Below are 57,671 nucleotides of genomic sequence, written 5' to 3'. Positions count from 1 at the left end.
CTGTTCGTCGCGATCGTGGTGGTCTCGTCCGTGCTGATGCTCGGCTCCGGCGACAAGGGCAAGGCCGGCCAGAAGGTCAGCGACCCGAGCGCCCCGCCCGCGTCGACCGACGTCCTGCCGAGCTCGGCGCCGCCGTCGCGGCAGCGGCCCGTCCAGCAGTCGACGTCGCCGTCCTACACGCCGTCCCCGACCGGCAGCGAGACGCCGAGCGACAGCCCGGCGCCGACCGATACGCCGACGACGCCCATCACCCCGACCCAGCCGACGCCCACGAAGTCGACGACGAAGCCGACCCCGACGCAGTCCAGCACCCCGCCGGAGACGCCGCCGGAGACGCCGCCCGAGACGCCCCCGGGCGGCGGAGCCGAAGGAAGCGGCGACGCCTGACCTCCCCCTGTTCACCCCCTCGGCATGGGAACCGGCGCGGGGGCGGGCCGGGCTGGCAGGGTGGCGTAGGCCACGTTGACCTTGCCGCGGAGCAGGTCGGCTTTGCGGCGATTCCTGGCTACGCTCGTGCAGTGAGCGGCGCCACAACGAGGTGGCGAAGGGTCTCAAGGGGAGTTGTTGTTGATGGGCGGCATGCTCGATCAAGCGAAGGACGACCTGCTCAGGCGGGCCGCCGAAACGTGCGCGCAGCGTCCGGGGGCGCGCGGCGGTGACGTCGAGGAGGTCTTCGACTACCTTCGGCTCTACTACCGGCAGGTCGACCATGAGGACCTCATGGCCCGCGACCCGGCGGACATCTGCGGCCCGGCGATGGCGCACCGGACGCTCGGCGAGGAGCGCCCGCAGGGGCGCGCGAAGGTGCGCGTCTTCACGCCGACGCTGGAGGAGTACGGCTGGGACCCCGGCCACACCATCGTCCAGGTCGTGACCGACGACATGCCGTTCCTCGTCGACTCGGTGACGATGGAGCTGACCCGGCACCAGCTCACCACGCACCTGATCGTCCACCCGCTGCTCGGCGTGGACCGCGACGTCGCGGGCCACCTGAAGGCGTTCCGCCACAAGCTCGACAGCGACACCGACGTCGACGAGTCGTGGATCCACATCGAGGTGGACCGCACCAGCGACCGCGGCGTCCTCGACACGCTGGAGAAGGACCTGCTGCGCGTCCTGCAGGACGTCCGGGTCGCCTTCGAGGACGAGCCGAAGATGCGCGCCCGCGCCGGCGAGGTCGCCGCCGCGATCCAGGACGCGCGGCCCCCGCTGCCGGACAAGGAGCTCGCCGAAGGCGTCGAGCTGCTCGACTGGCTCGCCGACGGCCACTTCACCTTCCTCGGCTACCGCGACTACACGCTCACCGGCGACGGCACCGCGCTGCGGCCCGAGCCGGGCACCGGGCTCGGCATCCTGCGCAGCGACAAGCGCGAGTCCGACAGCTTCGCGGCGCTGCCGCCCGAGGTCCGCGAGCGGGCCACCGAGAAGCGGCTGCTGATCCTGACGAAGGCGAACTCGCGCTCCACCGTCCACCGGCCCCTGTACCTCGACTACATCGGGGTGAAGAAGTTCGGCGAGTCCGGCGAGGTCGTCGGCGAGCGCCGCTTCCTCGGGCTGTTCACGCACGTCGCCTACAGCGAGTCGATCGGGCACGTGCCCGTCCTCAAGCGCAAGCTGGAGGAGGTGCTGGAGCGCGCCGGGTTCACCGCCGACAGCTACGACGGCCAGGACCTCATCGAGGTGCTGGAGAGCTACCCGCGCGACGAGCTGTTCCAGATCTCCGTCGACGACCTGCTGAAGATCTCCCTCGGCGTGCTGCGGCTGCGCGAGCGCCGCCAGCTGAAGCTGTTCCTCCGCCAGGACCTGTACGGCCGCTTCATGTCGTGCATGGTGTACCTCCCGCGCGACCGCTACACCACCAAGGTGCGGCTGCGCATCCAGGACCTGCTGAAGGAGGCGTTCGACGGCGTCAGCGTCGACTACAGCGCGAACGTGACCGAGTCGCTGCTCGCCCGGCTGCACGTCGTCGTGCGCGGCGAGCGGGGCCGCCCGCTGCCGGTCGTCGACGTCGCCGAGCTGGAGGACCGGCTCGCCAACGCCACCCGCTCCTGGGAGGACGACCTCGCCGACGCCGTCGTCGAGCAGTGCGGCGAGGAGCGCTCCGGCACCCTCGGCCGCGCGTTCGGGGAGGCGTTCCCCGAGGGCTACAAGGCCGACTTCCCCGCCCGCACCGCCGTCGCCGACCTGCGCCGCCTCGACGAGCTCGGCGAGGACGGCGCCACCTCGATCAACCTGTACGAGCCGTACAACGCGCAGCCGGGCGAGCGGCGGCTGAAGATCTACCGGCTGGGCGAGCCGATCTCGCTGTCCCGGGTGCTGCCGCTGCTGCAGAACATGGGCGTCGAGGTGATAGACGAGCGCCCGTACGAGATCCGCACCACCGACGACCGCCGGTTCTGGATCTACGACCTGGGCCTGCGCTACGTCCCGCCGGCGGACGTCCCCGAGGAGGCCATCAAGGACCTCTTCCAGGACGCCTTCACCGCGCTGTGGCGCGGCGACATCGAGAACGACGGGTTCAACGCGCTCGTCCTGCACGTCGGGCTGACCTGGCGCGAGGCGATGATCCTGCGCGCCTACGCGCTGTACCTGCGGCAGACCGGCACGACGTTCTCCAAGCGGTACGTGGAGCAGGTGCTGCTGCGCAACGCCTCCATCACCCGCCTGCTGGTGCGGCTGTGGGAGAGCCGCCTCGACCCGTCCCTGCAGGGCGGCGAGGAGGAGCGCAGCGCCGGCATCACCGAGGAGCTCCAGGGCAAGCTGGACGAGGTCGCCAGCCTCGACGAGGACCGCATCCTCCGCGCCTACCTCGCGCTCGTCCAGGCGACGCTCCGCACGAACCACTACCAGGGCAAGCCGTACCTGGCGATGAAGTTCGACCCGGCGCGCATCCCCGACCTGCCGCAGCCCCGGCCGATGTACGAGGTCTTCGTGTACTCGCCGAAGGTCGAGGGCGTCCACCTGCGGTTCGGGTCGGTGGCGCGCGGCGGGCTCCGCTGGTCCGACCGGCGCGAGGACTTCCGCACCGAGATCCTCGGCCTGGTCAAGGCGCAGGCCGTGAAGAACACCGTCATCGTCCCGGCGGGCGCGAAGGGCGGCTTCGTCGGCAAGCAGCTCCCCGACCCGTCGGTGGACCGCGAAGCCTGGCAGAAGGCCGGCATCGCCTGCTACAAGGACTTCATCTCCGGGCTGCTCGACCTGACCGACAACCTCGTGGACGGCAAGGTCGTCCCGCCGCCGAACGTCGTCCGGCACGACGGCGACGACACCTACATGGTCGTCGCCGCCGACAAGGGCACCGCGACGTTCTCCGACATCGCCAACGGCGTCGCCGCCGAGTACGGGTTCTGGCTCGGCGACGCGTTCGCGTCCGGCGGCTCGGTCGGCTACGACCACAAGGCGATGGGCATCACCGCCCGCGGCGGCTGGGAGTCGGTCAAGTACCACTTCCGCTCGCTCGGCAAGGACGTCCAGAGCGAGGACTTCACCGCCGTCGGCATCGGCGACATGTCCGGGGACGTGTTCGGCAACGGCATGCTCCTGTCGGAGCACACCCGGCTCGTCGCCGCGTTCGACCACCGGCACGTCTTCGTCGACCCCGACCCGGACGCGGCCGCCTCGTTCGCCGAGCGCCGCCGGCTGTTCGAGCTGCCGCGCAGCAGCTGGGCCGACTACGACGCCGCGCTGATCTCCAAGGGCGGCGGCGTCTTCCCCCGCACCGCCAAGTCGATCCAGATCACCCCGCAGATGCGGGCCGCGCTCGGGATCGAGGAGGGCGTGAAGGCGCTCACCCCGTACGAGCTGATCCGGGCCGTCCTGCGGGCCCCGGTCGACCTGCTGTGGAACGGCGGCATCGGCACCTACATCAAGTCGTCCGCCGAGAACAACGCCGACGTGGGGGACAAGGCCAACGACCCCGTCCGGGTGGACGGCGCCGAGCTGCGCTGCAAGGTCGTCGGCGAGGGCGGCAACCTCGGCGTCACCCAGCTCGGCCGGATCGAGTTCGCGCTCAACGGCGGCATCATCAACACCGACTTCATCGACAACTCCGCCGGCGTCGACACCTCCGACCACGAGGTCAACATCAAGATCCTGCTCGACCAGGTCGTGCGGGACGGGGAGCTGACCGCCAAGCAGCGCGAGGGCCTGCTCTACGAGATGACCGACGAGGTCGGGCGGCTCGTCCTGCGCGACAACTACGCGCAGAACGTGGTGCTCGCCGCGGCCCGCGCGCAGGCGCCCGCGATGCTGCACGTCCATGCCCGCTACATGCGCAAGCTCGAACGCGACGGTCGGCTGAAGCGGCGCCTGGAGTTCCTGCCGGACGACAAGGCCCTCGTGGAGCGCCGCCAGGCCGGGCTCGGCCTCACCGGCCCCGAGTTCTCCGTCCTGCTCGCCTACGCCAAGCTCGCGCTGGACGCCCAGATCGTCGCGTCCGACCTGCCCGACGACCCCTATCTGGAGTCGTGGCTGGTCGACTACTTCCCGACCCCGCTGCGCGAGCGGTTCCGCCGCTACATGGACCGGCACCCGCTGCGCCGCGAGATCATCACCACCGCCGTCGTGAACGACGTGGTCAACGCCAGCGGCTCCACGTTCGTGTTCCGCATGAACGAGGAGACGGGCGCGTCGGCGTCCGACATCGCCCGCGCCTACCTCGTCGCCCGCGAGGTGTTCGAGATGCCGCGGTTCTGGCGGGACGTGGAGAGCCTCTCCCACCAGGTGGAGGAGTCGACGCAGATAGCGATGCGGCTTGAGGCGCGCAAGCTCACCGAGCGCGCCGCCCGGTGGCTGCTGCACAACCGGCGGCCCCCGTTCGACATCCGGGAGAGCATCGACTTCTTCAGCGGCGGCGCGGCGACGCTCGGCGCGCACGTGTCCAAGCTCCTCGTCGGCCTGGACCTGTCGGCCTTCGAGCAGCGCCGCGACGGCTTCGCCGAACTCGGCGTCCCGGACGACCTGGCCGAGCGCTGCGCCGCGTTCGTCCCCGCCTACTCCACCTTCGACCTGGTCGGCGTCGCGCACGACACGGGCCGCCCGGTGGAGGAGGTCGCCGAGGTCTACTTCGACCTCGCCGACCGGCTGCAGCTGTCCCGGCTCCGCGAGCGCATCATCGCCCTGCCGCGCGACGACAAGTGGCGCACGCTGGCCCGCTCCGCGCTCCGCGACGACCTCTACACGGCCCACGCCGCGCTCACCCGCGACGTCCTCGTCACCAGCGAGCCCGGCGGCCAGCCCGAGGAGCGCATGATCCACTGGGCGGACAAGAACAAGCCGGCCGTCCAGCGCGCGCAGCAGACGCTCAGCGAGATCTGGGAGAGCGACAGCTTCGACCTGGCGACCCTTTCGGTGGCCCTGGGCGCGATCCGCACCCTGGTGACCGCGAGCTCCCTCCCGTCCAGCGAGGCGTAGCACGATGGCGCCCGTCCCACTCCGGGACGGGCGCCATCACCGCGCGGACACCAACGAAACCGATTCCCCGAGCACACGCCCCTTCCCAGAAGCAGGCGCGTACCCAATGGCCAACCACTGCCACGTAACCGCGACGGACTTCCCCGGCCGCCCACCCAGATAGTCACGAACCTCAACGGGCAGGCCCGCAGCAGTGCCCCCACTCACCACCTGCTTCTGCTGCACCGCGTACCAGACGAGCGCCCCGCCATCCGTCGTCCGCAACGAGTAAGACGCCCCGGGCCCAGGCGTGAACGCCCCAGCCGCCCCGCGCCAATCACCCACACCCTTCACCCGGGCATTTCGCGAATAGGCGTCAGGCACCACACCGCCCTCATCACCACGAGCCAGATACTTCGCATGCGCGCCCGGCAGCCCCCGATCACCAACCGCGATCGCGTACCCCTCCGCATCAAAGGCGATCCGCGGCGGCTCCCCCCGAAACGCCAGCCAGTGCGCCGCCCGCCACCCACCACTACTCCGCACGAAAACCCCAAGAACCTGCTGCTCAACACCCCCAGACCGCTCCAGCGCGGCAACCCCGAACCACTTAGGGGAGCCCTCTAACCGAGGAACGTAGAACACCGGATTGACCAGCGAAATCTCCGCAGAAGCGGACAATTTCCCATAGGTCCGAACCCGAGCCTCAACGGGCAAGGCCAGCGCCCCCGTCACGGCCTCCCGCCAGAGCCGCTCATCACCCGAGGTAATGGCCTTGTTATGCCGCTCCGCCCACCCCCGAAGCACCGTGAGCGCCTCGCCCCCCGACAAAGCCGGCGACGCACTCACCCCCACCGAAGCACCCCCGCCACCACCCCCACCCCCAGAACACCCACCCAGCCCAACAACCACCGCAACCGCCACCACAAACCTCACCCCGCGCACGCCTCACCCCGCCGAAAATACGAGACAAGCCCCACATATCCGCGCCAGTGTAGAACTCACCCCACCTACCAACGGTGGTACATCAAACACGCCACAGGGCCGCAACCCGCACGGCACCGCGAAAACAGCCATCAGGAACGTCCGCGATGGAGCCCCATTCGCACTGACGCAACCACGGCCACGGCCGAGCGGTCGTCAGCCACCACCGCACCCAAGCGCAGCCCCAGCCTCCCGCAACCATGCGCCACCAAGACCACACCCACTATCGGTCACGGGCGCGCGGGCCTCGGCCACCGCCGCAGCCAAGCGGAGCCGAGGACTGTGTCGCAGCCATGCGCCAGCAAGACCACACCCACTATCGGTCACGGGCGCGCGGGCCTAAGCCACCGCCGCAACCAAGCGCAGCCCAGGACTGTGTCGCAGCCATGCGCCAGCAAGACCACACCCACTATCGGGTCACGGGCGCGCGGGCCTCGGCCAGCGCCGCAACCGAGCACGGACGTCAAGGCACACGTCCGTAAGCTCAAGTTGCGACAAGGGCCGCGTTGCGATCGCGTGCGAAGCCAGGTTCGAGCGAAGCAAGAACCTGATCGCGCAGCGAGCCGCTAGGCGAGCCGGAGCGATGCAGCGATCGCCGTTTTCCCGTGGAAGGAAGGGCCGCCAAGGCCCGACCGCCGAGGGAAAACAAATGAACACCGCCCGTCGGATGCCGGTGCGGTCCGGCTGCAGCGGTCAGAAGAGCTGGACCGCCCGGCATCCGACGGAGTTCAGGAGCCCTGGGCGAGGACGGCTTTGCGGTACATGCCGTTGACCGTGGCGCGGCCCTTGGGTGGAACGGTGGCCAGGTACTGCACGAGGACGGTGGTGTCCATGCGCGTCCTGGCGGACTTGGCCGGGGCGAGCCCGACAAGATCCCCGCTCACCGACAGCCTGCCCCGTTTCGTGGCGGAGTACGCCTCATTCTGCTTCAGGACATACCAGACGATCGCCCCGCGGTCCTTGGTGCGCAGCGCGTAGACCTTGAACGGAGCGGGGGTGAAGCGGGACGACAGCGTGACGCCGCGTCCGGCGAGGGCTCGTTCGCCCTGCTTGAGCGCCTTGTAGGTCTCGCTGGTGCGCGCCCCGTCCGCGAGGAGGGCGGCGCCGGACGCGTTCGGGCCGTCGGTGAGCAGGGCGGCGTGCGCCTGCGGGAGTTTCGCGGGCGCGACGGCGAGGTGGTCCTGCGTGGCGGGGTCGACCGGGGTGGCGAAGCCCTCCGGGTCGAGGGCGACCTTGGGCAGGGCCGGTTCGGCGATGTAGGGGTCGGCGGCGAGCAGCCACGGCGACCCCGGCTTGTCCTGCGTGAACAGCAGCGCGTGGCGGAGCGTCCGGTCGCCGGTGCCGGTGGTGGTGTCGGCGGCGAACCAGCGCGGGTGGCCGGTGAGGCGCGGGATGTAGAACGCGCTGCTGGTGAAGGCCAGCTTGCCGGGCGGCTTGCGGACGGCGCGCCGGAGTTTCAGCGCCGCGACGTCCATCGACAGTTGCGGGTCGGTCTCGACGGTGTGCAGCGCCTTGGCGCTGAGCCGCTTGCCCGCGCGGTTCAGCCCTTCGGCGAAGGAGGCGAGCACCTGCTCGGCCTGCGCCTTGGTGAGCGCGGGCGTCCCCTTGGCCTTTGCCGCCTCGGCGGGCGAGCCGGAGCCGGAGCAGCCGGCGGTCAGCGCCGTGACGAGCAGGCAGCCGCCCAGCGCGCCGGCGAGTGGATTGATCGGAACATGTGTGCGTGCGGCCATGAGGCCCCCCGAATGGCGACGGTTGATCCGGACCACGCGCCATCTTCGCAGAGTGACCGTGCAGTCACGCTGCGAATGGGGAACTCTGCCTCGCCCCGCCTGAGCGGGCTGGGATCAGGCCGTCTCCTGCTGGCGCATCCAGCGGATCTCGGCCTCGATGAACTCGTCGAGGTCGCCGTCCAGCACCGCGGAGGGGTTGCCCGCCTCGACGCCGGTGCGCAGGTCCTTGACGATCTGGTACGGGTGCAGCACGTAGTTGCGGATCTGCGTGCCCCAGCTGCTCGTGCCCTCGCCGCGCAGCTCGGACATCTTCTCCGCCTCCTCCTGGCGCTTGCGCTCCAGGAGCTTGGCCTGCAGGACGTTCATGGCCGTGGCCTTGTTCTGCAGCTGGCTGCGCTCGTTCTGGCAGGACACGACGATCCCGGTGGGGAGGTGGGTGATCCGCACCGCCGAGTCGGTGGTGTTGACGCCCTGGCCGCCCGGCCCGGACGACCGGTACACGTCCACGCGCAGGTCGTTCTCGTCGATGTCGACGTGGTCGCTCTGCTCCACGACGGGGACGACGTCCAGGCCGGCGAACGAGGTCTGCCGGCGGCCCTGGTTGTCGAACGGCGAGATCCGCACCAGGCGGTGCGTGCCGTGCTCGCCGCGCAGCGTCCCGTACGCGTAGGGGGCCTTGACCGTGAACGTGGTCGACTTGATCCCGGCCTCTTCGGCGTAGGACGTCTCGTAGACCTCGGTGGGGTAGCCGTGCCGCTCGGCCCAGCGCAGGTACATCCGCTGGAGCTGCTCGGCCCAGTCGGCGGCGTCCACGCCGCCGGCCTGCGCGTTGATGGTGACCAGCGCCTCCCGGGCGTCGTACTCGCCCGACATGAGGGTGCGCACTTCGAGCTGCTGGACGGCCTTGTGCAGCGCCGCGAGCTCCTCGTCGGCCTCCGCGCGGGTGTCGGCGTCGTCCATCTCCTGGGCGAGCTCGTACAGCGTGGCGGCGTCGTCGACCCGCTGCCGCAGGCCCTCGACCCGGCCGAGTTCGCTCTCCAGGTGCGACAGGCGGCGCGTGACCGACTGGGCGCGGTCCTGGTCGCTCCACAGGTCGGGGTCGGCCGACTGCTCGCGCAGCTCGGCGATGTCGCGGCGCATGGCGTCGAGGTCCAGCACCTGCTCGATACTGGACAGTGTCGCGCCGAGCTCCTTGAGCTGCTCTTCCGGTTCGATGCCTGCCACGGTCCGAGCTTATCGCCGTCCCGGTACTGCTTATCGCGTCCCGGTACGGCTCATCGCGCGGCCGCCGCGTCGCCGCTCGCGCGGCGCCGATCGCGTCGCCCGGCGGGCGGCCTGGTCGTAGGGTCAATATCATGTGGATGGCAGAATCACGGGCCGAGGAGGCCGGCCGACGACGGCCGGCCGGGAGTCCGGTCCGGGGGACGGGTCCTTGCACAGCTTCCTGAGGATGATCGCGGCCGCGGTGCCGCTCGTCCTGGCGCTCGCGGTCGCGGGCTGCGCGGAGGAGAAGGCGGTCGCGCGGCCCGAGCCGAGCGTGCCCGAGACGGTCCCGCCCGCCCCGGTCCCGCTGACCCCGCAGGTCGCCGAGCGGGCGTTCCGCACCTATGTCACCGACGAGGACGTGGCCCGCGCCGCCGGCGACGAGCGGCTCGCGCTGACGTGGACGTCCGACGGCCAGTCCCAGCTCACCGCGGCCGAGTTCCGCAAGGCCGCCTACGACGGCGACGCGGTGCGGCGCTTCGTCTACGGCAAGCCCAGGCTGTACGTGCCGAAGCTGAAGGACGGCGCCTACCCGCAGTGGTTCCTGGTGTCGGTCGACCGGTCCGTCCTGGGGGAGTCCAAGAGCAAGAGCAGGCGCAGGGTGCTGATGGCGTTCATCCTGCGCGGGCCGTCCGACCACTGGAAGCTCACGCTCGCGGCCCCGCTGCAGAAGAAGGTCAAGGAGCCGAAGGTCGCGATCGACAAGGACGGCTACGCGGAGGCGCTGGGCAGCGACGACGAGTCGCTGCTGATCCGCCCCCGCGACGTCGGCGGGATCCAGGCGACGATCGCCGCGGAGGGCGGCGGCAGCGTCGCCGCCAAGGTGATGGCCTCCAACGCCGTGACGACCGGGTTCTACAAGGACGCGAGGCGCGCCAAGAAGAAGGCCAAGAAGGACGACCTGACGCTCCAGATCGTCTACACCGCGACGCCGTTCCCCTACTTCGGGCTGCGGGCGAAGAACGGCGGCGGGCTGGTCGTGTACTCGCTGTTCCGCAACACGTCGCTGGTCGCCGAGAAGCCGGGCGCTCCCAAGCCGGAGATCCCCGAGGACGCCGAGCACCTGCTGGACGGGACGGTCGAGGGCAACGAGGTCGACACCACCTCGACGCTGCACTTCGCAGCCTTCGACCCGCCCAAGGCGAAGAAGAAGGACGATCCGCAGCCGAAGGCGCACATGGTCGCCGACGACGGCGCTGTGACGAAGGCCGCAACCCCGCCGCTCAAGAAGCCGTAGCCGCGGCCCCGACCGGGGCGGGGCCTAGCCGTAGACGCGCTGAAGGACGAGGGCGGCGAACAGCAGGCCGACCAGGATCGCCAGGACGAGCGCGGGCGGCAGGGACGGCCCGTGCCGGTGGAGTTCCGACCGGGCCTCCCGGCAGGTCGGGCAGCGCCCTTCCACCACCGGGTTCGAGCACCGAGCGCAGATGAGATGGTCGCAGCTCATGTCGTGGCCCCAATCTCCGGGATCGGTACGGGTCCGTGCAGGCGAAGCGTCCGCTTCTTCAGTGTCCGTCCACTTATTAGGTATCTTTCGCCATCATCCAGCGTAGCCGGACTGTAGGGTCGTTCCCGCAAGTCCGGGAGCTCGATGGTAGGAAACGGCCGGACGTCGGGAGACGGTTCACATGGCACTGATCGGACGGAACGCACCGATCGGATGGAGTGACGCCCCCGGATGCCCGTACCGTGCGGAGTGGGCCGAGGTAGTTCCCCGTCCCCTCTACACTGCTCGAAGGCTCCGCGTCCCACCCGGTCGTGAAGCCGGGCGGCGCAGGCAAGTGCTCACGGACGCGTCCGTGGCCGCGGGCCGGGCCGCTCCCCAACCCCTACAGCGAACCGCCGTGATGCAGCCGTGATCCATTTCGACAACGTCACCAAGGTCTACCCGAGCCAGAACCGGCCCGCCCTGCAGCATGTGAACGTCGCCATCGAGAAGGGCGAGTTCCTGTTCCTGGTGGGTCCGTCCGGCTCCGGCAAGTCGACCTTCCTGCGCCTCATCCTGAAGGAGGAGCGTCCTTCCCAGGGTCACGTGCACGTGGCGGGCAAGGACCTGAGCCGGCTGAGCAACTGGAAGGTGCCGCACCTGCGCCGCAGGATCGGCTGCGTCTTCCAGGACTTCCGCCTCCTGCCCAACAAGAACGTCTTCGAGAACGTCGCGTTCGCCCTCGAGGTGATCGGCAAGCCGCGGCGCTTCATCGGCAAGGTCGTCCCCGAGGTGATCGACCTCGTCGGCCTGGAGGGCAAGGCCCACCGGATGCCGGACGAGCTGTCCGGCGGCGAGCAGCAGCGCGTCGCCATCGCGCGGGCGTTCGTCAACCGGCCGATGATCCTGCTGGCGGACGAGCCCACGGGGAACATCGACCCCGCCACCTCGATCGGCATCATGAAGGTGCTGGACCGCATCAACCGGACCGGCACCACCGTCGTCATGGCCACCCACGATGCCGCTATCGTCGACGCGTTCCGCAAGCGCGTCGTCGAGCTGGAGGACGGCAGGGTCGTCCGCGACCAGTCGCGCGGCGTGTACGGCCAGGCGTACTGACCATCTGAACCAACGATTCCCGCCGGGGCGTACGACAGCCCGAAGGCGGGGACCGCCCGCTTCGGGCCGCGTTCCCTCATGGCGACGTCCCGGGCGCCCGGGCGGACCAAAGGCGATCAAGGACAGCGAGGCATGCGCGTACAGTTCGTTCTCCAGGAGATCTGGATCGGTCTCCGCCGGAACATGACGATGACGATCTCCCTCGTCATCACCGTCGCCATCGCCATGGCGCTCTTCGGCACCGGGCTGCTCCTGCGTCAGCAGGTCGACGCGTCCAAGAGCTACTGGTACGACAAGATCGAGGTCTCGATCTTCCTGTGCGCCAAGACGAGCTCCAACCCCAGCTGCCAGAAGCAGGACGTCACCGACCAGCAGCGCCAGACGCTCAAGGGCAGCCTGGAGAAGATGCCGCAGGTCTCCGCCGTCGAGTACGAGAACAAGCAGCAGGCGTACGAGCGGTTCAAGGACCGCTTCGCCGGGTCGCCCGGGTTCGTCGAGAGCACCCGTGAGGGCGACATCCCCGACTCGTTCCGGGTCAAGCTGAAGAACCCGGAGGAGTACAAGGCGGTCGCGCAGGCGATGCTCGGCCAGCCCGGCGTCGACACGGTCATCAACGAGCAGGAGATCCTGAAGCGGTTCTTCCGGATCCTGAACGGTCTGCAGGTGGCCGCGCTGACGATCGCGCTGATCCAGGTGATCGCGGCGGTGATGCTGGTCGGCAACACCGTCCGGCTGTCGGCGTTCAACCGGCGCCGCGAGACCGGCATCATGCGGCTGGTCGGCGCGTCCAACACCTACATCCAGATGCCGTTCATCCTGGAGGGCGCGATCGCCGGCCTGATCGGCGGCGTGTTCGCCTCGATCCTGCTGGTCTTCAGCAAGAAACTGCTGATCGACAGACTCGCCGGGCAGGTGCAGCTCGTCAGCCAGCTGGGCTGGAGCCAGGTGCTCGCGGTCATCGTGGTGTCGATCTGCTTCGGTGTCCTGCTCTGTGCCGTGGCGTCGTTCCTGACGCTGCGCCGGTACCTGCGGATCTGACATGCCGTCCGGATCCGGGGGAAGTGCCGGATCCGGGCCGTCCGGCCGCCCTAGACTTGCCGCATGTCTCGGTCCGCGCCGTTTCTGAGGAGGCGGCCAGGCCACGTGCTGCGCGGCATGGCCGTCGCGGCGGCGATCGTCTGCGCCTACGGCGCCGGAGTCGTGAGCGGCTCCGGCGCGGACCGGCACGCGGCCGTCGCGGGCGGCGGCTCCGTGCTGGACGAGGCCGCCACGAAGATCGGCCGCCGCGCGGCGGAGCCGGTCGGGCGCGGCGAGCTCGACCGCGCCGCCATCGAGGGCATGCTGCGCGGCCTCGGCGACCGGTGGGCGCACTACTACCCGGCCCGCGAGTACGACGACGTCGAAGGCCGGCTGACCGGCCGCTACAGCGGCGTCGGCCTGTGGCTCGGCGGCGACGCCGGCGGGAACGGCGCCCGCACGGTGGTCGCGAGTGTCCAGCCGGGCACGCCCGCCGCGCGGGCCGGTGTCCGCGCGGGCGACGTCGTCACCGCCGTGGGGAGCACGCCGGTCGACGGCTGGGACATCTCCCGGGTCGCGGAGGCCCTGCGCGGACGTCCGGACGAACCGGTCGAACTAACCGTCGAGCGCGACCGTCGAACCGAACGGTTCCATCTCGTCCGCACACCGGTCCCTGGAGGAAACGTCACCGTGACCGATCTCCCGGACCACGCGCGCCGCATCCGCGTCGGCGCGTTCAGCCGCGGCACGGGCCGCGAGGTCCGGGACGCCGTGACCGGGCGGGCGCCGTCCGGCCGGCCGACCGGCGGGGTGCTGCTCGACCTGCGCGGCAATCCCGGCGGGCTGCTGGACGAGGCGGTCGAGACGGCGTCGGCGTTCCTGGCCGGCGGCCCGGTGGTGACCTACGAGCCGCGCGGCAGGCCCGTCCAGCGGCGCACGGTCACCGCGCCCGGCGACGCCGACACCCCGCTCGTGGTGCTGGTGGACGCGGGCACCGCGAGCGCCGCGGAGATCGTCGCGGGCTCCCTGCGCGACCGGGACCGCGCGGTGATCGTAGGATCGCGTACATACGGGAAGGGCTCGGTCCAGGAACCGATCGGGCTCGCCGACGGGTCGGTCATCGAGCTGACCGTCGGGCGGTACCGCACCCCGGGCGGCCGTAACCTCGACGGGGTCGGGATCGAACCCGACGTGGCGGTGTCCGCCGACCGCCCGCCGGACGCGGCCGAGCGGCGCGCCCGGACGGTGCTGCACGGCCTGCGCGCGACGATGCCGGGCAAAGACTGACGAGGGCCGGACAAGGACTGATGACGTGGCACGGGACACCGGGCGCAAGAAAGACAAGAAGGACACCGGGCGGAAGATCATCGCCCAGAACAAGCGGGCCCGCTACGACTACCACATAGACGACACGTGGGAGGCGGGCATGGTGCTCATGGGCACCGAGGTGAAGGCGCTGCGCGCCGGCCGGGCCTCCCTGGTGGACGGCTACGCCCACGTCATGGACGGCGAGGTGTGGCTGGAGCACGTCCACATCCCCGAGTACACCCAGGGCACCTGGACCAACCACGCGCCGCGCCGGCGCCGCAAGCTGCTCCTGCACAAGCGCGAGATCCAGAAGATCATCGCCAAGTCGTCCGAACCGGGGTGGACGCTGATCCCGCTCTCCCTGTACTTCAAGGACGGTAAGGCCAAGGTCGAGATCGGGCTGGCCCGTGGTAAGAAGTCCTACGACAAGCGCCAGGCCATCGCCAAGCGGGAAGCCGACCGCGAGATGCAGAAGGCGGCGGCGGCCCGGTTCAGGAGACGGTGAAAGGTGTCGATGAACAGCCAGGACCATCGGAAACGGCGCCGGATACCGCTGCGGCCGATCGCGATGGGGCTGGGCGGCCTGACCGTCTGCGGCGCGCTCGTCGCGACCATGATGCCGGGCGCCCGCGCCGAGCCGTCCGCGATGCCCGCCGTCCGCGACTTCCTGATCGCCTGGCAGGTCGGCAACTACGAGGCCGCCGCCGCCAAGACCGTGGGCGCCGACAAGAAGGAGGTCGAGGAGGCGCTCGGGCGCGTCCGGCAGCAGCTCGACGCGGCGTCGCTGCGGCTGTCCCTCGGCACCGAGGTGGAGGACGGCAGCGTCGACCAGATCGTCAAGAAGGGCGACGAGGCCGACGCGCGCTTCACCGTCAAGATCGACCTCGGCGAGAACGGCCAGCCGTGGGAGTACCCGGGGCTGATGCACCTGCGGCGCGTCGACGGCAAGTGGAAGGTCGTCTGGAGCCCGTCCGTCATCAACACCAAGCTGAAGCCGGGGCAGCGGCTCGCCGTGGTGACCGAGGTGCCGAAGCGGGCCCCCATCACCGACACGCGGGGCCGCTCCGTGCTGAGCCAGGTCCGCGCGTACAACTTCGGCGTGTACCCGGGCCAGCTCGCCGATCCGGCGAAGACGCTGGATCTGCTCGCCAAGCAGACCAAGATCGACGGCGGCCGCCGGCTGGACGCCGACCGCCTGCTCGGCCGGGTCCGCTCCGCCCCGCCGCAGACGTTCCTGCCGCTGCTGACCCTCCAGTCCCCGACGCACAACGCGCTCATCAAGCGGCTGGCCGCCATCCCCGGGCTCCAGTACCAGGAGGTCAGGGAGCCGATCGCCGCCGCCTACGCCCCGGAGCTGGTCGGCAGCCTCGGCCCGGCCACCGCCGACCGGCTGCAGCAGGTCGGCGCCCCCTACCAGCCCGGCGACACGATCGGCGTCAGCGGCATCCAGCTGCTCCAGCAGCGCCGCCTCGCCGGCACGCCGACCATCCGCGTCGTCGCGCAGGACGAGTCCGGCAAGAACACCGAGGAACTGCGGTCCTGGGAGGGCCAGCAGCCCGAGCCGGTCCAGACGACCCTCGACCCGACCTACCAGCTTCGCGCGGACCGCACGCTCCAGGGCCTGCGGTACCCGGCGTCCATGGTCGTGGTGCGGCCGAGCACCGGCGAGGTCCTCGCCGCGGCCAACCACGGGACGAACGGCGAGAACCGCGCGTTCGAGGGGCACTACCCGCCCGGGCTCGCGTTCGGGATCGTGTCCGCCGAGGCCCTGTTCTCCCAGGTCCGGCTCGACCCGTCCGCCGAGACCGCCTGCCCCGGCTCCCTCACCATCGGCGGCAGGACGTTCACCAACAAGGCCCGCGGTGAGACCACCTTCTCCAACGCGTTCGCCGGGTCCTGCAAGACGAGCCTCGCGCAGCTCGGCGGCAAGCTGGACGCGCAGGCCCTCGTCCGGGAGGCCGGCCAGTTCGGCATCGGCAAGGACTGGGGCCTGTCCGTCCCGGCGTTCACCGGCTCGGTGCCCACCCCCGCCAACGAGGGCGAGAAGGCCGCCACCATGGTCGGCGAGGGCAACGTCGAGGTGAGCCCCCTGTCCATGGCCCTCGTCGCCGCCGCCGCGTACACCGGCACCTGGAAGCCGCCGTACGTCCTCCGGGACATCCCGAAGACCGTCCAGGCCCCGCCCGCGCAGAGCCTGCCGCCCGAAGCGATCGCGAGCCTCAAACGCGTCCTCACCCGGACCGCCACCCACGGCAACGCCCGCCACGCCCGCGTCGCCGGAGACGTCACCGGCGTCGCCGCCTACACCGCCTACGAGCGGGGCGGCGAGAAGAAGGGCGTCTCCTGGTTCGTCGGGTCCAGCGGCGACCGCGCGTTCGCGATCGCCGTCGAAGGCCCCGTCAACACCGCGAAGCTCGCCGCCAGGTTCCTCGGCGGCGGCCGCTCCTGAGCCGGTTTTGGCATCTCTTTACGGACGGGACGCAACCATCCCCCCGCCGGCGTGCGTCTTTCCGGGTGACTGAGACTCCGCTTGGGGGGTTGCGGACTCAGTCGCCGTGATGAGACCAGAGCCTCGTCTCGGGGGAGGCTCTGCCGTCCGGACCGGCCCGACCCTGCCGGTCGGCCCCGGTGGGCGCGGCACATCCCGCGCCCACCGGGGCTCACGGCCGTCCGGCCCCGTCCGGCCGGGGAATGGGATTGCCCGCGCACGCGTTACCCTAGTAACGTCATCGTGCGGACGTCCCCCGGGACGCCTGCTTTGACAACTCAACATGGGGGTGACCGGCTTCGACTTCGGTCGTTCGAGCCAGGGGAAGCGGGTCGAGGGTTGCTGTCGTGACCTCGTTAATCCTGTGACAGCAAACCAATAACTGCCAACAAGAAGCAGTCCGAGTTCGCCCTCGCCGCCTGAGCGAGGAGCGAACTCTGTCAGCCCGGTAGCGTCTCCGAACCGGGGTCTGGCATCGTAAGGAGACTCCACCTATCGACCCGGTCGCGGGGCCGGTAGGGAAAACGAACAGCGACTGAGTCCGTCGGCGACACGCCTGCGTGAGCGCCGGGACTGAGAAAGCGATAAGCAGGCTGCGCCCGGAGAAGCCCTGACCCATCACCGAAGGACGCGGGTTCGATTCCCGCCACCTCCACTCGTAATACCAGATACGGCCCGACCGGAATATGGTCGGGCCGTTTCTGTCGCTGGTCGGTTGGGTGGGATCGACGCGCTCGCCACTGTGGTTGCGAAGGTTGTTGCAGGACGCTTGCAGGCGGCTGGGCGCCAGGGGGCTTCCCATCGGGTACTTGATCTGGCGCCAGAGCGCATCGTCTCGTTGAGCTGCGGTGTATCGCGGTCAGGTCACAGGTCGGCCGCCTCGCGCGCGGATGGTGTGGAGACGGGCGAGAACGGCCATGAAGCCGGCGATCGGGAGCCAGATGAGCGCGGTGAACTCGGCGTGCTCGAACTCGCCGTCGTACGGGAGAAGGGCAGCGGGGACCGGGGAGATCAGTCCGGCCATCAACAGCCCGAACGAGAGCCAGAAGGTCGCGCTCTGGCCCGGCGTCAGGGTGGGGGACGCGCGGCGCCGCGCAACCCGCCAGGCGCACACGATCGCCAGGATCAGGCCGGACGGTAGCAGGATCAGCGTGAGCACGGCGCTCCGCGCGCGCATGTCGGCCGGGACCTGACCGGTCCTCTGGGACGCGCCCCCCTCCGAGATCTCGGTCAGCGTGCCGCGCCAGACGGTGCCGGTGACACGGTCGCCCTTGGCGAGTTCTCCCCAGACCGGGCCGGGGTTGCCGAACGTCGATCTCCACCGGTGGCCGGCCGCGTCCGTCAGGACCGTGTACGGCCTCTTGCCCCGGCCGCGAGGGTCGTCGACTTCCGTCACCGTGAACTCCTGCTTCCACAGGCAGTCGGCAGGCTCGATCGGGACGGCGGGGCAGGGCGTGGCCAACTCGTACGCGCGCAGGTCACGGTCACCGTCGGGCAGGTACGCCACGAGCGCGCCGACGGCGCCCGCCACCATGCCGAGGCCGATGAGGAGGAAGACGATCGCCCCAGCGGTGCTGCGGACAAAGCGTGCCATCAGGGCATATCTGTCCACGGCTACACCACTGCGACGATGGGGTCAGACGGGAACGAGTTCAGCATCACGCCTCATAGTGTTCCAATACGGGGGTCCCGTGGGATCTCCCAATGCGGCAGGGCTGTACGGCGAACCCGACCCGGCCATCCGGGTCGTCCGTGACGTCTTCGACGAGGCGCTCTGGATTCCATCCGCGCCCGTAGACGCTCTACCTGGCTCCGCCCCTCCTCTTCCCTCGCGGCTGAGCTTTGTGCGTTTGACCGGCAGTGCTACCTCGGAGTGCCGCGGCTCCAGACCTGTGCGGTCAGGGCCGCGGCACCGCCCATCAGGGCGACGCCCAGCGGGACGTGGACGGCGGTGTCGCCGTTCTCGCCGAGAGCGAACTGGGCGAGGGTGAGCACGGTCATGATCAGGCCGGTGGCCAGGGGACGCGCCGATCCGCCGCCGCGCCGTACCAGGATCGCGGCGACGACGGTGACGAGGAGGGCCAGGATGACGATGCCGGACGTGGTCCGGTGCGTCTCGCCGCCGTTCTCGGCGCCGTCCAGGAGCAGGCCCGCGGTGATTCCCTGGATGAACATGGCGGTCGCCAGGAAGGCGGCGGCGGCTTTCAGCAGCCCGTAGAAGCGGGGCGGGGCGGATGCGGCCGGTTCGCGAACGGCGTGGGCGGTGGGGGACGGCAACGGTCACTCCTTTGAGAACGTCGGACTCCCCTCGGAAGGGGAGGTGGGCGGCGTAGGTCACGCGTGCGTCCCCCTAAAGACTTCCGCCGCGCGTGGAATGTGACTCGCAGCCGAGAATTCGCCCGTCCGCTGGAGTGAGTGCTGCCGTGGATGTGGGCGCGGTCGACCCTTGCACGTCTAATTCCTCATGCGTAGAATAAAAATTCCCCACGTGGGGAACTGGCTGCCGTGCGAGGAGGCGTGATGGCCGGACGCAGGCCGGGGCCGAGCGACACCCGGGCGCTGATCCTCGGCGCCGCGACGGCGCGCTTCACCTCCCGCGGCTACGAGGCCACGAGCATGCGGCAGATCGCCGCCGACGCGGACGTGGATCCCGCGCTCGTGCGGTACTTCTTCGGCACCAAGGAGAAGCTGTTCGCCGAGACGGCCGCCGCGGTGATCCGTCCCGACCGGGCCGTCTCGATCCTGGCCGCCGGGCCGCGGGCCGAACTCGGCGAGCGGCTCGTCCGCTACTTCCTCGGCCTGCTCGGCGACGTCGACGCGCCGGGCCCGCTGCTCGGGCTGATCCGCTCGGCGGTCACGCTGGAGCGGGCCGCCGCGCTGCTGCGGGAGTTCCTCACCGGCCAGGTGCTCGGCCCGATCGCCGAGCTGGCCGGCGAGGACGAGGCCGAGCTGCGCGCGGCGCTGGCCGCCAGCCAGCTCGTCGGGCTGGCGATCACCCGCTACGCCCTTGGTCTGCCGGCGCTCACCGCCGCCGAGACCGAGCACCTGGTCGCCTGGGTGGCTCCCACCCTGCAGCGCTACTACACGGGCGGCGCTCCGTAATCCGGAACGCGCCCGGCGGGTGGGGCGCGGCGTCCCAGAGAGGTGTGTCATGACCGGACTCCCCAAGACCACCGATGTCCTGATCGCCGGTGCCGGGCCCACCGGACTCTCCCTGGCCGCGACGCTGTGCGCCGCGGGCATCGAATGCTGCGTGATCGACGGTGTGGAGGAGGGCGGCAACTACTCGCGCGCGGTCGGCACCCTGCCCCGGTCGCTGGAGATGCTGCAGCGGATCCAGGTCGGCGAACGGCTGGCGGAGGCCGGCAACCACGCCGAGCGGATCAGGATCTTCTCCGGCGAACGCGACCGCAACATCGCCACCCTGCGGTTGGACCGGCTGGACACCGCGTTCCCCTACGCCGTCCTCCTGCCGCAGCACACCACCGAGGAGATCATCCTCGCCCGGCTCCGGGAGCTGGGCGGCGGCGTCCACCGGCCCCTGAAGCTGAGCGGCATGGAGCAGGCCGATGACGAGGTCGTCGCGGTGGTGGCGGACGCCGGAGGGGAGGAGCACACCGTCCGCGCGAAGTACCTCGTCGGCGCGGACGGCACGCGCAGCGACGTCCGGAGGATGGCCGGGATCCCCTTCCCCGGGGAGACCTTCCACCAGCGGTTCGTCCTGGCCGACATGGAGCTGGGCGGTGGGTCCCCCGCGGATGAGATCCACCTGTTCTTCGCGCGGCCCGGCGCCGTGATCATGGGGCGGATGCCGGGGAGGCTGCACCGGGTCTGCCTGTCGGTCGACCGGCTGCCCGACGAGATGACCGCCGGTGCCGCGGAGGCGCTGCTGCGGCAGCGCGCCCCGGCACAGCGGGCCGTCCGGGTGCTCCGCGTGGCGCACGACTCCCACACCAGGATCCACCACCGGGTGGCGGAGCGGTTCCGCGCGGGCCGGGTCTTCCTGGCCGGCGACGCCGCCCACGTCAACAGCCCCATCATCGGCCAGGGAATGAACCTGGGCATCCAGGACGGGATCACCCTGGGCGAGGTCCTGGTGAAGGCCATGAACCGGGCGGAGGACGCCCTCGACTCCTATGAACGCGTCCGCCGCCCGATCGCCGAGGACGCCGTCGGCGCCACGCGGCGCCTCAACGCCCTCGCCACCGAGCGCGCTCCGTGGAAGGGCGCCCTGCGGGACATGGTCCTCCCCCTCACCGCGATCCCCCCGGTGAACCGCAAGATGATCTACCGGCTCAGCCGCCTCGTCGACCGCTGACCCCGCCACTTCGCCGATAAAAGGCGCAGGTGAGGGATGTACACGGCGGCTCGGCTGTTGTTAAGGTCACGTTCCACATGAGCGGAACGCCTGTTCCGCTGGGCGGATCAATTCGACGGACAAGGGGATTGGTTCATGCGTCCAGGTTCAGGATCGAGTGAGGCGGCGCCGCGCGGACGGCTCGGCACGATGACGGCCATCCCGGAGTTCGACGGCGAGAGCCGCCTCGACTTCGTTGAGGGGCTGCGCCGCTTCACCCTGAGGGAGATCAACCCCGTGGCGGCGGGCGCGGTCCGGGAGCGGGCCGCCGAACGGCGTCCGGAGAACCTGGACGATCTGCGGGCCGTGGCCGAGTCCGTGCCGCTGGTCGGGCTGCGGAACCGGTTGCTGCGCTCCACCCAGGACCTGAACTGGGCGCAGGTGGTGGCGGCCTACGAGCCGCTGCGTCCGGCGCTGGAGGCCGAGCTGGACGACGCCGAAGGGCGCGGCCCCGGCCGCCTGGAGCTCGCCGAGGACTGGGAGCACCCCGGCTACTCCGCCGACGTGCACTTCCACCGCCAGCCGGGCGGCTACCACGACGAGCCGCTCGCCGGGTACATCTACCACTACGGCACCAAGGTCTTCCATCTCGGGACCAACGACCGCGACGAGGCCAAGATCGCCCGTGCCCGGGAGGTGCCCGCGCCCGCGGACGGGTCCGTCGCGCGCGTCCTGGACATCGCCTGCTCCATCGGCGCCATGACCGTGGCCTTCAAGGAGCGCTGGCCGGACGCCGAGGTGTGGGGGATCGACGCGGCCGCGCCGCTGCTGCGGTACGCGCACGCCCGCGCCGTCCGGCTCGGCGCCGACGTCGTCTTCGCCCAGCGGCTGGCCGAGGACCTGCGCTTCCCCGACGGCACCTTCGACGTCGCCTATCTCGGCACGATCCTGCACGAGGTCCCCTGGGACGTCGCGCTGCGCGCGGTCGCGGAGGCGCGGCGGGTGCTGCGGCCCGGCGGCGTCCTCATCGTCCACGAGATGCGCCAGCCCGACGACCCGCCGGACCCGTGGGCGACCTACGACCGCGACTTCGACACCCGCTTCAACGGCGAGCCGTTCGCGTTCCGGTTCGTGCACGGCGGGATCGGCGCCGAACTGGAGCGGCTGTTCGCCGCGGTCGAGTTCACCAACGGCCGGACGGCGACATGGGTGTGCACGGCATGAGCGAGACCACCGGGAACTGGCGGGTGGACGGCCCGCAGCCGCTCGGCGCCTTCGTCGGCGAGGGCGTCAACGACCAGCTCATGCAGATCAGCGTCCAGCTCGCCGCCGAGCTGTGGGCGACGCGCCGCCGCCTGGCCGCGCTGGAGGCGCAGCTCGTGGCCGGGGGCATGGTCGTGTCGCCGGACGCGATCGAACCGGACGAGTTCGACGCGGCCGCGGCCGGCGGGGCCGGCGACCGGGCCGACCGGGACGCCTTCATCCGGCGCGTGTTCGGCGGGCTGGCCACGTGACGGTCCGCGTCGGGGTCGTGGTGCCGTCCGCGAACCCCACCGTCGAACCGGAGACCCGGCGGCTGCTGCCGCCGGGCGTCGACCCGTACGTGGCGCGGATGGCGGCGCCGCCGGGCCTGGACCTGCCCGCCCGCCTCGACTGGTACGGGGCCAACGCGGGCGAGGCGATCGCGACCCTGGCCGGGCTGGACCCGGCCGCGGTGCTGGTCGCCTGTACCGGCGCGACGTACCGGCTCGGTCCGGACGGCGACCGGCGGTGGTCGGACGCGCTCGCGGAGCGGTACGGCGTCCCCGTCGTCACCTCGGCGGGCGCCCTGCTCGGCGCGCTGCGCGCCGCCGACGTGAGCCGCGTGTCGATCGTGTCGCCCTACCCGTCCTGGCTCACCGGCCAGTGCGTGGAGTTCTGGCGCGCGGCCGGGATGCGGGTGGACGTCCACGAAGTGCGGGGCGGCCGCCCCATCTACGCCACCGGCGACGGCGACGTGCGGGCTGCGGTGCGGGCCGCCCTGGGCTCCGGCACCGCCGGACCCGGGCACGCCGTCGTGGTCGCGGGCACCGGGGCGGCGAGCCTCGGCGTGCTCGACGAGCTGACCCCGTCCGGCTCGCTGCTGCTGTCGTCCAACCTCGCAGGGACGTGGGCACTGCTGCACGCGGCGGACGCCTCGCCGGCGCTCGCGGCGTCGACCGGAGCGCTCGCCCGGCTGGCCGAGGGGGCCCGCACGCGGCCCCCGGCCCTCGACCAGGAAGGCGGGGCCCGATGACCGCGCCCGTGATCGTCGTCGGGGCGGGCCCCGTCGGCCTTGCCGCCGCGCTCGCGCTGGCCGCCGAGCGGGTGCCCGTCACCGTGCTGGAGGCCGAACAGGCCGGGGTGCGCAAGGAATGGCGCGGTTCGACGCTGCACCCGCCGACGCTGGCGCTGCTCGACCGCGTCGGCGCCGCGGCGGACGCCGTCGCCCACGGCGTCCGCGTGGACCGCCTGCAGTTCCGCGACCTGCAACTGCCCGACCGCGCGACCTTCGACTACGGCGTGCTGGAGGGACGGACGCCGTTCCCGTTCCGCGTCCAGTACGAGCAGTACAAGCTGCTGCGGCGGTTGCGCGACCTGGCCGAGGCGTCCCCGGACGTGGACCTGCGCCAGGAGCACCGCGTCGTCGGCCTGATCGGCGCGGAGGACGGCGCGACGGCCGCGACCGTGACGCTGGCCGGCGGCTCCCGCTTGACCGCGCCGTACGTCGTCGCCGCCGACGGGGCGCACAGCGCGCTGCGCAAGCTCGCCGGGATCGGCTTCCCCGGCGACACCTACCCGTCGCAGAGCCTGGTCGCCGCCACGCCGTTCCCGTTCGAGGACGCGGTGGACGACCTCGGCCCCGTCTCCTACTGGAGCGGCCCCCGCGGCCGGCTGTCCCTCATCCGCACCCCGGACGTGTGGCGCGTCGCGATCAGCACCACCGCCGCCACCGACGGCGGCGCGCCCGCCGCCGGGGCCGAGGGGCCGCACCCCGAACTGGCGGACGCCCTCGACCTGCTGGTCGGGGACCGGAGCTGGGCCCGCGACCCGCTCCGGCAGCACCAGTTCTACCGGAGCCACCAGCGGGTCGCCGACCGGTTCCGCGCCGGCCGGCTGCTGCTGGCGGGCGACGCCGCTCACCTGTCCAGCACGACCGGCGGGATGGGGCTGAACTCCGGCGTCCACGACGCGTTCGACCTCGCCGCCCGGCTCGGCCCGGCGCTGCGGGCGGGCGGCGACGGCGACGCCGCCGCGGACGCGTACGCGGCCGCCCGCCGGGACGCCGCCGTCCGCGTCGTCCAGCCGGCGACCCGGACCGTGCGCGCGGGCGTCGACGCCACCGCCCGGGACGCCCGCCTCGCCCGGCTCCGGGACCTCGCCGCGACCGCCGCCGACCCGGCCGCCGGCACCCGCCACCTGAGCGCCCTGAGCATGCTCGACGCAGTCGAAGGAGTGAGCCGTTGACCGCCGTCCTGTCGCCCATCACGGGCGAGGTGATCGAGGACGTCGCCGCGACGACCCCGAGCGGGCTGGACGCGGTGCTGCGCGCCGCCGAGGCCGCCGCGCCGCACTGGCGGGCGGTCCCGGCGTCCGAGCGGGGCCGCCTGCTGGTGGAGATCGGCCGCCGGATGCGGGCCCGCGCCGCCGAGATCGCCGAGCTGGAGACGCTGAACACCGGCAAGCTCCCGGCGGACACGCGCCGCGAGGCCGACCGCGCCGCCGCGTGCTTCGAGTACTACGGCGGGTGGGCCGACAAGGCGCACGGCACGGTCGTGCCGGTGCCGGGCCCGTTCCACACGTACACGACACGGGAGCCGTACGGGGTCGTCGCGGGGATCATCCCGTGGAACGTCCCGTACTTCTTCGCCGCGAAGAAGATCGCGCCCGCGCTCGCGTTCGGCAACGCCGTCGTGCTCAAGCCCGCCGCCGAGACCCCGCTCACCGCCCTGCTGCTCGGCCGGATCGTCGGCGAGGTCCTCGCCGAGGCCGGGCATCCCGCGGGCGTCGCGCAGGTCGTGCACGGCGGCGGCGACCTCGGCCGCGCGCTCGTCGAGGACCCCCGCGTCCGGCTGGTGGTGTTCACCGGCTCGGACGCCACCGGCGCCCGCGTCGGCGCCGCCGCGGCCGCGCACTTCGCGCCGTCCGCGCTGGAGCTCGGCGGGAAGTCGCCGCAGCTGGTGTTCGCCGACGCCGACCTGGACGCCGCGGCGGCCGGGGTCGTCGAGGGCTTCACCGGGTCGTGCGGGCAGATGTGCATCGCCGGCTCGCGGCTGTACGTGCAGCGCGAGGTGTTCCCCGACGTCCTGGAGCGCGTCGCGCGGCGGGTCGGGGAGCTGCGCGTCGGGGACCCGCGCGCGGCCGGCACCCAGGTCGGGCCGCAGGTGACCGCCGCCCAGGCCGCCAAGACCCGCGCGTTCGTGGACGGCGGCACCGCCCGGGGCGCGCGCGTCGTCGCGCGGGCCGGGACGCCCGCCGAGCCGGAGCTGGCGGGCGGCAACTGGGTGGCGCCGACCGTGTTCACCGGCGTCCCCGCCGGCGACCCGCTGCTCACCGAGGAGGTCTTCGGCCCGGTGCTGTGCGCCGAGCCGTTCGACGACGAGGACGACGCGGTCCGCCTCGCCCACGACACCCGGTTCGGGCTCAGCGCGGGGGTGTGGACCGGCGATCCGGGACGCGCCCACCGCCTCGCCGACGCCCTCCGGGTGGGGACGGTCTGGGTGAACACCTACCGCATCCTGTCCGACATGGTGCCGTTCGGCGGCGTCGGCGCGTCCGGGTACGGGCGCGAGGGCGGTACCGACGCCGTCCACCTCTACACCTGGACCAAGAGCGTGTGGCTCTCCACGTCGCCCGGCGTCCCCGCCGGCTACCGGAAGGACTGAGATGCGTCCCGCGCTCGCCCCCGAGATCGCGCACCGCGACGGCCTCTTCGTGGACGGGCGGGTCGTCCCGGCCCGGTCCGGCGCGGTCGTCGAGATCGTCTCCCCGTCCGACGGGACGGTCGTCGGCAGCGTCCCGGACGGGTCGGCCGCCGACGTGGACGCGGCCGTCGCGTCCGCCCGCGCCGCCTTCGCCGACCCGCGCGGCTGGCGCACCTGGGAGCCCGCCGACCGGGCCGCCGCGCTGGAGCGGCTCGCCGACCTGCTCCAGGAGCGCGACGCCGAGCTGACCGTGCTGCTCGCCCACGAGATCGGGCGGCCGGTCGGCGGCGCGCCCGCCCGCGCGAACCGCGCCGCGGAACTGCTGCGCTACTACGCGGGGATCGCCCGCTCGCTCGTCGTCGACGAGGTGCGCCCGGTGCCGGAACGGCGGGGCCCCGGCAGCGTCCGGCGCTCGATCGTGCGCCGCGGCCCGCGCGGGGTCACGGCGGCGATCGTGCCCTACAACGGGACGCTGCCGATGGGCATGTACAAGATCGGGCCGACCCTCGCGCTAGGCGGTACGGTGGTGCTGAAACCGCCCCCTCAGGCACCGCTGGAGGCATTCCTGTTCGCCGAGTGCGCCGCCGCGGCCGGGCTGCCCCCGGGAGTGGTCAACGTGGTCACCGGCGGACGGGAGACGGGCGAGGCCCTCGTCGGCCATCCGGGCGTCGACATCGTCGGCTTCACCGGGTCGTCGGAGGCGGGGCGGCACATCGCGGCCCGCTGCGCCGCCGCGCTCACCCCCGTGGTCCTCGAACTCGGCGGCAAGTCCGCCGCCGTCCTGCTGGACGACGCCGACCTCGACCGGTTCGCCGCGGCGCTGCCGTTCCTCGCCTACACCTTCACCGGGCAGAACTGCTTCATCCAGAGCCGCGTGATCGTCCCGCGCGCCATGCTCGCGGAGGTCACCGAGCGGGTCGCGGAGGTGTCGGCGGCGCTGCCCGTCGGCGACCCGTTCGACCCCGCCACCCGGCTCGGCCCGCTCATCTCGGCCGCGCACCGCGACCGCGTCGAGGGGCTGATCGCCGCGGGCCGGGCCGAGGGCGCCCGGCTGGTGTCCGGCGGGGAGCGCCCGAAGGGCCTGGACGACGGGTTCTACCTGACGCCCGCCGTGTTCACCGAGGCGCGCAGCGGGATGCGGATCTGCCAGGAGGAGGTCTTCGGCCCCGTCGTGACGATCATTCCGGCGTCCGACGAGGACGAGGCCGTCGCCATCGCCAACGACACCGACTTCGGCCTGGCCGGGTCGGTGTGGAGCGCCGACGAGGCCCGCGCCCTGCGGGTGGCGGCGCGGCTGGACACGGGCACGGTCGGCGTCAACGGGTTCGGTTTCAACACGGCCGCGCCGTTCGCGGGGCGCCGGTCGAGCGGGCTCGGCACGGAACTCGGCCCGGAGGGTTTCGAGGCGTATGTCCAGTACCAGAGCTTCCACCTGGTCGGGTGATGGGATGTCCACTGTGAGCGGCGGCGGCGGCGTCAACGAGGGCGCGGACAGCGCCGAACCGGTCAAGGGCCAGACGGTCACGGGGGTCGACCGGGTCCTCGACATCCTCATCTACCTCGGCGAGGCGGGACGGCCCACGCTCGGCGTCACCGAGATCGCCGACGGGCTCGGGCTGTCCAAGGCGGTCGTCCACCGGAGCCTGACGAGCTGCCGGGCCAAGGGCTTCATCACCTTCCACCCGTCGACCCGCCGGTACAGCCTCGGGCCCCGCATCGTCAGCCTCGCGCTCGGCTACCTCGACCGGATCGACATCCGCGCCGAGGCGCGCCCGGTCCTCACCGAGCTGTCGCGGGCGACCCAGGAGACGACGACGCTGTCCACCCGCTCGGGCTGGCACCGGGTCTACGTCGACCAGGTCACCCCCGACCGCGACGTGAAGATGATGGTGCAGCTCGGCGCCGCGTTCCCGCTGCACGCGGGCGCGTCGTCCAAGGCGTTCCTGGCCTTCCTGGACCCGGCCGAACGCGAGCAGTACCTGGCGTCGCAGCCCATGAGCAAGCTGACCGGCAACACCATCACCCAGCGCCCCACGCTGCGCGAGGAACTGGCGCACATCGCCGAGGTCGGTTACGCGATCTCCTACGGCGAGCGCGACCCGAGCGCGGGCTCGGTGGCCGCGCCGGTGTTCGGCCCCACCGGGACGCCGCTCGCCGTGATCTCGATCGCGGGGCCGCTGGAGCGGTTCCGCGGCGAGGTCGACCGGCTCGCGGACCTGGTGCAGCAGGCCGCCGCGGACCTGACCGCGCAGGTCGGCGGGCAGGTCGGCGGGCAGGCCGGTGCGCAGGCCGGTGCGCAGGCCGACCGGGCGCGGTCGCAGTGATCGCCTCCGTCACCGTCGTCACCGCCGATCTGGACGCCGCCGTCGCGGCCTACCGGGACGGGGTGGGGCTGGAGCCGGGCGCGGAGCACCGGGTGTCCGGCGGGCCGGTGCCCGAGCTGGAGGGGCGCCGCTCGGTCGTGCTGTCCGGCACCGGCGCCGGCGGCGCGGTCCGGGCCGTGGAGATCCCGGGGGCGCGGTCCCCGGAGCCGCTCACGACGCTCGGCTGGGCCGCCGCCGAGATCCTGGTGGCCGACGCCGACGAGGCGACGGCGCGGGCCCGCGCCGCGGGGCTGCGCGTGCTGGTCGAGCCGCGGCCGGTCGGGGCCGGGGGAGGGCTGCGGGCCGCGCAGGTCGCGGGGCCGGCCGGGGAAGGGGTCTACCTGACGCAGGTCGACCGCGCCCCCGAGGGGTTCACCCTGCCGCGCCCCAGCGGGCCGGTGGGCCCGGTGTTCATCGCCGTGCTCGCGTCCGGCGACCTGGAGACGTCGCGCGCGGCGCTGGAAGAGCGGCTGCCCGCACGGAGGGTGACGGACCACAGGTTGCCGGTGCGCGTGCTGAACGCCCAACTCGGCCGCCCGGAGGGGACGCTGCACCGCATCAGCACGCTCCAGCTCCCGGGCGAGTGCGCGGTGGAGGTCGACCAGTACCCCGCCGACGTGTCCGCCGCCCCGGGCCGGAGGTCGCCGAGCGACGGCGGGATCGTCCTCGTGACGCTGCGCGGGGGCGGGCCCGCCGGTGTCTGGAACGTTCCCGGCGCCGGTGCCGCGTTGGTGGCGTCCATCTGATCCACCCGTATCCGGGTGAGCGCGGACCGTGTTGTCCGCATGCTCGACAGTTGTCGAAACAGGTCTGTTACCTGCGTGTTTCCTGTTCTTTGACCCTTGACACTGTGGCGCATCTCATCCTACCGTTCCACTGAGCGAGTTAAGTGTTCCGCTCAGAGGAACAATGGAGGGCTTGTGGCTAGAGGCATTGCAGTGCGGGGCGGAATGGCCCTGGTCCTCGGAATGGCGCTCGCCGCGTGCGGCGGCGGCTCCGGAAGCGACGGCGGCCAGACCCTGCGGATCGGCGTCGACTCGCTCCCGGCCTCCCAGGGCAACCCGTTCAACTCCGCGGTCTCGCCGGGCGTCTACACCTACGCCGCGATCTACGACCCGCTGACGTTCGTGAACGAGGCCGGCGAGGTGAAGCCGTGGCTGGCGACCGAGTGGAAGACCACCTCCGACACCGCGTGGAGTTTCACGCTCCGTGACAACGTCACGTTCTCCAACGGCGAGCAGCTGACCGCCCAGGGCGTCGCGGACGTGGTCACCTTCCTGAAGCAGAACCCCGAGGTCAAGCAGTCGGTCGTCGCCAACGACCTCGCGACGATCAAGTCCGCGAAGGCGGTGGACGCGAAGACCGTCGAGATCACCACGTCCGTCCCGGACCCGGTGCTGCCCAACAAGCTCACCGAGCTGATGATCCCCGCGCCGAAGGCCCTCGCCGAGGGCGGCGTGAAGGGCATCGCCGCCACCCCGGTCGGAACGGGCCCGTTCCAGGTGAAGAACTGGGGCGGCAACAAGATCACCCTCACCGCGTTCGAGAAGTCCTGGCGCGCGCCGAAGGCCGCCGGCCTGGAGATCCAGGCGATGCAGGACCCCGCGTCCCGGCTGCAGGCCCTCCAGTCCGGCCAGGTCGACCTCATCACCGGCGTCTCGCCCGACCAGGTCGGCCAGATGAAGGGCTCCGTCCAGGCCGAGGCCAACCTGGGCAACCAGGTGATGTCGCTGGCGTTCCGCAACGTCAAGGGCGACGCGAAGATCGAGTCACCGCTCACCGACAAGAAGGTCCGGCAGGCCCTCAACTACGCGGTGGACAAGCAGGCCATCGCCGACAACCTGCTGCTCGGCAAGGCCCAGCCCATCGGCCAGGGCCCGACCGAGAAGGTCGTCGGCCACAACCCGGACGTCAAGGCGTACCCGCACGACCCGGCGAAGGCCAAGGCGCTGCTGGCCGAGGCGGGCCACCCGAACGGCTTCGCGATGAGCGCCGACGTCGTCGTCGGCTCCTTCCCCGCCGACGCCGACATCTACCAGGCCGTCAAGCAGGACCTCGCCAAGGTCGGCGTCGACCTCACGCTCAACCAGATGAACTTCCCGACCTGGATGCAGCGCTACACGGGCAACTCCTGGAAGACCGAGGCGTTCGGCCTCTCCTGGAACGCGCTGCCCACCATGGACCCGACCCGGGCCATGAGCAACTTCACCTGCCTGCGCGCGGCGACGTTCTTCTGCGACGAGCCGACCGCCGGCCACCTCAAGTCCGCGCTCACCAACATGGACGCCGACAAGCGCGCCGAGCAGCTCCGCGCGGTCGTCGCCGAGATGCACGACAACCCGCCCGCGCTGTTCCTGGTCCACCAGATCACGATCGTCGGCAAGTCCGCCGACCTCCAGGGCGCCAAGGACGACAACCGCTTCTTCCGCTACGACCAGATGGTCAAGAAGTGAAGGACACCGCGCCGGTGGCGGCGGCCACGGACACCTCCGTGGCCGCCGGGCGGCCCGCTCGCGGCGCCGGACGCGTCCGCGGGCTCGCCCTGATGCTCGCCTCGCGGGCGTCCCAGCTCGTCCTGCTGCTGTTCGCGGTGTCCACCCTGCTGTTCTTCCTGCTGCGGCTGACCGGCGACCCCGCGACGACCCTGGCGGGCCAGGACGCCACCCCCGACCAGGTCGCGGCCGTCCGCGAGCAGTACGGCCTGGACGACCCGCTCGTCCAGCAGTACGCCACGTTCATCGGCCGGGCCGCCCGGCTCGACTTCGGCACCTCCGTCCAGTCCGGCGCGAACGCGTTCACCGAGGTGCTGGACCGGCTGCCGGCCACCCTCCAGCTCGCGCTGCTCGCGGTGCTGCTCAACATGCTGATCGCGATCCCGCTCGGCGCGTGGATCGGGGCGCGCCCCGACGGCCGGGCCCAGTCGGCCGCCTCCGGGCTCGTCTTCATCGGCCAGGGCATGCCCGGCTACGTCGTCGGGCTCGTGCTCATCCAGATCTTCGCCGTCAGGCTCGGGCTGCTGCCGAGCATCGGCAACGGCTCGGCCGCGGCGGCGATCCTGCCCGCGGTGTCGCTCGCGGCGTTCCTCATCCCGCGGCTGACCCGTGTCGTGTCGGCCAACGTCGCCGAGACCATGGACGAGGACTTCGTCCGCACGGCCCGCGCCGCGGGGGCGTCCCGCCGCACCGTCATCGTGCGGCACGTCCTCCCGAACGCGCTGCTCGGCGCCGCCGCCCTCGTCGGCACCCAGCTCGCGATCCTCGTCTCCGGCGCGCTGATCATCGAGGTCGTCTTCGCCTGGCCCGGCCTCGGCGCCCTGATGATCGACTCGGTGCGGCAGCTGGACTTCCCCATCGTGCAGGCCGCCGTGTTCACGATCGCGGGCCTGGTCTTCCTGACCAACACGGCCACCGACGCCCTGCTCGGCATCCTCGACCCCCGCCTCCGGAGGCAGCGATGACAGCGGTCCAGGAGGAGGCCCCGCGCGGCCTCGTGCGGCGCCGGCTCGTCCCCCGGCGGCCGGGCGTGGCATCGGCGCGGCTGATCGCGGGCATCGCCATCGCGGCGCTGCTCATCGGCGTGACGGCCGTCGCGCTGCTGTTCGGCGACATCACCGACTCCGGCGGCGGCGTCGAGTCGCGGCTGCTGTCGCCCGGCGAGGACGGGCACCTGCTCGGCACCGACGGCGTCGGCCGCGACCTGCTGACCTGGACGATCGCCGGCTTCGGCTGGACGGCCTCGGTCGCCGCCACGTCCGCGTGCATCGTCGCCGCCATCGGCGTCACGCTCGGCGTCCTCGCCGGGTCGACCACCGGCTACGTCCAGGCCGCGATCTCCCGCGTCATCGACGTGTGCCTGTCGCTGCCCTACCTCGTCATCGCCGTCGCGCTGATGGCCGCGGTCGGCCGCGGCTTCGTGCCGCTGGCGATCACGCTCGGGGCGGTGAGCTGGCCGGTGTTCGCCCGCGTGGTCTACGCCGAGACGCGCGGCCTCATGCAGCGCGAGTACGTGCGCGCGGCCCGGCTGCTCGGTGTCACCCGCCCCCGCATCCTGATCTCCCACGTCCTGCCCGGGCTGCGGCACACGATCATGGTGATGTGGGCGTTCGTGTTCGCCGACCTGCTGGTCGCCGAGAGCGGGCTGTCCTTCCTCGGCATCGGCGCGCCGCTCGGCTCGCCCTCGCTCGGCAACATGCTGTCCGAGGGCCGCCAGCACCTCGTCGGCGCGCCGCTGCTCGTGCTCGTGCCCGCCGCGGTCATCGTCCTCGCGGTGACGGCCGCCAACCTCATCGGCGACGGCATGGCCGCCCGCAGCCGGGCCCGCCTGAAGTCGGTGCGCCCGTGACCGCCGCGCCCGCCGAACCCAGGGAGCAGACGATGGACGAAGCCGTCCTCGCCGTCGACGGCCTCTCGGTCGTCCACGGCGGCGACACCCGGATCGTGCAGGACGTGTCGTTCCGCCTCGGCCGCGGCGAGATCCTCGGACTCGTCGGCGAGTCCGGGTCGGGCAAGTCCCTCACCGCGCTCAGCCTGATCGGGCTGCTGCCGCCGGGCCTGTCGCGGACCGGCGCCGTCCGGCTGCGCGGCGAGGACCTCACCGGGTACTCCGAGAAGCAGTGGGAACGCGTCCGCGGCGCGCAGATCGGCATGGTGTTCCAGGATCCGATGACCGGGCTGAACCCGGTGCGGCGGATCGGGGCCGTGCTGGCGGAGGCCGTCCTGCGGCACCAGGACGTGTCCCGGGCCGACGCCCGCGAGAAGGCCGTCGCGGCGCTCGCCGCGGTCGGCATCCCCTCGCCGCGCGACCGCGTCCGGGCCTACCCGCACCAGCTGTCCGGCGGGCTCCGGCAGCGGGTGATGATCGCGCTCGCGCTGATCAACGAGCCGTCGGTGATCCTCGCCGACGAGCCGACCACCGCGCTCGACACGACCATCCAGGCGCAGATCACGCAGCTCATGCGGGACCAGATCCAGGCGCGCGACGCGTCCATGGTGCTGATCACGCACGATCTCGGCGTCGCCGCCGAGCTGTGCGACCGCGTCGCCGTCATGTACAGCGGCGGCGTCGTGGAGGAGGGCCCGACCCGGGAGCTGCTGCGCAACCCGCGCCACCCGTACACGGCGGCGCTGCTGGCGGCGGCGCCGAACTTCGACCGGTCGCGGACGCTCGCCGCGATCGCCGGCGCCCCGCCGTCGCCGTTCGCCCGCCCGGACGGCTGCCCCTTCCATCCGCGGTGCGGCCGCGCGCAGGACGACTGCTCCACGAGGGAGCCCGTGCTGACCGTGTCCGGCCCCGCCCGCCTGGCCTGCTGGAACCCCCATGACTGACACGCAGCCGCCCATCATGGAGATGACCGGCGTCACCGTCCGGTTCCCGGTCGGCGGGCGGACGCTCACCGCGGTCGACGACGTCTCGCTGGCGCTGCGCCGCGGTCAGACGCTCGCGCTCGTCGGCGAGTCCGGATCGGGCAAGTCGACGGCCGCGTCCGCGCTGATGCGCGCCACGACCCCGCAGTCCGGCCGCGTCACCTTCGACGGCCGCGACATCACCCACATGCCCGAGCGGCGGCTGCGCCCGCTGCGCCGCCACTTCCAGATGATCCTCCAGGACCCGTACGCCAGCCTGGACCCGCGCATGACCGTCGCCCGCATCGTCGCCGAGCCGCTGCGGGCCCACGGGTACGGGACGCGGGAGCAGATCGCCGCCCGCGTCGCGGAGGTCCTCGACCAGGTCGGGCTCCCCGAGTCGGCCGCCGGCCGCTACCCGGCGCAGTTCTCCGGCGGGCAGCGGCAGCGCATCTCGATCGCCCGCGCGCTGGCCGCCCGCCCCTCGGTGATCGTCGCGGACGAGCCCGTCTCCGCCCTCGACGTGTCCATCCAGGCGCAGATCGTCAACCTCCTCGGCGAGGTGCAGCGGGCCGACGACCTGGCGTTCCTGCTGATCGCGCACGACCTGTCACTCGTCCACCACATCTCCGACCGCGTCGTCGTGCTCTACCTCGGGCGCGTGCTGGAGGAAGGGCCGACGACGTCGGTCGTGGCGGCCCCGCAGCACCCGTACACGGCGGCGCTGCTGTCGGCGACGCCGACGACCGACGAGCGGCCGCGGGAGCGGATCGTGCTGTCGGGCGACCCGCCGTCGCCCATCGACCGGCCGCCCGGCTGCGTCTTCCACACCCGGTGCCCGGTCGCGCGCGACGTGTGCGCGACCGACGCGCCGCCGCTGACGGTGTCCGGGGACCGCTCGGTGGCCTGCTTCTTCCCCGGCGAGGTGGATTCCGGACTCGGTCTTCAGGAGGTTCGATGAACGACGTCGCACGCCGGGCGAGAGTGGACTTCGCGCTAGCGCTGCGCCAGCAGTGGGCCCGGTCGCTGTACCCGGTGCTCGTGGAGCAGGCCGGGCTGGACCCCGACCGCGCCGCCGTCCACGCGGCGCCGGTGTACCCGTGGTTCGCGTGGCTGGAACGGTCCGCGCAGAAGATGCTGTGGCGGGCGGTCGCCGATGCGGTCGACACCGACGACCTGCCCGCGTCCGCGCCCGGGCTGGAGCTGGACCCCGACCTGGAACTGCCCGCCTGGTACACCGACGTGGACATCCACGTCCAGCCCGGCGGCGTGTGGAGCACCGACCGCGCCGCGCTGGTCTACGAGGCGGGCGCCAAGCTCGTGATGCTGGGCGAGAACGACGACTTCGCGTTCCACACCCTGTTCACCGAGACCGCCGTCCCCGACCGGCCGTACCGGCGCATCGTCGACCTCGGCTGCGGGTTCGGCAAGAGCACCCGCCCGTTCAAGCGGCGCTGGCCGGACGCCGAGGTGATCGGCGTGGACCTGTCCGCGCCGGTGCTGCGGCTGGCCGCCCACCGCACGGCGGGGCTCGGCATCCGGTACGTCCAGGCCGACGCCTCCGCGACCGGGCTGCCCGCCGGGTCGGCGGACCTGGTCACCGCGACGATGCTCATCCACGAGCTGCCGCCGCCGGTGCTCGCCGACCTGATCGCCGACGCCGCGCGGACGCTCGCGCCCGGCGGGGTCCTGCGCGTCCTGGACTTCCACCCGACCGGCGACGCCGTCCGCGACCTCGCGCTCGTCGAGCACGGCGACCGCAACAACGAGCCGTACCTGCCGATGCTGTTCGACACCGACTGCCTCGCCCTCTGCGAGAAGGCCGGGCTGACCGACGCGCGCTGGGTCGCGTTCGACGAGCGCGGTGCCGGACGGCTGGAGACGACGCAGTGGCCCGACCGTGCCGAATGGCACTTCCCCTGGGCCGTCCTGGAAGCACGCAAGCCGGAGGAAGCCCGTGCCTGACATCGCCCCCCTGCCCCCCGCGCCCGAACTCCGCGCCCTCGGCTCCGCCCAGTTGGACCAGCTCGCGGCCATGGTCTTCGAGCTGGCGAGCCAGCTGCACGAGGAGCGCGCCCGGGTGCGCGAGCTGGAGCGGCGGCTGGGCATGCCGTCCGGCGGCGACGCGGCCGAGGAGCTGAACCGGTCGATCGCCCGGCTGCTCGCCGTCGCCGCCGAGCGCGACGACGCCCGCGCCCCGCTGCCCGCTGATGAGCCGCCCGCCGACGAGACGAGGAAGTGACCATGGGACGCCCGTTCATCGAGTTCATCCAGTCCCAGGCCGTGCCCTGGCAGGACGGCCTGTACGGTCGCGGCGGCGCGGAGGTGGAGAGCAAGCTGCTCAGCCTGGACGAGGAGTCCGGCGCGTCCAGCCTCCTCGTCCGCTACCCGGCGGGGTACGCGCGGGGGGAGGGCGTCCACCACATGGAGGTGGACGAGGAGTTCCTGGTCCTGCACGGCGCGCTGACCATCTCCGGCGTCGAGTACGGCAAGTACTCCTACGGGCATTTCCCCGCCGGGACGGTCACGTCCGGGGTCGAGTCCCGGTCCGGCGCCGTGGTCCTGACGTTCTTCTCCGGTGAGCCGCGGCTGCGCGAGGGCGACGCCCCGGCCGGGATGCTCGACGAGCGCCGCCTGGTCACCAAGGTCGACGGGTTCGCCGGCGAGTGGGGCGGCAACTTCCATCCGACGTTCCCGCCCGGCGCCGGGCGCAAGTTCCTGCGCCGCGACCCCGTCGACGGCGAGGAGACGTGGCTGCTCGGCACGATGCCGCTGCGGTCGGGCCGCAAGCCCGAGAAGCACCCGGTCGTGGAGGAGATGTACCTGCTGGCCGGGGAGCTGGCGGGGCCCCTCGGGCTGATGCGCGCGGGCTGCTACTTCTGGCGCCCGCCGGAGGAATGGCACGGCCCGTTCGGGTCGCCCACCGGCAACCTCATGCTGTTCCGCACCAAGGGCGGCCCGCTCAGCACCGTCTACACCGAACACGACGTCGACTTCACCTGGACGCCCGAGCACCGGCCGATCCTGCCGCCCGAACTCGCGGTCCACGGTGCCGAACCGCTTCCGGAGCAGCCCGGCTGCCTGTGCTTTTGATGGCCGGACCGACCGTGGAACGCGGGCTCGTCCCCACGCTGGAAGGCTACGTGCACCTGCGCACGACCCCCGGTGACGGCCCGGACGTCCTGCTGCTGCACCAAGTGCCCGCGTCGGGGCGGCTGTGGCTGCCGGTGATGCGGAGCCTGGCGCCGCTGCCGTGCGTCGCGCCTGACATGCTGAACCTCGGCGAGTCCGACGCCACCTCCCGGCCGCTGAGCCTCGCCGAACACGCCCGCCTGCTCTGGGACGCCGTCCAGGAGGCGCGTCCGGGGCCGAAGGTCGTCGTCGGCCACCACACCGGCGCGGCCCTGGCGGCGGTCATGGCGGCCGAGCACCCCGGCGACGTCGCCGGGCTCGGGCTCATCGGATACCCGGCGTACTTCGACTGGCGGACGAGGCTGTCGAAGTTCGAGCGGCTGAACCCGGTCCCCGCCACCCCCGACGGCGTCGCGGACGTGTGGCGGTTCATCGCGCGGGCGTTCGCCGACGACGCCGACCCCGACCTGGTCTTCGACGCCTTCGCGGACCGCGTCCGGGCGGGGCGCGTCTGGTACGAGGGCTACGCGGCCCTGTGGAACGCCGACCTCGCCGCCGTCCTGGCCGCGGCACGGCGCCCCGGGCGGCCCACGGTCGTCGTCGCGCCCGACCGCGACCCCCTGTCGGAACTGGCGGGCGAGGTCGGCGAAATCCTGGACGCGCCCGTCGCGCGCATACCCGGCGGCACGTTCGTGCTCACGGAGGACCCGGCGCCGCTCGCGGCCGCCGTGACCGACCTGCGGAGGAACCTGTGACAGCGACACCGACACCGCCGTCCACACCGACGGCGATCATTGTCGGCGCGGGATCGGCCGGCATGATGGCCGCGCTCACCGCCGCCGGGCGCGGGGTGCCGGTCCACGTCCTGGATGCCGCCGGCACGGTCGGCGGAACGCTGAACGTCGCGACCGGGCAGCTCAGCGCCGCCGGGACGCTGCTCCAGCGGCGCCGCGGCATCACCGACTCCCCGGACGCGCACTATGCCGACATCATGCGCATCAGCCGCAACACGGCCGACCCGGCACTCGTCCGGCTCGCCGTGGACAACGCGGCCCGGACACTGGACTGGCTGACCGAGAACGGCATGGAGTTCCTGCCGGACCACCCCGTCGAAGGGTTCGCGCACGAGCCGTACACGGCGGCGCGCTACTACTGGGGCCCCGAGTTCGGCCGCTCCATCCTGCGGGTGCTGCGGAAGGCGTTCGACGCGCAGGTCGCGGCGGGGCGCATCACCCTGTCGCTGAACACGGCGCTCACGGGGCTCGTCCTGTCCGGGCGGCGGGTGACGGCCGTGATGGCGACCGGTCCGGAGGGGGAGCGCACCTACCCGGCGACGTCGGTCCTGCTGGCGACGGGCGGCTACAACTCGAACCCCGACCTGTTCCGCGAACTGAGCGGGCACCCGGCCTACGGAGGCAACTCCTACCCCCACAGCACCGGCGGCGGGCTGGAGGCCGCCCGCCGGGCCGGGGCGGCGCTGCGCGGCCACGAGAACTACCTCTGCTCCTTCGGCGTGGTGATGGACCGTCCGGGGCTCGGCGCGAAGATGGAGTTCCGCCACGTCCACCACCCGCAGGACCGCGCGCCGTGGGAGATCTACGTCAACACCGAGGGCCGCCGGTTCGTGGCCGAGGACGAGCCGAGCGTCGACGCCCGCGAGCACGCCCTGCTGGAGCAGCCGGAACTGCGCCGCTACGTCGTGTTCGACGCCCGGATCCTCCGGGAGTCCCCGCCGATGATCACCGGGCGGACGAACGCCGAGCTGCTGGGCCTGTTCGACGTCCACCCCATGTTCACAGCCGCCCCCACGCTCGCGGAACTCGCCGCCAAGACGGGACTGCCGGCCGACGCCCTCGCCGCCACCGTCGCCGACTACAACACGGCGCTCGACTCCGGCGGACCGGACCCGTTCGGGCGGCGGCACCGGCCCGTCCGGCTGGAGGAGGGGCCGTTCTACGCGATCCGCGTCCAGGGCGCGTCCGTGACGAGCACGGTCGGCCTCGCCGTCGACGCCGACCTGCGAGTCTTGGACGAGGCGGGCGAGCCGTTCGAGAACCTCAGCGCGGCGGGCGAACTGCTGGGCTCCGGCCAGCTCATGGGCAAGTCGTTCTGCGGCGGGATGATGGCGACCCCCGCCATGACCTTCGGACTCCTCTACGGGGAGGCACTGGCCACGAACGGCGCCTGACACGGCGGAAGCCTTACCTGCACCGGCGCTCTCCCGGTGACGGCCGAGGATGCGACTACCAGGCGAGACAGCGGGTACCGCCACCGCATGACCGGCGATGACCACGAGAGCGTGGCGGCCGCGTTCGGCGAGGCCGTCAACATGACGCCCAAGGAACTGGAGCGCTGGCTGGAGACCGAGGAGTCGCGGTCGGTCGGCCAGAAGGACGGCGGCGGGGAGTCGACCGGCCACGCGTCCGGCCGCCGGATCGTCGAGCTGCTCCGCACCGGCAGGGCGGACCTGACCGAGCAGGACTACGCGCACATGCGCAAGGTCACCGGGTACGTCCACCGGCACCTCGCCCAGCGGCCGTCCGGCGACGTCACCGACACCAGGTGGCGCTACTCGCTGATGAACTGGGGCCACGACCCGCTTAAGTGAAGGCTCGCGCGGCCGTGCGTCTCGGGGCGAGCGGTAGATTTCGGGCGTGGAGTTGGGGGTGGGCGCCCGGGTGCTCGTGCGGCGGGTGCGGGCGGACGACGAGGCGCGGTTCCTGGAACTGGCGAAGGCGAGCGCCGACTTCCACCGGCCGTGGGTCGCGCTGCCCGGGTCGCCGGAGGAGTTCGCGTCCTACCTCGGACGGTTCGACGGCGCCGCCGCGGTGGGGATGGTGATCTGCCTGCGGGACGGCGGCGACCTGGTCGGGACCGTGAACATCAACGGGATCGTCCGCGACTGCTACCAGCGCGGAATGCTGGGCTACGCGGCCTTCGTGCCCTACGCGGGCCAGGGGTACCTGACCGAGGGCGTCGGGCTCGCGGTCGACTACGCGTTCGGCGAGCTGGGGCTGCACCGCGTGGAGGCCGACATCCAGCCGGCGAACACCGCGTCCATCCGGCTGGTCAGGCGGCTCGGGTTCCGCAAGGAGGGGGTCTCGCCGGCGTTCATCAAGATCGGCGGGGTGTGGCGAGATCACGAACGGTGGGCCCGCCATGTTTATTGATCTTGCAAAATAGACATACAGCACAAAACATCAAGCGCAGCGCCGTGTCTTGATCTCATTGGGGGTCAGCAGGTGGGCGTCCGCAGCGGCGAGCCCGGCATCGAGTGGCCGGACGCGTTGGACGTCCGCGCCCTTCTTGAGGACGGCTGGCGGCCCACGCCGATCCGCGACTTCATCCTCAAGGTGCACAGCAGGTGCAACCTCGCGTGCGACTACTGCTACATGTACGAGATGGCCGACCAGGGCTGGCGGCGGCAGCCCCGGCGCATGTCGCGCCAGGTCCTGGACTGGACGGCGCAGCGCATCGCCGAGCACGCCCGAACGAACCTGTTACCGGAGGTCCAGGTCGTCCTGCACGGCGGTGAGCCGCTCTTAGCGGGCGCAGAACATCTGCGCCATGCGATCGAGACCGTCATCGCCGCCGTCGGCCCCGATGTGCGCGTCGACTTCAGCGTCCAGACCAACGGCGTCCTGCTCGACGAGGTGTTCCTCGACCTGTTCGCCGAATACGGCGTCATGGTGGGCGTGAGCGTGGACGGCGACGAGGAGGGCCACGACCGGCACCGGCGACGGGCCGACGGACGCGGCAGCTACCAGGCCGTCCGGGCCGGGCTCCAACGGCTCACCGGCCCCCGGCACCGGCACCTGTTCGGCGGGCTGCTGAGCACGATCGAACTCCGCAACGACCCGATCGCCACCTACGAGTCCCTGCTCGACTTCGCGCCGCCCGAGATGGACTTCCTGCTCCCGCACGGGAACTGGGACACGCCCCCACCCGGACGCCCGCCGGACGAAACGACCCCCTACGGGGACTGGCTCATCGCCATCTTCGACCGCTGGTACGCCGTGGAGGCCGCCGACGTGCGCATCCGACTCTTCAGCGAGATCATCCGGCTGCTGTTCGGCCGCATGTCGGGCAGCGAGGCCGTCGGCCTGTCCCCGGTGTCGGTCGTCGTGGTCGAGACCAACGGCGAGATCGAACAGGTCGACTCGCTGAAATCCGCCTACGAGGGCGCCGCGCACACCCGGCTGCACGTCTCCCGCGACCCGTTCGACACCGTACTCGCGCTGCCGTCGGTCGCCGCGCGGCAGATCGGCCGGCGCGCCCTGTCCGCCCAGTGCCTGGCCTGCCCGGCGCACGAGGTCTGCGGCGCCGGCCTCTACCCGCACCGCTACCGGTCGGGCACGGGCTTCCGCAACCCCTCGGTCTACTGCCGCGACCTGTTCAAGCTGATCACCCACATCCGGGACGTGGTCGGCCGCGAACTGGCCGCCGAACCGGTGGCCGCGGGCTAGATCGGCGGCGGGTCGAAGTCGGCGTCCAGCCGGCGCCCCTCCAGGAACACCTGGGCGTCGGGATGCTCCAGGGTGAGCGTGCGCCGGTACCGCTCCTCGGTGTCGCTGAACAGGGCCGTGGCCTCCTCGTCCCGGCCGAGGGCCCGCAGATCGGCGATGCTGTTCGCCGCCGCGGACAGGGTCAGCGGGTGGTTGTCTCCCAGCAGCGCGCGGAGCCGCCGCAGACTGCCGGTACCCAGCCGGTACGCCGACTCCACCTCGCCGAGGTCGGCCAGGTCGCTGGCGAGGTTGACGGCGACGGTGAGGGAGTAGTGGTGGTCCCGTCCCAGCTTCAACTCCAGGCCGGCCAGCGCCTGCTCGTCGAGCTTCCTGGCCTCCTCCGCGTCCCCCGTGATCCGCCGCAGCACGGCCAGGTTCCCCGCGCAGGCGTGGTTGTAGGGGTGCTCGGGGGCGTAGACGCGCGGGTAGCGGCGCACCGTGTCCTCGGCGAGGATGAGCGCCTCCTGGAACTGCGCCGTCGTGCGCCGGATGTTCGCCAGGCACGTCGCGGCGGCCAGCGTGTCCGGATGGTCGAGCCCGAAGATCCGCACGTAGCGCTGATGGATCTCCTCGGCGAGTTCGAGGGAGCGCGCGTAGTCGCCCGCCCTCCGCCAGGCGACGGACAGGTCCTTCCCGGCGCGCAGCGTCCACGCGTGCTCGGGACCCAACTGCTCAAGCCCGTAGGCGTAGGCGTCCTCACCGAGATCGCACGCCTCGGCGTAGTCGCCGCTCAGCCGGACCGTCCGCGCCAGGCCGGTGTAGATGTTGAGGTACGACGCGGGGTCGCTCGATTGGCTGCCCGCAGCACGGATGCCGCGGAGGACTTGCTCAAGCAGTGCGCGCGCTCCCGCGTAGTCGCTTCGGAGCCCGTAGTCGAGCGCCACGCTGTTGATGGCACGCCAAGTGCTCCAGTCCTCCTCCCCGAACCTCGCCTTGTACCGGCGCAGAGCCTCCTCGTCGATCTCGTACGCCGGCTGGAAGTCTCCGCTCGCCCGCAGATCGGCGGCCCGTCCGCGCAGCGCGCGCAGCGTCGTCTCGTGGTCGGGCGGGAGGGCCTTCTCGACCATTTCGAGCGTCCGGGCGCTGCGTTCGGTGGCCTCCGGATACTGGCCGAGCTCGCGCAGGAGGTTGCCCAGGTTCACGTGAAGCGTCAGGACGTCTTGGTGCTCGGGGCCGGAGGCCTTCGTCCAGTCCCGGATGAACGACTCCACGAAGGACTGCGCGGACGGGTAGTCGGCCGATGAGTACAAGTAGGTGATCATGTTGAGCGCGAGCTTGCGGACGTCCGGGTCCGGGCACTGCGCGACTTCGGCCGGTCCGACGTGCCCGAGCGCGTTCAGGTAGAAGGACCAGTTCTTGGCGTCGTTCGGGTCGTCCGGGGTGTAGGCGGCCAGCAGCAAGTGGACCTCATGGCGGAGCCGGCGCTGTTCCGTCTCCGACAGCTCGTCGCGGACGAGCGCCTGGATCAGCCGGTGCACCTGGATGGTGCGGGCGGGCAGGTCCAGCCTGGCGAGAGCGAACCGGCCGAGCTCGCCGATGGCCCGGCCCAGCCGGATCGGGTCCGCGAGCAGCGCCGAGAGCTCGGTGCTCAGCCCGGGGATCACCTTGCTGAACGCGTCCCGCGGAATCGGCTCCGGCCCGAAGAACGCGCAGTACCGCAGGAGGATCAGCGCCTCGGGGAGCTTCTCCTCCAGACTGGCGACCGAGAGCCCCCACGCCGCCGTCATCGAGGCGGGGTACTCGGTCGGCTTGCCGTGGGAGAGGAGCTGGCTCGTGCGCTGCGCCAGCAACTTCAGGTACTCCGACACGGCGATGCCGGTCTCGGCGTGGAGGGCGCCCGCCTGCTCCAGCGCGAGCGGCAGGTCCCCGAGCTCCTCGGCGAGCCGGTCCGCGTCCTCGCGGCTGATCCCCCTCGGCACCCGCTTGGTGAGGAACTCGACGCTCTCCTCGCGGGTGAACACGTCGATCTGGACGGGGTCGACGATGCCCGCCCAGCGGTGGTTGCGGGACGTGATGAGGACGTGCCCCGGCCCCTGCGGGAGGATGTCGATCAGTTCCTCGGGCTCGTCGGCGTTGTCGAAGATCAGCAGCCAGTCGGTGTAGGGCTCGCCGCGGCGCAGTGCGTCCAGCACGGCGTTGGCCGCGTCCTCGACTCCGCTGACCGACGCGGAGGGCAGGCCGAGCGGATGCGCCAGGCTCGCGAGCGAGGAGCGGATCAGGACGGGCTGGTCGGCCGGGATCCACCAGACGAGGTCGTAGCTGGAGCGGTAGCGGTAGGCGTACTCCACCGCCATCTGGGTCTTTCCAACGCCGCCAAGGCCGTGCAGGGCGTGCGGCACGACCGCCGTGACCCGGTTGGCCAGACCTTCGCGCAGGCGGCCCAGGAGGTCCGTGCGGCCGGTGAAGTTCTTGTTCCGGGGAGGGACCTTGCCCCAGACCTGGGGAATCCGTTCAGTGGTGGGCGACGGGTCCGGTTGTGAACTGATCACTCGATCCCCTTGCGTCACGCTGGAGCCTGTAGAGCAAGCTGCATCACGTCATCGTCAAGTAATTGCATCAACCAGGACAGTATATTGAAGTCGGCGATTTAGATATGTGTCAGGTGACACTGACCGGCCTTTTGGTTCTGGACGTGTTTCCTGTTGGTTTCGGTGCGTCCGAATCATTGCCGTATTTATGTCTGGCCACCGTGCTCTCTTTCTGTAACCATGGGCGGGAGGCCGCCTTTCGTGCGGCCGGGCATGGACCATCGATGAGCCTCAGTGCCCCGTACCAGGGAGAGGTAGATGCCGCACTCCTTCGTCATTTCCCCCGACGACGTCCGATCCGTGGTCGCCTCGGCCGACAACCCCGGTCTGCGGCGGCTGCGGCGGGAGTTGGCCCGGCCCAGTTCACCGGGCAGATTCGACAACAAGTGCGCGCACATCTGTGACCAGGAGTGCGATCACCGGCCGATTGCCTCCGCGCGGGTTCCGGCGGCGGTGTGACGCGCTGCCGCTCCCGGACGTGAGAGCGGCCGGCGGGCGGGCCGGCGACGAATAACGGACGACCGGCCGTCGATTTTCGGAATGCCGGTGACGCATGCCCGTTCCGGTATTCCAGGCCGTTTCGAGCGGCGATCGGCTAGGCTCGAATGAGCCGATCGGCGCCATGCCGCAACGGGTGCCCGCTCATTGGACGGAACCATGACCGCGCAGTCTCCCCTCGGCCCGCCGGGCCCGCACCTGGGCGAGCGCGCGTTCGGCGAATCCGATCGGACGGCCTTCGGCGGCAGGGGCGCGGAGACGGCCGACGTGGCCGCGTTGTGGGCGCGGAACCGCCTCGTAGTGATGCACGGCATGGCCGGCGCCGGGAAGACCTCACTGCTGCGCGCGGGCATCGTCCCGTTCCTGAGGGACGACGGTGCCGATGTCCTGCCGGTGGCCCATGTCGCGCATCGGCCGCCCTTCCCCGTGGCCGCGCTGTCCGAGCGCAACGTCTTCCGGCTCGCCGTGCTGGCCTCGTGGTACACCCGTGCGTCACCGGTCCACATCTCCGAGGTGACGGTCGGTGCCTTCCTGCGCAGGCATCGCCGCATCGACCGGTTCGGCGACCGGCTTCCCCTGCTCGGCGCCATCGACGGGGCGGAGGCGCTGCTGCGCGCCTCCGGGCGGCACGAGCGGGACCGCCGCGACTTCGTGGACGAGCTGGCGGCCGCCATGAAGGAGGTGCCCGACCTGCACCTGATGCTCGTGGTGCGCTCCGATGCCGTGGACGAGGCCGTCGACCTCGCCGCCCGGCTCGGTCAAGCCCCGCCGGCCACCTACGAACTCGGGACGCTCACGCCCGAGGCGGCCCGTGAGGCTGCCGCAGTGACGCTCGGGGTCACCGGGCCGCCCGGCGCGGCCGTCGCCGGTGCGCTGGTCCGGGAGCTCCGGACCGTGCGGGCGGCAGGCGGCGTCCAGACCACCTCGCGCGTCGAGCCCGTACTGCTCAGGCTGGTCTGCGAGCGACTCGCCGGGGAGTCGGCGGCCGTCCCGGAGATCCCCGCGGCGCGGCTGCGCACCGAGGTGGACCGGGTGCTGGTGGACTTCTGCGCGCACAGTCTCGCCACGATCGCGGCCGACCAGAGCCTTCCGGCGGGGACGTTGCTCTCCTGGTTCCGGTCCGTGTTCGGGGGCTCGCGCGGCCGCGCGGGCGTTCCCGCGGCCGGCTCCTGCGCGGACATGCCCGGCGCGGTCGTCGACGCGGTGCAGGACGCCCATCTCATCCGGGCCCGGATCCGGGACGGAGCACACTATTACGAGCTGCAGCACCCCCGGCTGATCGAGCCGCTGGAGCAGCTCCCCGAGAACGCGGTCCCCATCCGGCGGCCCGGCCCATCGGCCCGGCTGGCGCAGGCGCACCGGGCGCTGTCCGACAGCGACCCCGAACTCGCGCGGCGGCACGCGGAGGCGGCCGTCCGCGCCTGCGGCGCGGGCGACTTCAGGGTGCTCGCCGCCGCGACGACCTTCCTCGGCGACATCGCCTACGAACGCGGGGACGCCGAGACGGCGGTCGCCCATTACCGGGAGGCGGCGGAGTTCTCCGAGGCGGTCCCGGACAACGCCGCCGTCGGCTGGCTGCTGGCCGCAATCGGCCGCATCCTGCTGGCGAGCGACCCGGGCACCGCGGTCCGGGACCTCAAGGCGGCGGCTGGGCGGCTGCCGCACGAGTTGTCGATCCAGACCGCCCTGGGGCAGGCGCTCTTGCGCTCCGGGAGGATTCGCGCGGCCCGTGCCGTGTTCGAGGACGTCCTCGGCCGGGACAGCACCAACCGCGAGGCGCTGACCGCCAAGCGGGACGTGTCCGGTATCGCGTAGATAAGTCGCCTTTGCGGCACACTTTCCCCATGTTCCGTGTGGGAGTATTGCCGTCCTTTGCGGGAGATTGGCGATATTCGACATCGATCTTCCTATGTCGCATTCGATGTCGAGGGTGAGGCCACGTGGGCGGGGCCGCCGGACGCTCTCTCGAGTCGGTGACCGGACAATTGCGTCGGCTGCTAGGATCCCTTTCGCGTCCGGGCCCGCGCGCGGGCCCGGACGCGAAAGGACGGCGCACCGGCATTTTGGCGACTCCTGACGGAAACTTGTGTCCAATGTGACCATGGTGTCCTCTTTGGCTGGGCACTTCGAAGGTGAACCGTAGTGGTAGAGGAGCGCTGGGGTGGTGACCACGGTACGAGATGAGGAGAGGTCAGAAGGTGACCGCCACCCCATCGGAATCGAGTCCTCGAAATGGTGGCGGTGCGACCGAGGACAATGGCCAGCAGAATGGCTCGTGGCGACGTGATTTCCGGCTATTACTGAGCGGGTCCGCACTTTCGCAACTGGGTACGCTGGGGGCGGCCGCCGCCAATCCGCTGCTGGCGCTGGCGCTGACGGACTCGCCGATCGTGGCGGGCTGGGTGGCCGCCGCGAGCACGCTGCCCGGGCTCTTCCTGCACGTGCCGGTCGGGTTGCTCGTGGACCGCTACGACCGCCGCCGGATCATGCTGGTCAGCCAGGTGATGCGGGTCGTCAACTCGGTGCTGCTGGTCATCGGGCTGGCGAGCGTCGCGGAGCCCTGGCCGCTGCTCGTCGTGGCCGCGGTGATCGACGGTACGTGCGCCGTCTTCTTTCGGATCGCCGAACTCGCCGCGGTGCGCTTCGTGGTGCCGGACGGCGAGGCCGAGAGCGCGATGGGCAAGAGCGAGGCCCGGCACCATCTGGCGCTGGTGCTCGGGCGGCCGGTGGGCGGCGTGCTGTTCGCCGCCGGACGCGCCTTCCCTTACATACTCGACGCGCTGACCTCCCTGGTCTCCGTCGTCTCCCTGCTGCTGTTGAAGACCAAGCTGCTCCAGTCGACCACGGCGCCGGAGGAGGTGCCGAAGATGTCGAAACGCGGGATGCTGATTTCCGCCAGAGAGGGTTTCCTGCGCATCTATCAGGACCGCTTCCTCTTTATTTCGCTGGTCGTCTGCGCGATCGCGAACATCGGCTTCCAGATCGTCATCCTGCTGCTCGTGGTCGAGGCGGAGCGGCAGCGGCTCTCCGGCTCGGTCATCGGCGCGATGCTGGCGACGTCGGGGGTGAGCGGATTCTTCGGGGCCCTCACCGCCCCGGCGGTCGTGCGCCGACTCAAGCCCGTCGCGACGGTCAAATACTGTGTCATTTTCTGGCTGCCGTTCCTGCTGATCGTCGCCAGTACGCAGAATCCGCTGATCGGCATGTCCGCGTGGGGCGTCTGCAGTTTCATGGGGGCGTACATTAATGTCGCGCTGGCCGTGCACCAGAGCAGGGTCATCCCCACCGAAGTGCTGGGCCGGGTGGAGGGCGTCAGCCAGTTCCTCACGACCGGTGCGGTGACGATCGGGGCCTTCGCGGGCGGCTACGTCATCACCGCATTCGGGACCCGGCTCACGGCGGCTCTCGTCGCGGCGGCGTTCGCCGGCATCGTGGCCGCCGTCCTCGTCCTGGTGCGCGATCCGGCCCGCGATCCGGCCCGCGATCCGGCCCGCGACGCGGCACGAAGCGCGGAACGGAACACCGAACGACGGCCCGAGGCGCCTTCCGCGCCGGACCGGGTGACAAGTGCCGCCGCCGAGTCCGGAGGAAAGGCGCCGATCGGCGGCCGGCCGGTGCCCCTGGGCGGAACGCATGGACTTCCGGTCGAGATGCCCGCCGTCCGACCGTGATCTCCGACAACACCTCCTCATCACGTCGGCGCCATTCGAACTGTGTGAGATGACACATTGGTGGCGGCCTATTCCGGTCGCTTGGGATCGGGTGTAACGGCGCCCTTGCGGTGCATGGTGCGGAGGTACGCTTCCAGCGTCGAACTTGGCGGCATTCTCCGCCGCCATCCTTCGGTCGGAGGCGGAGCGTTTGATCACGTCGCTGAACGTCGATGATCAGCATCGGCTCGTCGAGGCGATCCGTCGCATCGACGCGATGAGCGTCCAGCGTGAGCGTGCCGTCCATGTGCAGGCGCTGGAGCGCGATCTCGGGCACCGGCTGGACTACGTCCACCACGACAAGGACATGCTCGACGTGTGGGCGCTGGTCGACGCGCTGCTCACCTATCCCGGTGCGGCGCAGGCCCTGGTGCGGATCCTGGAGACGTTCTATCCGGCCAGCCTGTCGGTCCGGGCGCTCGGGGAGCTCGTCGCCGAGCTGCTGCCGGAGCCGTGGCTCGACCAGGCCGAGCGGCGCGAACTGCACGAGCTGATCACGTCGCTGGAGCGGACCGATCCGGGGCTGACGCATCTCGGACGGTTCCCGATGCTGTACCGGCGGGCGGTCGGGCCGGCCTGGCCGTCGCTGGAGCGCGAGGTTCGCAGCCTGCATGACGTGGTCGCCCTGTTAGAGGAGATGCCTGCCGGGCCGGACGGCATCCCGCCGCTGCTTGTGTTCGTGAACGATTTAGCTGAGTACGCGGGGTATCCGACGGCGGGCGCCTTTCGTGACTGGGTGCGCCGGCAGGTCGAGGCGCAGGGCCTCGACCGCGCCGCGCTGCAGTGGGGCGGCGGAGGTCCCGCGGCGGTGCGCGGCGGGCCACCGGAACCGGCGGAGAATTACCTGGTCATCGAGTGCGCGCCCGACGCGCTGGAGGCGGACCGGTACCTCGTCACCGCGTGGCTCCAGGTGGGACGCGAGCCCGGCAGCACGCTGTACGGCAGCGACGAGGCGCTGCCGCTCAGCCGGATCCCCGAGCTGCTCGAACGGTTGCTCACCGCCGAGAGCTCGGTGATCGGGCGGCGCGGACCCGACCTCACCATCGAGTTCATCCTGCCCCGCGCGCTGCTGGACCACCCGGTCGAGCAGGCCAAGATCAATATCGCCGGGTTCGAGCACCGCGTCGGGATCCGGTACCCGGTGGTCGTGCGGAGCCTCGACCGGATGCGGCACGCCGCCGTCCACCACGACTGGCGGCACAAGTGGGACTGGCTGTCCGGCCATTCGGTCGACCCGCCGGTCTGCCTCGTGGCGCGGGCCGGCGAGTACGACAAGGAGGAGCTGTTCTCGCGGCTCTCCACGGAGTCCACGGCCGTCCTCGCGCTGGCCTTCCCGCCGTGGGGCGGCGAGAGCGGCGAGGCGGACGAGCACTGGGTCGGGCTGGTCGCCGGCATCCCCGTCGTCGCCTGGTGCCGGGACGGGCGCTACCCCGCCCAGTTCGCCCGGGAGGTCAAGGAGCTGCTCGCGGCGGACCTGATGAAGCTTCCGCGCCGGACGATGGAGCTGCGCCGGCAGGCGCTGGCGAGCGGCTCCGACGCCACCGGCCATCTCGGCCTGCACCTGACGCTCGTGTTCGACGATGCCGACCGCATCCCGGAGCCGTACGTGCGGCTCCGGCCACCCGCATAGCCCTCTCCCCCCCGGAAGGCGTCCATGACGACAGAACCAGAGACCAGCGGCCTCGACGGTGACTGGCGCATCTACCGGGGCGACAGCCGGCCGCACGACCGGGTGCGGCGGCTCCCGCCGCCCCCGCCGTGGCGCCGCTTCAGCCCGGAGGACGCGGCCGGCGGACGAAGGCAGCGGGACCTGCGGCAGGCGGTCTCCTACCGGCCGGACGAGTCGGTGGTCGACAAGGTCAACGCGGCCGTCCTGCTGCGGCGCCCGCTGCTGGTGACGGGCAAGCCGGGGTCGGGCAAGTCCACGCTCGCCTACAACGTCGCCTACGAGCTCGGGCTCGGCTCCGTCCTGTACTGGTCGATCACCAGCACGACGACGCTGCAGAACGGGCTGTACGACTACGACGCGATCGGCCGGCTGCACGAGAGCAGCCTGCGCGGCACGGGCGGCCGCGGGGACGCCGCCGAACCGCCCGACATCGGCCGCTACATCCGGCTCGGGCCGCTCGGCACCGCGCTGCTGCCGGGCGACCTGCCCCGCGTCCTGCTCATCGACGAGCTCGACAAGAGCAACATCGACCTGCCGAACGACCTGCTCAACGTCTTCGAGGAGGGCCGCTTCAGCATCCTGGAGCTGCAGCGGCTGCCCGAGGAGCAGGCGCGCATCCACGTGATGACCGCCGACGGCGGCGAGCGCGTGCCGATCGACCGGGGCGAGGTGCGGTGCGGGCAGTTCCCCATCGTCATCATCACCAGCAACGGGGAGCGCGAGTTCCCGCCCGCGTTCCTGCGCCGGTGCGTCCGGCTGGGGATCGAGCCGCCCGACCGGGACCGGCTCGCGGAGATCATCGAGGCGCATCTGGGCCCCGAGGCGCGGGACGCCAGCGACGGGCTCATCGAGGAGTTCCTCGCCCGCCGCGTCGACGGGGCGCTCGCCACCGACCAGCTCCTCAACGCCGTCTACCTCGCCACGTCGGGGAGCAGGCCGCCCGAGACCAAGCTGAAGGAGATCCTCAACACCGTGCTGCGGCCCATCGAGAGGCCCGGCGCGGGATGATCGAGCGGCTCGTCGAGGCGCTGGCCGGGCTCGCCCCGCCGCCCACGGCCGAGGAGACGGCGGACGCGCTGTGGCTCGCCGACTGGTTCCGGACGCACGAGGGCACGACGCATCTGGCGGCGGACGGGTCCGGCGAGCAGGACGGCGGCGACCGGCCCGGCCCGGTGCCGCCGCCCGTTCCGCCGCCGGAACCGTCCGCGCCGCCCGGGCGGGAGCCCGCACCGCCGCGCGCGGCCGAGGCCGGCCTCTACCTCGCGGGGCAGGACGTGCCCGCGACCGCGTTCCCCGTCCGCATGCCCGCGATGCCGGCGATCACGGGGACGCTGCCGCTCTCGCGGGCCCTGCGTCCGCTGCGCGCGACCGTGCCGTCGCTGACCCGGCGGCACCTCGACGAGGCGGCGACCGCGCAGCGCATCGCCGAGACCGGCGTGTGCGAGCCCGTCATGGTGCCCGCGCAGGAGCGGCGCCACGACCTGGCTCTCGTCGCGGACGTCGGCCCGTCGATGGTCGTGTGGCGGCAGACGGTGGACGAGCTGAGGCTGCTGCTGCAGCAGCTCGGCGCGTTCCGCGACATGCGGACCTGGTACCTGGACACCGGCGCGCGGCGGCTGTCGCTGCGCACCGGCTCCGCCTTCGGACCCGGCGCCGAGCGCGACCCGGACGAGCTGGTCGACCCGACGCACCGCCGCCTCATCCTGGTCGTCAGCGACTGCATCGGCGCGGCCTGGCAGGACGGCCGGGCCGCCGCGCTGCTCGACCGGTGGGGCCGCGCCGGCACCGTCGCGATCGTCCAGCCGCTGCCGCAGCGGCTCTGGTGGCGGACCGCGGCGGCCATCGAGCCGGTGCGGTTCGGCGCGTCCGGCCCGGCGGTCGCCAACGAGCGGCTCACCGTGGCGTTGCCGCCGCTGCGGCCGTCCGACGACCGGCCGCTCGGTATCGCGGTCCCGGTGGTGGAGCTGAGCGAGCGGTGGCTGCGGTCGTGGGCGGGCATGGTCGCCCGCGGCGGCCGGAACGTCATGGGCGCCGCCGTGTTCACCGGCCGGGCGGTGGCGCATCCGCCGCCCGCCGAGGCCGACGGCGGCGCCCTGTCCCCGGAGATGCGGGTCAAGCAGTTCCGGGCGTCCTCGTCGCCGGCGGCGTTCCGGCTCGCGACGTTCCTCGCGGCGGCGCCGCTGCGGCTGCCCGTGATGCGGCTCGTCCAGCGGGCGATGCTGCCGGAGTCCACGTCCGCCGACCTGGCCGAGGTGTTCCTCAGCGGGCTGCTGCGGATGGTGGAGCGTCCGTCCGGCGGCGGCGAGGAGGAGATCGCCTACGAGTTCCACGACGGGGTCCGGGAGATCCTGCTGCAGGGGCTGCGCAGGCGCGAGGTGTACCAGGTGCTGCGCGCGGTGTGGGGCGTCGTCCGCGACCGCATCGGCTCGTCCCTGGACTTCCCCGCGCTGCTCGCCGCCGTGGGCCGGGGCGAGGCACAGCTCCCGCCGGAGCTGCCGTTCGCGCAAGTCGCGGCTCAGGCGCTCGCGGGCCTCGGCGGGCCGTACCGGCAGATGGCGAAGCAACTGGCGAGCGGCGGCACCGCACCCGACACGCTCACCGGCCCAGGCCCTGACGCCGGCGCCGTGGCGCCGCGCGGCACGCTGCCGGGCGCGCCCGCGAGGGCCGAGCCGGCGCCGGCGCCGCGCCGGTGGCTGCCCGGCCGCAACCCCGACTTCGTCGGACGCGACCGGCTGCTCACGGCGGTGCGGACCGCGCTGCACGACGGCGCCGCGGCCCTCCTGCCGCGTTCGGAGTTCGCCATGGGCGGCGAGGGCAAGTCGAACCTCGCGGTGGAGTACGCCTACCGCCACGACGGCGACTACGACCTGGTGTGGTGGATCCCGGCGGAGCAGACGACGTCGGCGCGCGCGGCGCTCGCGCTGCTGGCCCGCCAGCTCGACATGCCGATGAGCGACGACATCAAGGAGACCGTGGACGACGTCCTGCGGGCGCTGCGCGACGGCCGGCCCTACGGCCGCTGGCTGCTGATCTACGACAACGCGCAGGATCCCGAGCAGGTCGTCCCGCTGACCCCGGCGGCGCTCGGCGAGCCCGGTCAGGTCCTCGGCCCCGGCCGCCATGTGCTGGTGACCTCGCGGGACCGCCGCTGGGAGCGGCACGCGTCCGTGGTCGACGTCGACGTCTTCGAGCGGCCGGAGAGCATCGCGCTGCTGCGGCGCCTGGTGCCGCGCCTGACGGAGGCGGAGGCCGACCTGCTCTCCGAACGCGTCGGCGACCTTCCCCTGGCGGTGCACCAGGCCGCGGCGTGGCAGGCCGTCACCGACGGCACCGTGGAGGACTACCTGCGGCTGTTCGACCGCCGCCTCACCGAGATCGTCGCGGCGGCCCCGTCCGGCGACGACTTCCCGGTGTCGCTGGCGGCCGGGGTGAGCCTGAACCTCGACCTCCTCCGGGAGAAGGCGCCCGTCGCCTGGGCGCTGCTGGAGCTGTGGGCCGTCTTCGGCCCCGAGCCGGTGCCCTGCGGGCTGCTCGCCGCGGGCGGGTCGGCGGCGCTGCCGGCCGAACTCGCCGGGCTGCTGGCGGACGAGACCCGGCTGCGGGACGCGATGCGCGCGATCGCGCGGTTCTCCCTCGCCCGCTTCGACGAGGAGTCGGCGGCGCTCCAGGTGCACCGGCTCGTCCGCGCCATACTGAACGACCGGCTCGGCGAGGACGGGCGGCGCCGCGTCCGGGACCAGGTGCACGCGGTGCTGGCCGCGGCGACGCCCGACGACCCGCCGGAGGTGGAGTCCACCTGGGAGCGCCGGGCCGAGATCACGCCCCATGTCGTCCCGTCCGGGGTGTTCGAGGCGGACGAGTACGGCATCCGGCTCGTCGGCATCGACCAGGCGAAGTTCCTCAACATGTCGGGGGAGTACGAGGGCAGCCGGCGGCTGGCGGAGATCGCCCTGGACCGCTGGCTGGAGCGGTACGGCGCCGACGACGACGCGGTCCTTGACGTGTCCCGCGTCCTCGCCAACGCCCTGCGCGGCCTGGGCGACAACCGGGCGGCGGCCGACCTCAGCGAGGAGAACCTCGCCCGGACGCGGCACAAGTTCGGGGCCGACCACATCCAGACCCTGTTCGCCGCCGCCGGGTTCGGTGCCGACCTGCGCTTCCGCGGCGAGTTCCGCCGCGCCTACGAGGTCGATCTCGACGCCTGGCGGCGCATGGGCCGGCTGTTCGCGCAGGACAACCCCAACACGCAGCTGTCGGCCACGAACCTCGCCATCGACCTGCGGATCCTGGGCGAGTTCCAGCAGGCGTACGAGATCGACCTGGAGGTGTGGCAGGGCCTGCGGAAGCCGGGGCAGCCGTACCGGCAGCAGTTCCGCATCAACCACCACCTCGCGCTGGACCTGCACGCGCTGGGGCGGTACGGCGAGGCCCACGAGATGCAGGCCGACAACCTCGCCAACCCGCGGCCGGTCCTCGGCCCGGGGCACGCGATGGTGCTGCAGGCGAAGATCACGCATGCGGGCACGCTGCGGAAGCTCGGACGCCACGAGGAGGCGCACCGGCTGGCCGCCGAGACGCTCGCCGCCCATGTCCGCCGGTTCCGGGAGGAGCATCCGAGCACGCTGGCCAGCAAGGTCTGCCTGGCGCTGACCACCAGCGCGATCGGCCGTCCCGCCGAGGCGCTGCCGCTCATCGACGAGGCGCTGGACGGGTACCGCCGGCAGATGGGGGAGACCCATCCGTTCGCCCTGGTCTGCGCGATCGACCGGGCCGTCGTCCTGCGCCGGCTGGCGGAGGTGTACGCGGCGCAAGAGGCCGACCGGGCGGCGCTGTCGAGCCTTGAGGCCGGGATCCTTGGGCCCCACCACTACTACGCGCTGTGCGCCACGGTCGGGCTGGCCAACGACTACTACCTGCTGGGCGAGTTGGAGGCCGCGGCGCGGCTGCTGACCGACGTGCGGGGCAAGATGATCGCCTCCCTCGGCGAGCGGCATCCGTACGCGCTCGCCGCCACGCTCAACCTGGAGCGCGCGCGGGCCGCCATGGGCGAGGAGCACGACATCGCCCCGGCCCTGGCCCTGCTGGCGCGGGTGCTAGGCGCGGGCCATTCGGACGTGCGCGCGGCCGAGCGCGGCGAACTCCTCGAATGCGACATCGAGCCCACCGCCTTGTGACGCTGGCCGGGGCGGTTGTCAGCGGCTGCCCGCGAGGGCGAGGTCGCGCTGGACGGTCCGCCCGATGTGGCCGATCAGTTTCAGCAGGTCGGGGCAGTACACGGAGGGGTTGAGGTAGCCGCGGCCCTCCCGGTAGCGGTGCGCGTAGGCGCCGCCGCCGCAGACGTCGCGGACCGCGCATCCCGCGCAGGTGCCGGGCAGGGCCGCGCGGCCGATCTGCCGGGCGACCACGCCGGGATGCCACAGCGCGTCGTCGAGGGGGTGGTCGAAGACGGTGAGGCCCGTCTCGGGCGCGCCCGCGTAGGACGTCTTCAGCGAGTCGACCTGCTGGAGCGTGCCGTCGGTGTCGACGACGAGCATGGCGACCGGGGACAGCCCGACGTTCTCGCTCCGGCTCTGCCCGCCGAGCAGCACGTTCATGATCTCTTCGAACAGCCGGACGCCGGTCTCCTTGCGCGGCGCGCCGTACCAGCGGTCGAACACCGCGATGAGCCAGTCGGCGTAGGGGGTGCCGCCGCCGTCGACGGGGCGGCGGGGCGGCGGGGCGGCCCACGTCCCGTGGGGGAGCAGGAAGTCGATGCGCGGCGGACCCGTCTCAAGGAGGGCCTCGTACGTCCGTATCGGATCGTTGTCGAGGTCGACCGTGCAGAGGAGCCCCCGGTAGAGCCGCCGGTGCGCGCCCGCGAGCCGGTTCAGCCCGCGCATCACCTCGGCGTGGCTCCCGCGGCCGTTGGCGCGGAGCCGGTGCCGGTCGTGGCCCTCGCGGTCACCGTCGAGGCTGACCGATACGCCCACGTCGTGCTCGTCGAGCATCGCCAGCATCGCGTCGGTGAGCAGCACCCCGTTCGTCTGGATGCTCACCTCGACGTCGCAGGACGACGGCAGGGCCGTGCGGAACCGCGCCACCGCCGCCGCGACGGCCGCCCGCCCCGCCAGCAGCGGCTCGCCACCGTGCAGGACGATCGCCACCCCGGGCAGTGCGTGGGCTCGGACGTGCTCGGCCACTCGCGCCGCCGCGGCGTCGAGCACTTCGGCCGGCATCGCCGCGGGGCGGTCCCGCCAAGATTGGTCGGCGCTCTCGTAGACGTAGCAGTAATCGCAGGCCAGATTGCAGCGGCCGTGGATCTTGAGAACGAACTCGGAGAACGGCACGGGCCGCCATCCGCCGGCCGCGAGCGCGGGAATGTCGAGGCCGTGAAACGGCCATTCGCCGGTTCCGGCCGCGGGCATCAGACGCGGTTGTCGAAACCCGCCCAGACACGGCGCGGGTCGCGCGACTCGTCCTGGGCGCGCCGCAGCGCGGAGTTCAGGACCGTTCCCTCGGACGCCGTCGAGGCGTCGAGTTCGCGGCGAGTGGGAGGCGTCCAGAAGGAGCCCGTGAGGCCGCCGGACTCTGATGCCCTGCCATGAGTGACCCGCACGGCCGTCTCCCCTTCTTTTCCCGCTTGTCCCGCGAATCGGAAATGCGTCGCGCTCCCTCTGTGGGCTCAGGAGCACCAGACTAGCCGCGACGCGACGATCATATGGACCCGGCGGCGTCCCGCGCGCGAATCTCGAAGAAGACGCGCCGTGGATTTCTTTGCGCCGTCCGGTCGGCCGACGGTTCTTCGGAGGTGCGGACCGGAACGCTTCGCCGAAACGTGTTCCGGCGGCGCTTGTTCTCCCGTCCATCACCGCATGCGCCGGATATGCGGCACTTCCTGGGACGGCGGGGCTGAATGTGTCCGTTGACACACTCCGCTTGCCGGAGTCGGTCGAGGGTTGCACAGTGGGATCGGCAGCGACCACCGGTGTGAGGTGCCCGTGACGGAGACCCTGCGCCCGGCGCCCAAGGAGTGGCGGCCCGGGGGGATGTGCTCGTTCTTCCTCTGCGACATCGCCGGGTTCAGCGCCGCGTCCCGTGCCGATCCGGTGCGGGTGCGGGTGCGGAAGGCGATGTACGAGGGGCTCGACCGGAGCCTGGCGGGTGCCGGGCTGCGGCTCGACGACTGCTACCACGAGGACCGCGGGGACGGGGTGATGGTCGTCCTGCCGGCGCATGTCCGGACGGAGTTGCTGCTGACGGCGGTGGTCGACCGGCTGCGGGCGGAGGTGCGGCACCACAACGCGGCGGCGAGCGAGGCGGCGCTGATGCGGTTGCGGGTGGCGGTCAACGTGGGGGAGGCCGAGTCGGACGGGCGCGGGATCGTCAGCACGGCGCTGACGCACGCGTTCCGGCTGCTGGACGCGGCGCCGCTGAAGGAGGCGGTGGCCGCGGCCGAGACGGGGATCGCGCTGATCGTCTCGCGGCGGGTGTACGACGACGTGGTGCGCCACGGGCGGGGCCTGGTCGATCCGGGCGACTACTACCCGGTCGAGGTGCGGGTGAAGGAGACGTCCGACGAGGCGTGGGTGAGGGTGCCGGGCGGCAGGCCCGTCCGTCCCGCCGGGGGGGCGCCCGCGGTGCCCGAGCCGCGGATCGGGTTCGAGATGCCGCCGGGCCCGGCCGAGGTGCCGCTGCCCGCGCTGTTCCGCGTCGTGGACGGCCTCCTGGAGATCCCCCGGCTGCGCGCTGAGCGCGGCCGGGACCAGGTGGTCGCGGCGCTGTCGCTGGAGATCGCCGGGGCGGTGCCGAGGTCGGCGGAGGCGCGCGCCGACCTGTTCGCCATCGTGCAGACGTGCCTGGACTACTCGGGCGGGCTGCAGCAACTCCTTCAGGCGATCCAGGGGTTCGTCGGCGAGTCGATGGCGGTGCGGCGCCTGGAGCGGACGATCGCCCAGTCCCTGCTGCCGCCCGCCGACGAC

46 protein-coding genes and 1 other RNA gene (2 of these 47 only partly in view) are annotated in these 57,671 nt (G+C 72.2%); 39 read left to right on the top strand and 8 right to left on the bottom strand.

The window, feature by feature from the left end:
- Together ACGFI1_RS17285 and ACGFI1_RS17280 are read left to right on the top strand one after the other, a co-directional pair.
- Window positions 1–387, top strand: partial view of a serine/threonine-protein kinase gene (locus ACGFI1_RS17285; protein WP_386873706.1) — the 3' end only. Its footprint begins 1,191 nt before the window's first position; only the last 387 of its 1,578 coding nucleotides appear in the window; its start codon lies beyond the left edge, outside the window; its stop codon occupies window positions 385–387.
- Window positions 388–570: 183 nt separating this feature from the next.
- Window positions 571–5,412 carry an NAD-glutamate dehydrogenase gene (locus tag ACGFI1_RS17280; RefSeq protein WP_392786213.1) on the top strand — a complete coding sequence of 1,614 codons (4,842 nt, stop codon included), beginning with the start codon at window positions 571–573 and terminating at the stop codon, window positions 5,410–5,412.
- A 1,691-nt stretch (window positions 5,413–7,103) separates the two neighbouring features.
- Here ACGFI1_RS17280 and ACGFI1_RS17275 read toward each other — a convergent pair.
- Both ACGFI1_RS17275 and prfB read right to left on the bottom strand, forming a co-directional pair.
- Window positions 7,104–8,105, bottom strand: a complete 1,002-nt coding sequence (locus tag ACGFI1_RS17275) for a hypothetical protein (RefSeq protein ID WP_386873708.1) — start codon at window positions 8,103–8,105, stop codon at window positions 7,104–7,106.
- A 114-nt stretch (window positions 8,106–8,219) separates the two neighbouring features.
- Window positions 8,220–9,329, bottom strand: a complete 1,110-nt coding sequence (prfB, locus tag ACGFI1_RS17270; RefSeq protein WP_138642224.1) for a peptide chain release factor 2 — start codon at window positions 9,327–9,329, stop codon at window positions 8,220–8,222.
- Window positions 9,330–9,555: 226 nt separating this feature from the next.
- Between prfB and ACGFI1_RS17265 the strand changes: the two genes are divergently transcribed.
- The gene (locus tag ACGFI1_RS17265) at window positions 9,556–10,605 is read left to right on the top strand and encodes a hypothetical protein (RefSeq protein WP_392732428.1); all 1,050 of its coding nucleotides are present in this window, start codon (window positions 9,556–9,558) and stop codon (window positions 10,603–10,605) included.
- A gap of 24 nt (window positions 10,606–10,629) precedes the next feature.
- Here the strand turns inward: ACGFI1_RS17265 and ACGFI1_RS17260 are convergent, their stop codons facing one another.
- Window positions 10,630–10,815, bottom strand: a complete 186-nt coding sequence (locus ACGFI1_RS17260; protein WP_138638242.1) for a hypothetical protein — start codon at window positions 10,813–10,815, stop codon at window positions 10,630–10,632.
- Between the two features lie 408 nt (window positions 10,816–11,223).
- On the opposite strand from ACGFI1_RS17260, the gene ftsE reads away from it, so the two are divergent.
- The 6 genes from ftsE to ssrA all read left to right on the top strand — a co-directional run bounded on the left by ftsE (window position 11,224) and on the right by ssrA (window position 17,384).
- Window positions 11,224–11,913, top strand: a complete 690-nt coding sequence (gene ftsE, locus ACGFI1_RS17255) for a cell division ATP-binding protein FtsE (RefSeq protein WP_021597771.1) — start codon at window positions 11,224–11,226, stop codon at window positions 11,911–11,913.
- Between the two features lie 132 nt (window positions 11,914–12,045).
- Window positions 12,046–12,951: a permease-like cell division protein FtsX gene (ftsX, locus tag ACGFI1_RS17250; RefSeq protein WP_386873711.1), complete on the top strand. Its 906-nt coding sequence runs from the start codon at window positions 12,046–12,048 to the stop codon at window positions 12,949–12,951.
- Between the two features lie 63 nt (window positions 12,952–13,014).
- On the top strand, window positions 13,015–14,217 hold the full coding sequence (locus ACGFI1_RS17245; protein WP_392786211.1) for a S41 family peptidase: 1,203 nt from the start codon (window positions 13,015–13,017) through the stop codon (window positions 14,215–14,217).
- A 25-nt stretch (window positions 14,218–14,242) separates the two neighbouring features.
- Entirely contained in the window at window positions 14,243–14,743 is a 501-nt protein-coding gene (smpB, locus tag ACGFI1_RS17240; RefSeq protein ID WP_138638240.1) for an SsrA-binding protein SmpB, read from the top strand.
- Window positions 14,744–14,752: 9 nt separating this feature from the next.
- Window positions 14,753–16,687 carry a penicillin-binding transpeptidase domain-containing protein gene (locus ACGFI1_RS17235; protein ID WP_392786209.1) on the top strand — a complete coding sequence of 645 codons (1,935 nt, stop codon included), beginning with the start codon at window positions 14,753–14,755 and terminating at the stop codon, window positions 16,685–16,687.
- Window positions 16,688–17,011: 324 nt separating this feature from the next.
- Window positions 17,012–17,384: a transfer-messenger RNA gene (gene ssrA / locus ACGFI1_RS17230) on the top strand.
- Between the two features lie 201 nt (window positions 17,385–17,585).
- Here ssrA and ACGFI1_RS17225 read toward each other — a convergent pair.
- Together ACGFI1_RS17225 and ACGFI1_RS17220 are read right to left on the bottom strand one after the other, a co-directional pair.
- Entirely contained in the window at window positions 17,586–18,320 is a 735-nt protein-coding gene (locus ACGFI1_RS17225) for a hypothetical protein (protein ID WP_392786207.1), read from the bottom strand.
- Between the two features lie 269 nt (window positions 18,321–18,589).
- Window positions 18,590–19,003: a hypothetical protein gene (locus ACGFI1_RS17220; protein ID WP_301176068.1), complete on the bottom strand. Its 414-nt coding sequence runs from the start codon at window positions 19,001–19,003 to the stop codon at window positions 18,590–18,592.
- 243 nt (window positions 19,004–19,246) lie between these two features.
- Here ACGFI1_RS17220 and ACGFI1_RS17215 point away from each other — a divergent pair, with 243 nt between their 5' ends.
- The 23 genes from ACGFI1_RS17215 (at window position 19,247) to ACGFI1_RS17105 (ending at window position 41,269) form a co-directional block, all read left to right on the top strand.
- Window positions 19,247–19,828 (top strand): TetR/AcrR family transcriptional regulator, encoded by a 582-nt coding sequence (locus ACGFI1_RS17215; RefSeq protein ID WP_392786205.1) that lies wholly within the window; start codon window positions 19,247–19,249, stop codon window positions 19,826–19,828.
- Between the two features lie 49 nt (window positions 19,829–19,877).
- Entirely contained in the window at window positions 19,878–21,044 is a 1,167-nt protein-coding gene (locus tag ACGFI1_RS17210) for an FAD-dependent oxidoreductase (RefSeq protein WP_138638235.1), read from the top strand.
- Between the two features lie 135 nt (window positions 21,045–21,179).
- Entirely contained in the window at window positions 21,180–22,247 is a 1,068-nt protein-coding gene (locus tag ACGFI1_RS17205; protein WP_138638234.1) for a class I SAM-dependent methyltransferase, read from the top strand.
- Window positions 22,244–22,537 (top strand): hypothetical protein, encoded by a 294-nt coding sequence (locus ACGFI1_RS17200; RefSeq protein WP_301176066.1) that lies wholly within the window; start codon window positions 22,244–22,246, stop codon window positions 22,535–22,537. Before ACGFI1_RS17205 ends, ACGFI1_RS17200 begins: the two co-directional genes overlap by 4 nt.
- Entirely contained in the window at window positions 22,534–23,298 is a 765-nt protein-coding gene (locus ACGFI1_RS17195) for a maleate cis-trans isomerase family protein (protein WP_392786202.1), read from the top strand. Before ACGFI1_RS17200 ends, ACGFI1_RS17195 begins: the two co-directional genes overlap by 4 nt.
- Window positions 23,295–24,509 carry an FAD-dependent oxidoreductase gene (locus ACGFI1_RS17190; RefSeq protein WP_392786200.1) on the top strand — a complete coding sequence of 405 codons (1,215 nt, stop codon included), beginning with the start codon at window positions 23,295–23,297 and terminating at the stop codon, window positions 24,507–24,509. The genes ACGFI1_RS17195 and ACGFI1_RS17190 overlap by 4 nt, the downstream gene beginning before the upstream one ends.
- On the top strand, window positions 24,506–25,927 hold the full coding sequence (locus tag ACGFI1_RS17185; protein ID WP_392786198.1) for an aldehyde dehydrogenase family protein: 1,422 nt from the start codon (window positions 24,506–24,508) through the stop codon (window positions 25,925–25,927). Before ACGFI1_RS17190 ends, ACGFI1_RS17185 begins: the two co-directional genes overlap by 4 nt.
- Before the next feature lies 1 nt (window position 25,928).
- On the top strand, window positions 25,929–27,410 hold the full coding sequence (locus ACGFI1_RS17180) for an aldehyde dehydrogenase family protein (RefSeq protein WP_392786195.1): 1,482 nt from the start codon (window positions 25,929–25,931) through the stop codon (window positions 27,408–27,410).
- A gap of 4 nt (window positions 27,411–27,414) precedes the next feature.
- A complete protein-coding gene (locus ACGFI1_RS17175) occupies window positions 27,415–28,290 on the top strand; it encodes an IclR family transcriptional regulator (RefSeq protein ID WP_392786193.1) in 876 nt (291 codons plus the stop codon).
- Window positions 28,287–29,075 (top strand): VOC family protein, encoded by a 789-nt coding sequence (locus tag ACGFI1_RS17170; RefSeq protein WP_392786191.1) that lies wholly within the window; start codon window positions 28,287–28,289, stop codon window positions 29,073–29,075. The genes ACGFI1_RS17175 and ACGFI1_RS17170 overlap by 4 nt, the downstream gene beginning before the upstream one ends.
- A 192-nt stretch (window positions 29,076–29,267) precedes the next feature.
- Entirely contained in the window at window positions 29,268–30,782 is a 1,515-nt protein-coding gene (locus tag ACGFI1_RS17165) for an ABC transporter substrate-binding protein (RefSeq protein ID WP_392786190.1), read from the top strand.
- Window positions 30,779–31,786: an ABC transporter permease gene (locus ACGFI1_RS17160; RefSeq protein ID WP_387070376.1), complete on the top strand. Its 1,008-nt coding sequence runs from the start codon at window positions 30,779–30,781 to the stop codon at window positions 31,784–31,786. The genes ACGFI1_RS17165 and ACGFI1_RS17160 overlap by 4 nt, the downstream gene beginning before the upstream one ends.
- On the top strand, window positions 31,783–32,670 hold the full coding sequence (locus tag ACGFI1_RS17155; protein ID WP_386873722.1) for an ABC transporter permease: 888 nt from the start codon (window positions 31,783–31,785) through the stop codon (window positions 32,668–32,670). Before ACGFI1_RS17160 ends, ACGFI1_RS17155 begins: the two co-directional genes overlap by 4 nt.
- A gap of 32 nt (window positions 32,671–32,702) precedes the next feature.
- Window positions 32,703–33,653 carry an ABC transporter ATP-binding protein gene (locus tag ACGFI1_RS17150; protein WP_138641365.1) on the top strand — a complete coding sequence of 317 codons (951 nt, stop codon included), beginning with the start codon at window positions 32,703–32,705 and terminating at the stop codon, window positions 33,651–33,653.
- Window positions 33,646–34,632: an ABC transporter ATP-binding protein gene (locus tag ACGFI1_RS17145; RefSeq protein WP_386873724.1), complete on the top strand. Its 987-nt coding sequence runs from the start codon at window positions 33,646–33,648 to the stop codon at window positions 34,630–34,632. The genes ACGFI1_RS17150 and ACGFI1_RS17145 overlap by 8 nt, the downstream gene beginning before the upstream one ends.
- Window positions 34,629–35,636, top strand: a complete 1,008-nt coding sequence (locus tag ACGFI1_RS17140; protein ID WP_392786188.1) for a class I SAM-dependent methyltransferase — start codon at window positions 34,629–34,631, stop codon at window positions 35,634–35,636. The genes ACGFI1_RS17145 and ACGFI1_RS17140 overlap by 4 nt, the downstream gene beginning before the upstream one ends.
- Complete coding sequence (locus tag ACGFI1_RS17135) at window positions 35,629–35,913, top strand: hypothetical protein (RefSeq protein ID WP_392786187.1); 285 nt, start codon at window positions 35,629–35,631, stop codon at window positions 35,911–35,913. Before ACGFI1_RS17140 ends, ACGFI1_RS17135 begins: the two co-directional genes overlap by 8 nt.
- 2 nt (window positions 35,914–35,915) lie before the next feature.
- Window positions 35,916–36,764, top strand: coding sequence for a cupin domain-containing protein (locus tag ACGFI1_RS17130; RefSeq protein WP_392786185.1), 849 nt, complete (start codon window positions 35,916–35,918; stop codon window positions 36,762–36,764).
- A complete protein-coding gene (locus ACGFI1_RS17125) occupies window positions 36,764–37,558 on the top strand; it encodes an alpha/beta fold hydrolase (protein ID WP_392786183.1) in 795 nt (264 codons plus the stop codon). The genes ACGFI1_RS17130 and ACGFI1_RS17125 overlap by 1 nt, the downstream gene beginning before the upstream one ends.
- Complete coding sequence (locus ACGFI1_RS17120; RefSeq protein WP_392786181.1) at window positions 37,555–38,991, top strand: FAD-dependent oxidoreductase; 1,437 nt, start codon at window positions 37,555–37,557, stop codon at window positions 38,989–38,991. The genes ACGFI1_RS17125 and ACGFI1_RS17120 overlap by 4 nt, the downstream gene beginning before the upstream one ends.
- 87 nt (window positions 38,992–39,078) lie before the next feature.
- Window positions 39,079–39,411 carry a DUF3140 domain-containing protein gene (locus ACGFI1_RS17115; protein WP_138636421.1) on the top strand — a complete coding sequence of 111 codons (333 nt, stop codon included), beginning with the start codon at window positions 39,079–39,081 and terminating at the stop codon, window positions 39,409–39,411.
- Between the two features lie 46 nt (window positions 39,412–39,457).
- Window positions 39,458–39,973, top strand: coding sequence for a GNAT family N-acetyltransferase (locus ACGFI1_RS17110; RefSeq protein ID WP_392732400.1), 516 nt, complete (start codon window positions 39,458–39,460; stop codon window positions 39,971–39,973).
- A 72-nt stretch (window positions 39,974–40,045) separates the two neighbouring features.
- Window positions 40,046–41,269 (top strand): FxsB family cyclophane-forming radical SAM/SPASM peptide maturase, encoded by a 1,224-nt coding sequence (locus ACGFI1_RS17105; protein ID WP_364544669.1) that lies wholly within the window; start codon window positions 40,046–40,048, stop codon window positions 41,267–41,269.
- On the opposite strand, the gene fxsT (ACGFI1_RS17100) is transcribed toward ACGFI1_RS17105, so the two are convergent.
- Window positions 41,266–43,797 (bottom strand): FxSxx-COOH system tetratricopeptide repeat protein, encoded by a 2,532-nt coding sequence (fxsT, locus tag ACGFI1_RS17100; protein WP_392786179.1) that lies wholly within the window; start codon window positions 43,795–43,797, stop codon window positions 41,266–41,268. The genes ACGFI1_RS17105 and fxsT (ACGFI1_RS17100) overlap by 4 nt on opposite strands.
- Window positions 43,798–44,094: 297 nt before the next feature.
- Here fxsT (ACGFI1_RS17100) and ACGFI1_RS17095 point away from each other — a divergent pair, with 297 nt between their 5' ends.
- The 6 genes from ACGFI1_RS17095 to fxsT (ACGFI1_RS17070) all read left to right on the top strand — a co-directional run bounded on the left by ACGFI1_RS17095 (window position 44,095) and on the right by fxsT (ACGFI1_RS17070) (window position 54,887).
- Window positions 44,095–44,295, top strand: coding sequence for a hypothetical protein (locus ACGFI1_RS17095; protein WP_392786177.1), 201 nt, complete (start codon window positions 44,095–44,097; stop codon window positions 44,293–44,295).
- 198 nt (window positions 44,296–44,493) lie between these two features.
- Window positions 44,494–46,149 carry an nSTAND1 domain-containing NTPase gene (locus ACGFI1_RS17090; RefSeq protein WP_392786175.1) on the top strand — a complete coding sequence of 552 codons (1,656 nt, stop codon included), beginning with the start codon at window positions 44,494–44,496 and terminating at the stop codon, window positions 46,147–46,149.
- Window positions 46,150–46,532: 383 nt separating this feature from the next.
- Window positions 46,533–48,005, top strand: a complete 1,473-nt coding sequence (locus ACGFI1_RS17085) for an MFS transporter (protein ID WP_392786173.1) — start codon at window positions 46,533–46,535, stop codon at window positions 48,003–48,005.
- A gap of 190 nt (window positions 48,006–48,195) precedes the next feature.
- Window positions 48,196–49,674, top strand: a complete 1,479-nt coding sequence (locus tag ACGFI1_RS17080; protein ID WP_138636426.1) for a VMAP-C domain-containing protein — start codon at window positions 48,196–48,198, stop codon at window positions 49,672–49,674.
- A 24-nt stretch (window positions 49,675–49,698) separates the two neighbouring features.
- Window positions 49,699–50,721 (top strand): AAA family ATPase, encoded by a 1,023-nt coding sequence (locus tag ACGFI1_RS17075; protein ID WP_392732391.1) that lies wholly within the window; start codon window positions 49,699–49,701, stop codon window positions 50,719–50,721.
- Window positions 50,718–54,887, top strand: coding sequence for an FxSxx-COOH system tetratricopeptide repeat protein (gene fxsT, locus ACGFI1_RS17070; protein ID WP_392786171.1), 4,170 nt, complete (start codon window positions 50,718–50,720; stop codon window positions 54,885–54,887). The genes ACGFI1_RS17075 and fxsT (ACGFI1_RS17070) overlap by 4 nt, the downstream gene beginning before the upstream one ends.
- 18 nt (window positions 54,888–54,905) lie before the next feature.
- On the opposite strand, the gene ACGFI1_RS17065 is transcribed toward fxsT (ACGFI1_RS17070), so the two are convergent.
- Entirely contained in the window at window positions 54,906–56,117 is a 1,212-nt protein-coding gene (locus ACGFI1_RS17065) for an FxsB family cyclophane-forming radical SAM/SPASM peptide maturase (protein WP_392786169.1), read from the bottom strand.
- Entirely contained in the window at window positions 56,117–56,308 is a 192-nt protein-coding gene (locus ACGFI1_RS17060; RefSeq protein WP_392786167.1) for a hypothetical protein, read from the bottom strand. The genes ACGFI1_RS17065 and ACGFI1_RS17060 overlap by 1 nt, the downstream gene beginning before the upstream one ends.
- A gap of 382 nt (window positions 56,309–56,690) precedes the next feature.
- Here ACGFI1_RS17060 and ACGFI1_RS17055 point away from each other — a divergent pair, with 382 nt between their 5' ends.
- Window positions 56,691–57,671: the 5' portion of an effector-associated domain 2-containing protein gene (locus ACGFI1_RS17055; RefSeq protein WP_392786165.1), read on the top strand. Its footprint extends 15 nt past the window's final position; only the first 981 of its 996 coding nucleotides appear in the window; the start codon lies at window positions 56,691–56,693; its stop codon lies beyond the right edge, outside the window.

This window comes from Actinomadura geliboluensis (assembly GCF_043197915.1).
In the GTDB taxonomy this organism is placed as follows: domain Bacteria; phylum Actinomycetota; class Actinomycetes; order Streptosporangiales; family Streptosporangiaceae; genus Spirillospora; species Spirillospora geliboluensis.
The sequence above is the reverse complement of the archived record's forward strand: the minus strand, read 5'-3'. Positions and strand labels throughout refer to the sequence as shown.

Excerpts from the sequence above, each read along its gene's own strand:
- ACGFI1_RS17280 (WP_392786213.1), top strand. The coding sequence starts at position 571 with ATGGGCGGCATGCTCGATCAAGCGAAGGACGACCTGCTCAGGCGGGCC.
- ACGFI1_RS17275 (WP_386873708.1), bottom strand. The coding sequence starts at position 8,105 with ATGGCCGCACGCACACATGTTCCGATCAATCCACTCGCCGGCGCGCTG.
- ACGFI1_RS17265 (WP_392732428.1), top strand. The coding sequence starts at position 9,556 with ATGATCGCGGCCGCGGTGCCGCTCGTCCTGGCGCTCGCGGTCGCGGGC.
- ACGFI1_RS17260 (WP_138638242.1), bottom strand. The coding sequence starts at position 10,815 with ATGAGCTGCGACCATCTCATCTGCGCTCGGTGCTCGAACCCGGTGGTG.
- ftsX (WP_386873711.1), top strand. The coding sequence starts at position 12,046 with ATGCGCGTACAGTTCGTTCTCCAGGAGATCTGGATCGGTCTCCGCCGG.
- ACGFI1_RS17245 (WP_392786211.1), top strand. The coding sequence starts at position 13,015 with ATGTCTCGGTCCGCGCCGTTTCTGAGGAGGCGGCCAGGCCACGTGCTG.
- ACGFI1_RS17235 (WP_392786209.1), top strand. The coding sequence starts at position 14,753 with ATGAACAGCCAGGACCATCGGAAACGGCGCCGGATACCGCTGCGGCCG.
- ACGFI1_RS17225 (WP_392786207.1), bottom strand. The coding sequence starts at position 18,320 with ATGGCACGCTTTGTCCGCAGCACCGCTGGGGCGATCGTCTTCCTCCTC.
- ACGFI1_RS17215 (WP_392786205.1), top strand. The coding sequence starts at position 19,247 with ATGGCCGGACGCAGGCCGGGGCCGAGCGACACCCGGGCGCTGATCCTC.
- ACGFI1_RS17210 (WP_138638235.1), top strand. The coding sequence starts at position 19,878 with ATGACCGGACTCCCCAAGACCACCGATGTCCTGATCGCCGGTGCCGGG.
- ACGFI1_RS17205 (WP_138638234.1), top strand. The coding sequence starts at position 21,180 with ATGCGTCCAGGTTCAGGATCGAGTGAGGCGGCGCCGCGCGGACGGCTC.
- ACGFI1_RS17200 (WP_301176066.1), top strand. The coding sequence starts at position 22,244 with ATGAGCGAGACCACCGGGAACTGGCGGGTGGACGGCCCGCAGCCGCTC.
- ACGFI1_RS17190 (WP_392786200.1), top strand. The coding sequence starts at position 23,295 with ATGACCGCGCCCGTGATCGTCGTCGGGGCGGGCCCCGTCGGCCTTGCC.
- ACGFI1_RS17180 (WP_392786195.1), top strand. The coding sequence starts at position 25,929 with ATGCGTCCCGCGCTCGCCCCCGAGATCGCGCACCGCGACGGCCTCTTC.
- ACGFI1_RS17175 (WP_392786193.1), top strand. The coding sequence starts at position 27,415 with ATGTCCACTGTGAGCGGCGGCGGCGGCGTCAACGAGGGCGCGGACAGC.
- ACGFI1_RS17155 (WP_386873722.1), top strand. The coding sequence starts at position 31,783 with ATGACAGCGGTCCAGGAGGAGGCCCCGCGCGGCCTCGTGCGGCGCCGG.
- ACGFI1_RS17150 (WP_138641365.1), top strand. The coding sequence starts at position 32,703 with ATGGACGAAGCCGTCCTCGCCGTCGACGGCCTCTCGGTCGTCCACGGC.
- ACGFI1_RS17145 (WP_386873724.1), top strand. The coding sequence starts at position 33,646 with ATGACTGACACGCAGCCGCCCATCATGGAGATGACCGGCGTCACCGTC.
- ACGFI1_RS17140 (WP_392786188.1), top strand. The coding sequence starts at position 34,629 with ATGAACGACGTCGCACGCCGGGCGAGAGTGGACTTCGCGCTAGCGCTG.
- ACGFI1_RS17130 (WP_392786185.1), top strand. The coding sequence starts at position 35,916 with ATGGGACGCCCGTTCATCGAGTTCATCCAGTCCCAGGCCGTGCCCTGG.
- ACGFI1_RS17125 (WP_392786183.1), top strand. The coding sequence starts at position 36,764 with ATGGCCGGACCGACCGTGGAACGCGGGCTCGTCCCCACGCTGGAAGGC.
- ACGFI1_RS17115 (WP_138636421.1), top strand. The coding sequence starts at position 39,079 with ATGACCGGCGATGACCACGAGAGCGTGGCGGCCGCGTTCGGCGAGGCC.
- ACGFI1_RS17095 (WP_392786177.1), top strand. The coding sequence starts at position 44,095 with ATGCCGCACTCCTTCGTCATTTCCCCCGACGACGTCCGATCCGTGGTC.
- ACGFI1_RS17090 (WP_392786175.1), top strand. The coding sequence starts at position 44,494 with ATGACCGCGCAGTCTCCCCTCGGCCCGCCGGGCCCGCACCTGGGCGAG.
- ACGFI1_RS17075 (WP_392732391.1), top strand. The coding sequence starts at position 49,699 with ATGACGACAGAACCAGAGACCAGCGGCCTCGACGGTGACTGGCGCATC.
- fxsT (WP_392786171.1), top strand. The coding sequence starts at position 50,718 with ATGATCGAGCGGCTCGTCGAGGCGCTGGCCGGGCTCGCCCCGCCGCCC.
- ACGFI1_RS17065 (WP_392786169.1), bottom strand. The coding sequence starts at position 56,117 with ATGCCCGCGGCCGGAACCGGCGAATGGCCGTTTCACGGCCTCGACATT.